The sequence below is a fragment of the Streptomyces sp. NPDC002742 genome (assembly GCF_042888885.1).
Taxonomy (GTDB): Bacteria; Actinomycetota; Actinomycetes; order Streptomycetales; family Streptomycetaceae; genus Streptomyces.
Genome location: NZ_JBIAQF010000007.1, coordinates 176,850 through 231,586 on the forward strand (window position 1 = coordinate 176,850; position 54,737 = coordinate 231,586).

At 70.8% G+C, this 54,737-nt stretch carries 56 protein-coding genes and 1 pseudogene (1 of these 57 only partly in view); 19 read left to right on the plus strand and 38 right to left on the minus strand.

What is annotated here, in order from left to right; genetic code table 11:
* Window positions 1-306 precede the first annotated feature (306 nt).
* The gene (locus ACFYW8_RS14560) at window positions 307-1,182 is read left to right on the plus strand and encodes an alpha/beta fold hydrolase (protein WP_389073103.1); all 876 of its coding nucleotides are present in this window, start codon (window positions 307-309) and stop codon (window positions 1,180-1,182) included.
* A gap of 50 nt (window positions 1,183-1,232) precedes the next feature.
* Here the strand turns inward: ACFYW8_RS14560 and ACFYW8_RS14565 are convergent, their stop codons facing one another.
* Window positions 1,233-2,129 carry an NYN domain-containing protein gene (locus ACFYW8_RS14565; protein WP_365874505.1) on the minus strand — a complete coding sequence of 299 codons (897 nt, stop codon included), beginning with the start codon at window positions 2,127-2,129 and terminating at the stop codon, window positions 1,233-1,235.
* A 226-nt stretch (window positions 2,130-2,355) separates the two neighbouring features.
* Here ACFYW8_RS14565 and ACFYW8_RS14570 point away from each other — a divergent pair, with 226 nt between their 5' ends.
* On the plus strand, window positions 2,356-2,508 hold the full coding sequence (locus ACFYW8_RS14570; protein WP_020136747.1) for a hypothetical protein: 153 nt from the start codon (window positions 2,356-2,358) through the stop codon (window positions 2,506-2,508).
* Window positions 2,509-2,701: 193 nt separating this feature from the next.
* On the opposite strand, the gene ACFYW8_RS14575 is transcribed toward ACFYW8_RS14570, so the two are convergent.
* From ACFYW8_RS14575 to ACFYW8_RS14585, 3 genes are all read right to left on the minus strand, one after another.
* Window positions 2,702-3,307, minus strand: coding sequence for a MarC family protein (locus tag ACFYW8_RS14575; RefSeq protein ID WP_365874507.1), 606 nt, complete (start codon window positions 3,305-3,307; stop codon window positions 2,702-2,704).
* 534 nt (window positions 3,308-3,841) lie between these two features.
* Complete coding sequence (locus tag ACFYW8_RS14580) at window positions 3,842-4,699, minus strand: PHP domain-containing protein (protein WP_389073116.1); 858 nt, start codon at window positions 4,697-4,699, stop codon at window positions 3,842-3,844.
* 264 nt (window positions 4,700-4,963) lie between these two features.
* Window positions 4,964-5,605 carry a DUF6758 family protein gene (locus ACFYW8_RS14585; protein ID WP_365874511.1) on the minus strand — a complete coding sequence of 214 codons (642 nt, stop codon included), beginning with the start codon at window positions 5,603-5,605 and terminating at the stop codon, window positions 4,964-4,966.
* Between the two features lie 163 nt (window positions 5,606-5,768).
* Here ACFYW8_RS14585 and ACFYW8_RS14590 point away from each other — a divergent pair, with 163 nt between their 5' ends.
* Entirely contained in the window at window positions 5,769-7,022 is a 1,254-nt protein-coding gene (locus tag ACFYW8_RS14590) for an MFS transporter (RefSeq protein ID WP_389073122.1), read from the plus strand.
* Between the two features lie 52 nt (window positions 7,023-7,074).
* Here ACFYW8_RS14590 and ACFYW8_RS14595 read toward each other — a convergent pair whose 3' ends face one another.
* Window positions 7,075-7,659, minus strand: a complete 585-nt coding sequence (locus tag ACFYW8_RS14595) for a suppressor of fused domain protein (RefSeq protein ID WP_365874515.1) — start codon at window positions 7,657-7,659, stop codon at window positions 7,075-7,077.
* Between the two features lie 616 nt (window positions 7,660-8,275).
* Between ACFYW8_RS14595 and ACFYW8_RS14600 the strand changes: the two genes are divergently transcribed.
* Window positions 8,276-9,388: a magnesium and cobalt transport protein CorA gene (locus ACFYW8_RS14600; RefSeq protein WP_365874517.1), complete on the plus strand. Its 1,113-nt coding sequence runs from the start codon at window positions 8,276-8,278 to the stop codon at window positions 9,386-9,388.
* Between the two features lie 23 nt (window positions 9,389-9,411).
* A complete protein-coding gene (locus ACFYW8_RS14605; RefSeq protein ID WP_389073131.1) occupies window positions 9,412-9,954 on the plus strand; it encodes a hypothetical protein in 543 nt (180 codons plus the stop codon).
* A gap of 214 nt (window positions 9,955-10,168) precedes the next feature.
* Here the strand turns inward: ACFYW8_RS14605 and ACFYW8_RS14610 are convergent, their stop codons facing one another.
* Entirely contained in the window at window positions 10,169-10,927 is a 759-nt protein-coding gene (locus ACFYW8_RS14610) for a hypothetical protein (RefSeq protein ID WP_365874521.1), read from the minus strand.
* Window positions 10,928-11,112: 185 nt separating this feature from the next.
* On the opposite strand from ACFYW8_RS14610, the gene ACFYW8_RS14615 reads away from it, so the two are divergent.
* From ACFYW8_RS14615 to ACFYW8_RS14625, 3 genes are read left to right on the plus strand one after another with little or no spacing between them, the layout of a single operon-like run.
* Window positions 11,113-12,522, plus strand: coding sequence for a magnesium transporter MgtE N-terminal domain-containing protein (locus tag ACFYW8_RS14615; protein WP_365874523.1), 1,410 nt, complete (start codon window positions 11,113-11,115; stop codon window positions 12,520-12,522).
* The gene (locus ACFYW8_RS14620) at window positions 12,512-13,108 is read left to right on the plus strand and encodes a DUF1003 domain-containing protein (protein ID WP_389073141.1); all 597 of its coding nucleotides are present in this window, start codon (window positions 12,512-12,514) and stop codon (window positions 13,106-13,108) included. The genes ACFYW8_RS14615 and ACFYW8_RS14620 overlap by 11 nt, the downstream gene beginning before the upstream one ends.
* Window positions 13,109-13,151: 43 nt before the next feature.
* Window positions 13,152-14,285, plus strand: a complete 1,134-nt coding sequence (locus ACFYW8_RS14625; RefSeq protein ID WP_365874527.1) for an Mrp/NBP35 family ATP-binding protein — start codon at window positions 13,152-13,154, stop codon at window positions 14,283-14,285.
* Window positions 14,286-14,465: 180 nt separating this feature from the next.
* On the opposite strand, the gene ACFYW8_RS14630 is transcribed toward ACFYW8_RS14625, so the two are convergent.
* The 5 genes from ACFYW8_RS14630 to sigE form a co-directional block, all read right to left on the minus strand.
* The gene (locus ACFYW8_RS14630; RefSeq protein ID WP_365874529.1) at window positions 14,466-15,122 is read right to left on the minus strand and encodes a hypothetical protein; all 657 of its coding nucleotides are present in this window, start codon (window positions 15,120-15,122) and stop codon (window positions 14,466-14,468) included.
* A gap of 304 nt (window positions 15,123-15,426) precedes the next feature.
* The gene (locus tag ACFYW8_RS14635) at window positions 15,427-15,891 is read right to left on the minus strand and encodes a sec-independent translocase (RefSeq protein ID WP_389073149.1); all 465 of its coding nucleotides are present in this window, start codon (window positions 15,889-15,891) and stop codon (window positions 15,427-15,429) included.
* A 220-nt stretch (window positions 15,892-16,111) separates the two neighbouring features.
* Window positions 16,112-17,797 carry a trypsin-like peptidase domain-containing protein gene (locus tag ACFYW8_RS14640; RefSeq protein WP_389073153.1) on the minus strand — a complete coding sequence of 562 codons (1,686 nt, stop codon included), beginning with the start codon at window positions 17,795-17,797 and terminating at the stop codon, window positions 16,112-16,114.
* A gap of 139 nt (window positions 17,798-17,936) precedes the next feature.
* Complete coding sequence (locus ACFYW8_RS14645; RefSeq protein ID WP_389073159.1) at window positions 17,937-18,884, minus strand: anti-sigma factor family protein; 948 nt, start codon at window positions 18,882-18,884, stop codon at window positions 17,937-17,939.
* On the minus strand, window positions 18,881-19,579 hold the full coding sequence (gene sigE / locus ACFYW8_RS14650; RefSeq protein WP_365874771.1) for an RNA polymerase sigma factor SigE: 699 nt from the start codon (window positions 19,577-19,579) through the stop codon (window positions 18,881-18,883). The genes ACFYW8_RS14645 and sigE overlap by 4 nt, the downstream gene beginning before the upstream one ends.
* A 292-nt stretch (window positions 19,580-19,871) precedes the next feature.
* Here sigE and ACFYW8_RS14655 point away from each other — a divergent pair, with 292 nt between their 5' ends.
* Window positions 19,872-20,507, plus strand: a complete 636-nt coding sequence (locus ACFYW8_RS14655) for an O-methyltransferase (RefSeq protein ID WP_365874773.1) — start codon at window positions 19,872-19,874, stop codon at window positions 20,505-20,507.
* Between the two features lie 191 nt (window positions 20,508-20,698).
* On the opposite strand, the gene ACFYW8_RS14660 is transcribed toward ACFYW8_RS14655, so the two are convergent.
* Window positions 20,699-20,866, minus strand: coding sequence for a DUF3117 domain-containing protein (locus tag ACFYW8_RS14660; RefSeq protein WP_003966491.1), 168 nt, complete (start codon window positions 20,864-20,866; stop codon window positions 20,699-20,701).
* A gap of 363 nt (window positions 20,867-21,229) precedes the next feature.
* Here ACFYW8_RS14660 and ACFYW8_RS14665 point away from each other — a divergent pair, with 363 nt between their 5' ends.
* On the plus strand, window positions 21,230-22,033 hold the full coding sequence (locus ACFYW8_RS14665) for an enoyl-CoA hydratase/isomerase family protein (RefSeq protein WP_389073163.1): 804 nt from the start codon (window positions 21,230-21,232) through the stop codon (window positions 22,031-22,033).
* A 122-nt stretch (window positions 22,034-22,155) separates the two neighbouring features.
* On the opposite strand, the gene ACFYW8_RS14670 is transcribed toward ACFYW8_RS14665, so the two are convergent.
* Both ACFYW8_RS14670 and ACFYW8_RS14675 read right to left on the minus strand, forming a co-directional pair.
* The gene (locus tag ACFYW8_RS14670) at window positions 22,156-22,737 is read right to left on the minus strand and encodes a DNA-3-methyladenine glycosylase I (RefSeq protein ID WP_389073166.1); all 582 of its coding nucleotides are present in this window, start codon (window positions 22,735-22,737) and stop codon (window positions 22,156-22,158) included.
* Window positions 22,734-23,084 (minus strand): DivIVA domain-containing protein, encoded by a 351-nt coding sequence (locus ACFYW8_RS14675; protein WP_365874541.1) that lies wholly within the window; start codon window positions 23,082-23,084, stop codon window positions 22,734-22,736. The genes ACFYW8_RS14670 and ACFYW8_RS14675 overlap by 4 nt, the downstream gene beginning before the upstream one ends.
* Window positions 23,085-23,257: 173 nt before the next feature.
* Here ACFYW8_RS14675 and folP point away from each other — a divergent pair, with 173 nt between their 5' ends.
* Window positions 23,258-24,118 (plus strand): dihydropteroate synthase, encoded by an 861-nt coding sequence (folP, locus tag ACFYW8_RS14680; RefSeq protein ID WP_389073173.1) that lies wholly within the window; start codon window positions 23,258-23,260, stop codon window positions 24,116-24,118.
* 96 nt (window positions 24,119-24,214) lie between these two features.
* Here folP and ACFYW8_RS14685 read toward each other — a convergent pair whose 3' ends face one another.
* Window positions 24,215-24,973, minus strand: a complete 759-nt coding sequence (locus tag ACFYW8_RS14685) for a TIGR00730 family Rossman fold protein (RefSeq protein ID WP_365874545.1) — start codon at window positions 24,971-24,973, stop codon at window positions 24,215-24,217.
* 148 nt (window positions 24,974-25,121) lie between these two features.
* Entirely contained in the window at window positions 25,122-26,201 is a 1,080-nt protein-coding gene (gene dapE / locus ACFYW8_RS14690; RefSeq protein WP_389073179.1) for a succinyl-diaminopimelate desuccinylase, read from the minus strand.
* A 128-nt stretch (window positions 26,202-26,329) separates the two neighbouring features.
* On the opposite strand from dapE, the gene ACFYW8_RS14695 reads away from it, so the two are divergent.
* Together ACFYW8_RS14695 and ACFYW8_RS14700 are read left to right on the plus strand one after the other, a co-directional pair.
* Window positions 26,330-27,316 (plus strand): heavy metal transporter, encoded by a 987-nt coding sequence (locus ACFYW8_RS14695; protein WP_389073183.1) that lies wholly within the window; start codon window positions 26,330-26,332, stop codon window positions 27,314-27,316.
* Window positions 27,317-27,695: 379 nt separating this feature from the next.
* Entirely contained in the window at window positions 27,696-28,202 is a 507-nt protein-coding gene (locus ACFYW8_RS14700) for an ATP-binding protein (RefSeq protein ID WP_389073187.1), read from the plus strand.
* Window positions 28,203-28,282: 80 nt separating this feature from the next.
* Here ACFYW8_RS14700 and ACFYW8_RS14705 read toward each other — a convergent pair whose 3' ends face one another.
* Together ACFYW8_RS14705 and fdxA are read right to left on the minus strand one after the other, a co-directional pair.
* Window positions 28,283-29,377, minus strand: a complete 1,095-nt coding sequence (locus ACFYW8_RS14705; protein ID WP_389073191.1) for a bifunctional succinyldiaminopimelate transaminase/glutamate-prephenate aminotransferase — start codon at window positions 29,375-29,377, stop codon at window positions 28,283-28,285.
* Window positions 29,378-29,542: 165 nt separating this feature from the next.
* Complete coding sequence (gene fdxA / locus ACFYW8_RS14710) at window positions 29,543-29,863, minus strand: ferredoxin (RefSeq protein ID WP_018089397.1); 321 nt, start codon at window positions 29,861-29,863, stop codon at window positions 29,543-29,545.
* Window positions 29,864-30,004: 141 nt separating this feature from the next.
* Here fdxA and ACFYW8_RS14715 point away from each other — a divergent pair.
* A pseudogene (locus tag ACFYW8_RS14715) lies at window positions 30,005-31,042 on the plus strand (GNAT family N-acetyltransferase); the annotation flags it as partial.
* Window positions 31,043-31,287: 245 nt separating this feature from the next.
* Window positions 31,288-32,139 (plus strand): transglutaminase-like domain-containing protein, encoded by an 852-nt coding sequence (locus ACFYW8_RS14720; RefSeq protein ID WP_389073197.1) that lies wholly within the window; start codon window positions 31,288-31,290, stop codon window positions 32,137-32,139.
* Between the two features lie 22 nt (window positions 32,140-32,161).
* Here the strand turns inward: ACFYW8_RS14720 and ACFYW8_RS14725 are convergent, their stop codons facing one another.
* The 13 genes from ACFYW8_RS14725 to ACFYW8_RS14785 all read right to left on the minus strand — a co-directional run bounded on the left by ACFYW8_RS14725 (window position 32,162) and on the right by ACFYW8_RS14785 (window position 43,487).
* Complete coding sequence (locus ACFYW8_RS14725; protein ID WP_389073202.1) at window positions 32,162-32,776, minus strand: DNA-binding response regulator; 615 nt, start codon at window positions 32,774-32,776, stop codon at window positions 32,162-32,164.
* Window positions 32,773-33,996 (minus strand): sensor histidine kinase, encoded by a 1,224-nt coding sequence (locus ACFYW8_RS14730; RefSeq protein ID WP_389073995.1) that lies wholly within the window; start codon window positions 33,994-33,996, stop codon window positions 32,773-32,775. The genes ACFYW8_RS14725 and ACFYW8_RS14730 overlap by 4 nt, the downstream gene beginning before the upstream one ends.
* A gap of 5 nt (window positions 33,997-34,001) precedes the next feature.
* Entirely contained in the window at window positions 34,002-34,742 is a 741-nt protein-coding gene (locus ACFYW8_RS14735) for an ABC transporter permease (protein WP_389073205.1), read from the minus strand.
* A complete protein-coding gene (locus tag ACFYW8_RS14740) occupies window positions 34,739-35,758 on the minus strand; it encodes an ABC transporter ATP-binding protein (RefSeq protein WP_389073209.1) in 1,020 nt (339 codons plus the stop codon). Before ACFYW8_RS14740 ends, ACFYW8_RS14735 begins: the two co-directional genes overlap by 4 nt.
* A 299-nt stretch (window positions 35,759-36,057) precedes the next feature.
* The gene (locus ACFYW8_RS14745; protein WP_389073213.1) at window positions 36,058-38,274 is read right to left on the minus strand and encodes a hypothetical protein; all 2,217 of its coding nucleotides are present in this window, start codon (window positions 38,272-38,274) and stop codon (window positions 36,058-36,060) included.
* Between the two features lie 160 nt (window positions 38,275-38,434).
* Window positions 38,435-38,860: a DUF6113 family protein gene (locus ACFYW8_RS14750; protein WP_389073217.1), complete on the minus strand. Its 426-nt coding sequence runs from the start codon at window positions 38,858-38,860 to the stop codon at window positions 38,435-38,437.
* A gap of 94 nt (window positions 38,861-38,954) precedes the next feature.
* Window positions 38,955-39,866 (minus strand): N-acetyl-1-D-myo-inositol-2-amino-2-deoxy-alpha-D-glucopyranoside deacetylase, encoded by a 912-nt coding sequence (gene mshB / locus ACFYW8_RS14755; RefSeq protein ID WP_389073222.1) that lies wholly within the window; start codon window positions 39,864-39,866, stop codon window positions 38,955-38,957.
* A gap of 106 nt (window positions 39,867-39,972) precedes the next feature.
* A complete protein-coding gene (locus ACFYW8_RS14760; protein ID WP_389073227.1) occupies window positions 39,973-40,425 on the minus strand; it encodes a PIN domain-containing protein in 453 nt (150 codons plus the stop codon).
* The gene (locus ACFYW8_RS14765) at window positions 40,418-40,705 is read right to left on the minus strand and encodes a type II toxin-antitoxin system Phd/YefM family antitoxin (RefSeq protein WP_389073232.1); all 288 of its coding nucleotides are present in this window, start codon (window positions 40,703-40,705) and stop codon (window positions 40,418-40,420) included. Before ACFYW8_RS14765 ends, ACFYW8_RS14760 begins: the two co-directional genes overlap by 8 nt.
* 243 nt (window positions 40,706-40,948) lie before the next feature.
* Window positions 40,949-41,206, minus strand: coding sequence for a hypothetical protein (locus tag ACFYW8_RS14770; RefSeq protein ID WP_389073236.1), 258 nt, complete (start codon window positions 41,204-41,206; stop codon window positions 40,949-40,951).
* Window positions 41,203-41,550 carry a hypothetical protein gene (locus ACFYW8_RS14775; RefSeq protein WP_389073240.1) on the minus strand — a complete coding sequence of 116 codons (348 nt, stop codon included), beginning with the start codon at window positions 41,548-41,550 and terminating at the stop codon, window positions 41,203-41,205. Before ACFYW8_RS14775 ends, ACFYW8_RS14770 begins: the two co-directional genes overlap by 4 nt.
* A 181-nt stretch (window positions 41,551-41,731) precedes the next feature.
* Window positions 41,732-42,802, minus strand: coding sequence for a helix-turn-helix domain-containing protein (locus ACFYW8_RS14780; protein ID WP_389073244.1), 1,071 nt, complete (start codon window positions 42,800-42,802; stop codon window positions 41,732-41,734).
* Between the two features lie 139 nt (window positions 42,803-42,941).
* Window positions 42,942-43,487 (minus strand): ATP-binding protein, encoded by a 546-nt coding sequence (locus ACFYW8_RS14785; protein WP_389073248.1) that lies wholly within the window; start codon window positions 43,485-43,487, stop codon window positions 42,942-42,944.
* Between the two features lie 155 nt (window positions 43,488-43,642).
* On the opposite strand from ACFYW8_RS14785, the gene ACFYW8_RS14790 reads away from it, so the two are divergent.
* Both ACFYW8_RS14790 and ACFYW8_RS14795 read left to right on the plus strand, forming a co-directional pair.
* Complete coding sequence (locus ACFYW8_RS14790; RefSeq protein WP_389073252.1) at window positions 43,643-44,518, plus strand: helix-turn-helix domain-containing protein; 876 nt, start codon at window positions 43,643-43,645, stop codon at window positions 44,516-44,518.
* The gene (locus tag ACFYW8_RS14795) at window positions 44,515-44,724 is read left to right on the plus strand and encodes a DUF397 domain-containing protein (protein WP_389073257.1); all 210 of its coding nucleotides are present in this window, start codon (window positions 44,515-44,517) and stop codon (window positions 44,722-44,724) included. Before ACFYW8_RS14790 ends, ACFYW8_RS14795 begins: the two co-directional genes overlap by 4 nt.
* Before the next feature lie 154 nt (window positions 44,725-44,878).
* Here ACFYW8_RS14795 and ACFYW8_RS14800 read toward each other — a convergent pair whose 3' ends face one another.
* Window positions 44,879-45,073, minus strand: a complete 195-nt coding sequence (locus tag ACFYW8_RS14800) for a hypothetical protein (RefSeq protein WP_037620693.1) — start codon at window positions 45,071-45,073, stop codon at window positions 44,879-44,881.
* 187 nt (window positions 45,074-45,260) lie between these two features.
* Here ACFYW8_RS14800 and ACFYW8_RS14805 point away from each other — a divergent pair, with 187 nt between their 5' ends.
* A complete protein-coding gene (locus ACFYW8_RS14805; RefSeq protein WP_389073263.1) occupies window positions 45,261-47,390 on the plus strand; it encodes a prolyl oligopeptidase family serine peptidase in 2,130 nt (709 codons plus the stop codon).
* Window positions 47,391-47,547: 157 nt separating this feature from the next.
* Here the strand turns inward: ACFYW8_RS14805 and ACFYW8_RS14810 are convergent, their stop codons facing one another.
* From ACFYW8_RS14810 to ACFYW8_RS14835, 6 genes are all read right to left on the minus strand, one after another.
* Complete coding sequence (locus tag ACFYW8_RS14810) at window positions 47,548-48,609, minus strand: ABC transporter ATP-binding protein (protein ID WP_389073268.1); 1,062 nt, start codon at window positions 48,607-48,609, stop codon at window positions 47,548-47,550.
* Window positions 48,590-49,576, minus strand: coding sequence for an ABC transporter ATP-binding protein (locus ACFYW8_RS14815; RefSeq protein WP_389073272.1), 987 nt, complete (start codon window positions 49,574-49,576; stop codon window positions 48,590-48,592). Before ACFYW8_RS14815 ends, ACFYW8_RS14810 begins: the two co-directional genes overlap by 20 nt.
* Window positions 49,577-49,581: 5 nt before the next feature.
* Complete coding sequence (locus ACFYW8_RS14820; protein WP_389073277.1) at window positions 49,582-50,601, minus strand: ABC transporter permease; 1,020 nt, start codon at window positions 50,599-50,601, stop codon at window positions 49,582-49,584.
* Window positions 50,594-51,517 (minus strand): ABC transporter permease, encoded by a 924-nt coding sequence (locus ACFYW8_RS14825; protein WP_389073281.1) that lies wholly within the window; start codon window positions 51,515-51,517, stop codon window positions 50,594-50,596. Before ACFYW8_RS14825 ends, ACFYW8_RS14820 begins: the two co-directional genes overlap by 8 nt.
* A 54-nt stretch (window positions 51,518-51,571) precedes the next feature.
* Window positions 51,572-53,194: an ABC transporter substrate-binding protein gene (locus ACFYW8_RS14830; protein WP_389073287.1), complete on the minus strand. Its 1,623-nt coding sequence runs from the start codon at window positions 53,192-53,194 to the stop codon at window positions 51,572-51,574.
* A 715-nt stretch (window positions 53,195-53,909) separates the two neighbouring features.
* Window positions 53,910-54,125, minus strand: a complete 216-nt coding sequence (locus ACFYW8_RS14835; RefSeq protein ID WP_389073292.1) for a helix-turn-helix domain-containing protein — start codon at window positions 54,123-54,125, stop codon at window positions 53,910-53,912.
* Between the two features lie 470 nt (window positions 54,126-54,595).
* Between ACFYW8_RS14835 and ACFYW8_RS14840 the strand changes: the two genes are divergently transcribed.
* Window positions 54,596-54,737, plus strand: partial view of a hypothetical protein gene (locus ACFYW8_RS14840; RefSeq protein ID WP_389073297.1) — the 5' portion only. Its footprint extends 407 nt past the window's final position; the window shows 142 of its 549 coding nt (coding positions 1-142); its start codon is at window positions 54,596-54,598; its stop codon lies beyond the right edge, outside the window.

A 54,737-nucleotide genomic window follows, 5' to 3' on the forward strand; every position in this document is an offset into this window, starting at 1 on the left:
CACGAGACGGACGCCAAGCCCGCCACCCGTCGACGCACCCGCAAGGCTGTCGCCACGGAGCCCACGGAGAGCTGATCTCCCGCCCGATGGCCCGGTCCCCCTTCCTGGGGGGCCGGGCCATCGGCGTTTCCCCCACCCCCGCCTCCGCCTCCCACTCCGCCCCTGCCGTGCCGTGACGTGCCATGCCGTGCCGTGCCGTGCCTTCCGCCGGTCCGGGTGCCGACCGCCCGCGGCACCCATCCGGCACCGGCCCCGGACCGCCCACCCGCCGAGCGGCTGTCAGCGGCGCCCGATAGCCTCGTCCGCATGAGCAGGCCCTACACGTTCGTTCCGCCCGCCGGTGTCCGCGCCCACCGACTGTCGACCGCACGCGGCGAGTTCGCCGTGCTCGACGCCGTGCCGGACGGGCGGTCCAAGGGGACCGCCTTGCTGCTGCCGGGGTTCACCGGGAGCAAGGAGGACTTCATCGCGCTGCACGCGCCGTTGGCCGCGGCGGGGTACCGGACGGTGGCCGTGGACGGGCGCGGACAGTTCGAGACCGAGGGGCCGCGGGACGACGAAACGGCCTACGCGCAGAGCGAGTTGGCACAGGACGTGCTCGCACAGGCGGCCGCCGTCGGCACCCCCGTACACCTCGTGGGGCACTCGCTCGGCGGCCTGATCGCCCGCGCCGCCGTACTGGTCGACCCGTCACCGTTCGTCTCACTGACGCTCATGGCCTCCGGCCCGGCCCAGATCTCAACGTCCCAGCAGCAGCGCGTCAAGCTGTTGCGGGACGCGCTGGCCGTGATGAGCATGGCCGAGGTGTGGGAGGCGATCCGGGCGATGGAGTCGCCCGAGGAGACCGACACGGGCGCGCTGGACGCGGGGCTCGACGACCTCGCCGACCTGCGCCGCCGCTGGCTCGGCAACAGTCCCGCCCAACTCGTCGCCACCGGACGCCAGCTCTGCGACGAGCCCGACCGCGTCGCCGAACTCGCCGCCGTTCCCCTGCCGAAGCACGTGATATCCGGCGAGCTCGACGACACCTGGCCGGTCCCCCTGCTGGACAAGATGGCCGTACGGCTGGACGCGCACCGCACGGTCGTGGAGGGGGCCGAGCACTCCCCGAACGCCGACCAGCCCCTGGAGACCGCCCGCGCGCTGGCCGGTTTCTGGGACAGCACGGGCCCGCACGCCTAGCACCGCGCCGCCGGTACCGCGCCCTGTAGTCACTACGTCTGCCGCGCCTGCTAGTACTGCGCCTGCAGGTGCTCCCAGAAGCCGTCCCGCAATGCGCGGCGCAAGTCCGACTGTCCGCGCAGGGAGTACTGGAGCAGGCCCTCGGCCTCGACCAGCAGGTCCTGGTCGACCGAGCCGGGTAGGTACGGGTGCCCGGGAAGCAGCTCCACCAGGGATTCGCGGCCCCGGGCGGCCAGCCACTTCGCGGCGATCTGGGCGCCGACGAAGCGCACGTCCTCCCGGGTGGGCCGGACCGCCGCCGTCGGGTCGTACGACTGGGCGGTCCGCCTGGCCACGTACGGCTTGAAGAAGTCGAGGTCGAGCGTGCGCTGGCTGTCGACCTCCCACAGAAGCGGTTCGGCCTGGTTTCGCCCCTCGGGCGCCTCGATGCCCCAGAGGTGGACCCGGGCGCCGTAGCCCTGCGCCGCCTCGACCGCGGAGACGAGGTCCTCGTCGCCGCCGAGCAGCGCCGCGTCACTGATGGCGCGGTGCCGGGCGAGGGACTCCAGGTCCGACCGGATGAGCGAATCGACGCCCTTTTGCTGGTTGTTGGCGTTCAGGTTGCCCAACCGGACCTTCACGTCCGGGAGTTCGGCGATGGCCTGCTGCTCCGCGGTGTGGATGCGCCGTCGCGCGCCGTCGTACCAGTAGACGCGCAGCAGTCGGCTGTCCGCGAAGATCGTGCGGGCCCGGTCGATGAGCGCCTCGATGAGGCCCTCGGTGTCCAGGTCGAACGAACGGCGGTCCTCCGTGCCGGCGACGAGCCGCCCCGCGGCCGCGTACAGATATCCGGCGTCAACGAAGATCGCGTGGGTGGAGGGGGTCTTCGCGACCTCGGCGAGCACGCGCTGGAGCAGCTCGTTCGTACGGTCTATGCGGGCGGCGAGCGCCGCGTGGTCGTCGTTCATCAAGACTATTGTCCCGGCGGTCACGCTGCGAACACAACTGGCGCCGTTCAGTCTCCGCCACCCGGCCTACCCGCCGGTAATTAGGTTCTCGAAAAATTTCCTTAGCGTAGGGAATGTTTGTAACACGCATCCCGTTGACTCCCTACGTGAGCGAGGACACTGGTGCCTCGCTCCGCCCACACAAGTAGTTCTCCTCAGGAGGATGACCAGACGAAGGGAGAAGCCCATGCGCTTCGAAATCATGCGACTCGACGATGTCGACGGCACGCCCGTGGACAGCACAGTCGTGGACGCCGCCTCCGTCAACCGGATCGTTCAGCAGGCCGCCGCCATCGGGCAGCGACTGTGGATCCGCCCGGCCGATACAACCGCTTCGTAACACGACGATCATCCGCTTCGCCGTACGAGGACGCACCGAACGCGCCTCGTAGGACCGGAACGCGTTGCGGACCGCAGACGCTTCTCAGACTTCAGAGCCCCGCACGGCGAGGATGCCGTGCGGGGCTCTGCGTGTCCGGACGAAGCGGTGGCCTGTCCTGGACCATCGCTGAACCGCCGCCCGGGGAACGCCGTCAGCTTCCCTTGATCACCTGCGTGACGCCGTTGATGATCTGCTGCACCGCGATGGCCGAGAGCATCATGCCCGCGAGCCTGGTCACGAGCACCACGCCACCGTCCTTGATGACACGGATGATCAGCAGCGAGTAGCGCATCACGACCCACAGCACGACATGGATCGCGAGAATGGCACTCCAGAGCGAGACCTGTGTGGCGACCGTGTCGGCCTTCTGCACCGCGAGGATCACGGACACGATGGCGCCCGGCCCGGCGAGCAGCGGCATGCCCAGGGGGACGAGGGCGACGTTGACGTCCTTGGTCTGCTTCGGCTCGTCGGTCTTGCCGGTCAGCAGGTCGAGGGCGATGAGCAGGAGCAGCAGTCCGCCCGCGATCATCAGCGCGGGCACGGACACGTGCAGGTAGTCCAGGATCTGGTGCCCGAGGAGCCCGAAGGTGGTGATGACGCCACCGGCGACGCAGACCGCCTGGAAGGCCATCCGCCGCTGCACCCTGGCGGGGCGACCGGCGGTCAGCGCCAGGAAGATCGGGGTGATCCCGGGGGGATCCATGATGACGAAGAGGGTGACGAAGAGGGAGCCGAAGACGGCGACGTCGAACATGGTGGAGAGAAGCCTTGCGAGGTGGTGGGAGAGGGTGGGCGGATCTTCCGGCCACCGCTTCTGGCAGTCGTTCCGCGGACGGAACAGGGCGGCACGACCGGCGGAGCCGGGTGCCTGGGGACGGGCCGGTGAGCACGGCACGGTTCCGGTCGAGCGGGGGCGGGACGTACGCCCCGTGCCGTTGACCCGTGTGGGCGACCCGTGCGGGCGACCCGTGCGGGCGCGGCTCCGTCTGGCGGCCGGCCGACCGGACCGGGCCCGGAACGCGTGCCCTCGGCCCGGCGACGACCGGGACCTCCGGCCGGACCGGGCACGAGCCTCAGCACGCGCCGCCCCGCGATGGCCGGCGCCCTACGACACCGGCCCTGCCCGTACGAGCCTCACGTACGGGCGGCCTCGCCCACGGGGCTCGCGACAGCGACCCGTCGACACCTGCGCAGCCGCAGCCATAGCCCTAGCCGCAACCTGGGATGAGGCAGAGGCGCCGGTGCCGGCCTGACGGAACCCCGCCCGTACGGGAACGTCCGGGGGGGTTCAGGCTCCGCCCGCGCCCGGCACCGGGAACGCCCCGGTGGCGCGGCGGGTGATCTCCCCGTAGACCTCGGGGTCGGTGGTGAACTCCCCGAGCACACAGGTCTTGCGGCTGCCGTGGTAGTCGGACGAGCCCGTGGTCAGCAGCCCCAGCTCGGCGGCCAGACCGCGCAGCCGTGCCCGGGTGGCCGGCTCGTGGTCCATGTGGTCGACCTCGATGCCGTCGAGGCCCGCGGTGGCCAACTCGGCGATCACCGACTCCGGCACGGTACGGCCCCGCTTGGCGGCGGCCGGGTGCGCGAAGACGGTGACGCCCCCGGCCCCCTTGACCAGCCGGATCGCCTCGAAGGGGTCGGTCTCGTGCTTGGGGACGTAGGCGCGGCCCCCGTCGGCGAGCCACTGCCCGGTGAAGGCGTCGGAGACACTGTCGACGACGCCCAGCTCGACCAGGGCGGAGGCGACGTGCGGGCGTCCGACCGACCCGTCGCCCGCGATGCGCGCCACCTGTTCCCAGGTGATCGGCACGCCGAGTTCCCGGAGCCTGGCGATCATGCTCCGGGCGCGCGGCACCCGGTCGTCCCGCACCAGTTCGCGCTCGGCGAGCAGTGCGGGCTCCTCGGGGTCGAAGAGGTAGGCCAGCATGTGCATGCTGATGCCGTCGATCCGGCAGGAGAGTTCGGCGCCGGTGACGAGAGCGAGCCCCTCGGGCAGTGCGGCGATCGCCTCGGCGTACCCACGGGTGGTGTCGTGGTCGGTCAGCGCGACGACGTCGAGACCGGCGGCGGCGGCGTTGCGCACCAGTTCGGCGGGGGTGTCCGTACCGTCGGAGGCGGTGGAGTGGGCGTGCAGATCGATGCGCACTACGCGGACTCCAGGCGGTGACGGAACGGACGGGGACGCTCAAGGATAACGGGGAATCCGGGACCCGCCTGTCACACCCGTACCGGCCGAGCGACCCCTACCGACTCCACCGAAACCGGCATCCGGTTCCCAGGGTCGGCGCCTCGGAGCACGACCAGGGGCGAAGCGTTCCGCGGAGCCGACCGCGAGCCGAGCCGTCACGGGCAAGCGTTCCGCGGAGCCGACCGCGAGCCGAGCCGTCACGGGCAAGCCGTTCGCCGAGTGCTAGGGCTCCAGGATGCGCGGCGACAGCGCGCCGCACGGCAGCAGGTCCACCTCCGCGCCCGCGTCGCGCAGGTCCGTGAGGACCAGTTCGTCGTACATCAGCAGCCCGGTCTGTTCGGGCCAGACGACGGCCCACAGCCACAGCCCGCGTGCCTCGCCCGCGAAGACGGCGCGGTCGTCGGGGGAGCTGGAGACATGCCAGAGCGGGGTCGGCCGGCCCGCCGCGAGGACCTTCGCCTGAGGCGGTTTCTCGACACTCATGTACGGGCCGGGGTCGGGTCCGTCCATCCCCGCGTAGCGCGCGCCGAGACCGACGCCCAGCTCCTCGGCGACCAGGATCAGCTCACCCATGCCACCCAGCGGTCCGGGCCCCGAGCAGGCGATGGCGGTGGCCCTGCCTCCGCTGCGGTCGTCCCCCGCGAACGCCGCTCCGGTGAACAGCCAGCCGACGGGGAGCGGCCACGGCATCCACACCGGCACCCGGGCGCGGTGCACGACCACACCGAGGGCCTCGACGCTGGGCGGGATCACGGGCTGCAGCGGATGCACCGTGCCGTGCACATCGCACTGCCAGGAATCGGCAAAGAGGCCGGGAGCCCTGACCCGGCCACCACACTTCGGGCAACTGGGTTCGCCCCTCATAGGGCCCAACGGTCCTCCCCGTCCTTCGCCGCGTCAAGGACGATCACCCGTCCGGCGTGTGCCTGTCATGTCAAAAACTACGTGCATGTTGCATTAATTAGCCCACCTAACTTATTGTGTGCATAGGCCAACGATCCAGTCGGCGCACAGTGAAGGAGCGGGCATGATCAACAGCACGGAAGGCCCCGCCGAGGGCGACACGTTCGGCACCGGCGCCGGCATCGTCCTGCGTCAGCCGAGGGCCGTCTGGGCGACGGCCGGGGCGTCCGTCGTCGCGTTCATGGGCATCGGGCTCGTCGACCCGATCCTGCCGTCCATCGCCCGGGGACTCGATGCCACGGCCGGCCAGGTGTCCCTGCTCTTCACCTCGTACTTCCTGATCACCGCCGTCGCGATGCTGGTGACCGGCTTCGTCTCCAGCCGGATCGGCGGCCGCCGGACCCTGCTGCTCGGCCTCGCGCTCGTCGTGGTCTTCGCCGGACTCGCCGGCACCTCGGGATCGGTCGGCGAACTCGTCGGCTTCCGGGCCGGCTGGGGGCTCGGCAACGCGCTGTTCGTGTCCACGGCCCTCGCCGTCATCGTCGGCGCGGCGGCCGGCGGCAGCGCCACGGCGATCCTGCTGTACGAGTCGGCGCTCGGCCTCGGCATGGCCTGCGGCCCCCTGGCGGGAGCCCTGCTCGGCAACGTCAGCTGGCGCTACCCGTTCTTCGGCACCGCGTTCCTGATGGCGGTCGGCTTCCTGTGCATCACGGCGTTCCTGAAGGAGCAGCCGAAGCCCGCGCGCACGACCTCACTGCTCGACCCGCTGCGCGCCCTCGGCCACAAGGGCCTCGCCTCCGCCGCGGCCTCCGCGTTCTTCTACAACTACACGTTCTTCACCGTGCTGGCCTTCACCCCGTTCGTACTGAACATGACGCCGTACAAGTCCGGCGCGGTGTTCTTCTGCTGGGGTCTGCTGCTCGCGGTCTTCTCGGTGATCGTGGCGCCGCGCATGCAGGCGCGGTTCGGCTCGCTGAAGGTACTGGGCGGCTCCCTGCTGCTGCTCGCAGCCGACGTGCTCGTCCTCGGGTACGGGGACCACACCACCGCCGTCGTCTGCACGGTCCTGTCCGGCGCCTTCATCGGCGTGAACAACACCGTCTACACGGAGCTGGCCCTCGGGGTCTCCGACGCACCCCGCCCGGTGGCGAGCGCCGGCTACAACTTCGTGCGCTGGTTCGCGGCCGCGGCGGCTCCGTACTTCGCCCCGAAGATCGAGGAGTGGAGCAGCATCCGTGTGCCGTTCGTGGTCGCCGCCGTCACCGCGCTGCTGGGCGCGGCCGTGGTCTACCTGCGTCGCGACGCGCTGTCGAAGGAGGCCGAGGAACTGGAGCCGGTCCACGCCACCGAGGACGGTGTCACGATCTTCGCCAACTGAGCTACCTGGAACCAGGATTGACGTGTCATCACATTCGACGGTCCCGGGCCGATCAGTCCAGGGGTACGGACCTGCGCAGCGGATCGCGCAGGTCCGTACCGCCGTTCAGCCAGCGCTCCTGAAGGGCGCCCGCGCCGTGGACGCGTTTCCAGGCGGCCTCGTTGGGCGTCATCGGCAGCAGCGGCAGGAAACGTACGGGATCGGCGGGCTCGTCCAGTTCCAGGTCCTCCACCAGACCGCCGGACTCCGCGACCAGGACGGAGGTGAACGGCGCGCCCGGCCAGAGGGGTTCACCCACGTCGAGCGAGGCGCCGGAGGCCACGACCAGACCCTCGACCTGGGGGGAGGCGGCGAGTACGGCCAGCGGGCGGAGCACCTTGTCGGTGTCGGCGCCGGCCGGGCGGACCGAGAGGATCAACTCGGCGCGCGGACCCTTCACCGGATCGGCGAGCACGGCGGTGGGGTCGGCCATCGGCTGGGCGGACATCCCGAGCGTGGCGTAGCGGACGATGTCGCCCTCGGTGAAGCGCAGCACCTCGATGCGGTCGGTGCCGAGGAAGGTGACCGCGGCCCGCGCGTCGGGTTCGCCCAGCGCGGAGCGCAAACGGGCCTCGACCAGAGGAAGAACATCAGCCATGAAGCGAGCATAGGCCGCGTCAATTGCGCCAGGGTGCACCGGACCCCGGTCAACAACGCGCAAAGCGGAGCCTTGACGTATCGGTGCGCTGATAGTCTTGGCCGCTGGTCGGAGCAGTGCATGACCGAAGGCCCCACCAGGCCCTCATGGCACTGCGGGAGTTGCTCCCGGGCTCCGGCACACTGAGACTGATCTGACTCCCCCTCGGCGGGAGGCAGACTCCCCTTCGGGGGATGGATCGTCCCCCACGGGGGACCGACCGGAGGAGGTGGGGCTGCAATGGACCGAAGTCGACCGTGCAGTACCACCCGCTCTTCCGGTCGCTGAGTCCGTAGCTGGTTCCGCTGGGTTTTCAGCCCTGCCGGCCGCCGCCTCCCGCAATCGTGTGCATACGTGTCAGCGTTGCCCGGTGCACCACGGAAGAGCGCTTCGTTTCCGCCTGATCTGTCCGATCTGAACCCCTGATCTGTCTGATCTGAATCAGTAGCGAAGCTGCCACCGCGACGGTGCGGTGCTCCCCGCTTTGTGGACGTGCCAAACATCCGCAGTCAGGACGTCCCCATTCCGGGTAGTTCCAACCGTCGCCGGCCGCCTCCGTTGCGAAAAGGAGCCTGCCATGTCGATGATCCGTGACCTGCGCGCCGCGGTCCGCCCCCGCCCCTCCCTGCGCAAGGACAGTGGCTCGTACGACACCACCCGTGACCCCGGCACCCCGTCGGCCGTGGTCGACTGCGCCGTCTACCGCGACGGCGCCCGGATCGCGACGCGCACACCGCTCACGCCGCAGGAGGCGATGCGTCAGGTGCGTCGCGACGGCGGCTTCGTGTGGATCGGCCTGCACGAGCCCACCGAGGACGAATTCGCTGTCATCGCCCGGGAGTTCGGGCTGCACCCGCTGGCCGTGGAGGACGCCGTCCAGGCCCACCAGCGCCCCAAGCTGGAGCGCTACGACGACTCCCTCTTCACCGTCTTCAAGACCATCCACTACGTCGAGCACGACCGGCTGACGGCGACCAGCGAGATCGTCGAGACCGGCGAGGTCATGTGCTTCACCGGACGGGACTTCTTCATCACCGTCCGGCACGGCGGGCAGGGCTCGCTGCGCGCGCTGCGGCACCGGCTGCAGGACGACCCCGAGCTGCTCGCCAAGGGCCCCTCCGCGGTCCTGCACGCGATCGCCGACCATGTCGTCGACGGCTACATCGCGGTCGTGGACGCCGTGCAGGACGACATCGACGAGGTCGAGACCGAGGTGTTCTCGCCGGGCCGCAAGGGCACCCCGCGCGGCACGGACGCCGGGCAGATCTACCAGCTCAAGCGCGAGGTGATGGAGTTCAAGCGGGCGGTGTCGCCGCTGCTGCGCCCCATGCAGCTGCTGAGCGAGCGCCCGATGCGGCTGATCGACCCCGACATCCAGAAGTACTTCCGCGACGTCGCCGACCACCTCGCCCGTGTGCAGGAGCAGGTCCTCGGTTTCGACGAACTGCTCAACTCGATCCTCCAGGCCAACCTCGCGCAGGCCTCCGTGGCACAGAACGAGGACATGCGCAAGATCACCTCGTGGGCCGCGATCGTCGCCGTACCGACGATGGTCTGTGGTGTGTACGGCATGAACTTCAAGTACATGCCCGAGCTGCACTGGCGCTACGGCTACCCGGTGGTCATGGGCGTCACCGTCGGGCTCTGCCTCTCGATCCACCGCATCCTGAAGCGCAACGGCTGGCTGTAGTGCGGGCTGGTTAGTCTTGCCCCATGACGCAAGAGCTGCTCGACCAGGCCCTCGTCGAGGAGGCCACCAAGAAGTCCGGGCTGATCTGGGTGCGCGACGTCGGCACGCCGTCATCCCCCGGTCCGGACCACGAGGTGCCCGCCCGCGCGCTGTGGCACGTGTGGCACGACGGCGCGGCCTGCCTGGTCGGCGACGGGCCCGGCGAGCAGCCGCTGCCGGGGCTGCTCGACGGGGGCGACGCGGTCGTCACCGTACGCAGCAAGGACAAGGGCGGACGGCTCGTGTCCTGGTCCGCCACCGTCGTGGAACTCGGCGCGCACACCCCGGAGTGGGAGGCGGCCGTCGGGGAGCTCAAGGGCAAGCGGCTGAACGCACCCGACGGCGAGGCCATGCCGGAGCGCTGGGCACGCGAATGCCGGGTGCTGCGTCTGGAACCGACGGGCGTGACCGCGGAGCTGCCCGATGGTTCGCTCGCCGAACGGCCGCTGCCGTCCCCGGCGACGACCCGCCGGCCGATCCCGGCGGCGCTGCCCCGCCTGCTGATGAAGCGGCGCAAGCGCGGCTAGCGGGCCACGAGGCTGCACGAATCACGCCGCCCCGTCGCGGTTCGTGGGCGCGGTTCGTGGGTCGTGGTGGGGCTTCGTGGGTCGTGGTGGGGCTTCGTGGGTCGTGGTGGGGCTTCGTGGGTCGTGGTGGGGCTTCGTGGGCGTGGGTCGTGGGCCGCTCGCCGCTCGCCGCTGGTCTCAGGTCGCAGGTCGCAGGTCGCAGGTCGCTGCGGGCTTATGACGAGGGCAGCTGCTGCCCGTAGTCGACCGTGTCCTTCTTGGACGGCTCCGCCAGCGGGAAGTCCTTGCCCCACTCCGTCAGACGGAGGGTGCCGGCGTTGCCCGCGCGTCCCAGCAGGAGCGGGTACGGGGTGCCCTCCAGGGAGACGTCCAGGGTGCCGCCCGCGCCCTTGTCGCCGGTGATGCGAATGGTGCGGACGCCGGACTGGTCGTGGTGGCCGTCCTTGGCGAGGGCGCCGTGCAGCCCGAGCAGCCCGTCGAGCAGGACGTCCTTGTCGGTGAAGCCGCTGAAGCGCTTGTACGCGGGGTCGCCGGTCGGCACCTTCACGTACATGCCCCGCAGCTTCTCCACCGCCGCGGTGTCCGCCGACTTGCCGCCGCTCTTGCCGTCCTGATGGGCCCAGAACTCGCCGTCGGCCTTGAGGAAGAGGTGCTCACCGACCCGCAGCAGCCGGAAACTGGCCCCCTTCGAGGTGACCGACCCGGTACCGCCGTCGGACTTGAGGCGCATGTCGAGGGTGAACGTGGTCCCGTTGGAGACGACCGTCCCGGAGAGCCGCACGGTCTGCGCGGCCTCGGCCGCCTTCCTCGTCCTCGCCTGAATGGTCGCGGCAGACAGCTTGCCGACCCCGTTCGTGCCCGCGTCCGGATCCCCGCTCCCGCACCCCGTCAGCCCCGTCCCTGTCACGGCCAGTGCGCACATCGCGGCCACCGTCACGGCTCTGCGGGTACGGCCCTGGGGAATTGCAGTCACAGGTGGGGCTGCCTTTCGTGCGGTCCTCAAACGGCGTACGGCAGCGTACCGGTGCGGCACCCGCCGGGCGGAGGCGGTCCGTCCGGACCGCCCACCAGGGCGTACCCGAGCGGGACGGGCTAGCCTGAAGCCCACCCGAGCGGACAGACCGGTACACAACGCTCCGAAGTGAAGGAGGCGCTGGCATGGCCGCAGCCGCCCCCCGGATCTTCGTCTCGCACCTGGCCGGCGTCGCCGTGTTCGACCCGAACGGCGACCAGGTGGGCCGTGTGCGGGACCTCGTCGCCATGCTGCGCGTCGGACGGCGGTCGCCCCGCATGCTCGGCCTCGTCGTCGAACTGTCCACGCGCCGCCGGATCTTCCTGCCCATGACCCGGGTGACCGGCATCGAGTCCGGCCAGGTCATCACGACCGGCGTCCTGAACGTGCGCCGCTTCGAGCAGCGGCCCACCGAACGGCTCGTCTTCGGCGAACTGCTCGACCGGCTCGTGACCCTCGTCGAGACGGGCGAGGAGGTGACGGTCCTGGACGTGTCGATCCAGCAGCTGCCCGCCCGCAGGGAATGGGAGATCGGCCGGGTCTTCGTGCGCAAGGGGCGCAGCGGCGCCTTCCGGCGCGCCAAGGGCGAGACGATGACGGTCGACTGGTCCGCCGTCACCGGGTTCTCCCTGGAGGAGCACGGACAGGGCGCGGAGAGCCTGCTCGCCACCTTCGAGCAGCTGCGCCCGGCCGACCTCGCGAACGTGCTGCACCACCTGTCGCCGAAGCGGCGCGGCGAGGTGGCCGCCGCGCTCGACGACGACCGCCTCGCCGACGTACTCGAAGAACTGCCCGAGGACGACCAGATCGAGATCCTCGGCAAGCTCAAGGAGGAACGCGCGGCCGACGTCCTGGAGGCGATGGACCCCGACGACGCGGCCGACCTGCTCGCCGAACTGCCCACCGAGGACGTGGAGCGGCTGCTGACTCTGATGCGGCCCGGCGAGGCGGCGGACGTCCGGCGGCTCATGGCGTACGCGGAACGGACGGCGGGCGGCCTCATGACCACCGAGCCCATCGTGCTGCGGCCCGACGCGACCGTGGCCGAAGCGCTCGCCCGGGTCCGCGATCCCGACCTCTCCCCCGCGCTCGCCGCCCAGGTGTACGTGTGCCGCCCACCGGACGAGACACCGACGGGCAAGTACCTGGGTGCGGTGCACTTCCAGCGGCTGCTGCGCGATCCGCCGTTCACCCTGGTCGGCTCGCTCGTCGACGACGACCTGCAGCCGCTGGCCCCGGAGGACGAGCTGCCCGTGGTCGCCGGGTTCTTCGCGACGTACGACATGGTGGCGGCCCCCGTCGTCGACGAGAGCGGCTCGCTGCTCGGGGCGGTGACCGTGGACGACGTACTGGACCACATGCTGCCCGAGGACTGGCGGGAGACGGAGTTCCACCTCGACGAGAGCGTGCACGAAAGCCTGCACGCGGAGAGCCACGACAGCGGCGACAGCCATCAGGCCGGCCGAGCAGGCGTCCCCGGGGACGGCCGGGGCCACGAGGACGGCCGCCGGGGGCCGGACGGCCCGCTGGGCGGAGAGGGACGACATGGCGCCTGACCGTGAGGCCCGTGAGCGGGCCTCCACGGGGTCGACGGCGACCCCCCGGCCACGCACCCGGCTCGACCAGCCGAAGCCGCCGCGGCGCAGACTGCTGCCCGAGTGGGACCCGGAGGCCTTCGGACGGTTCTCGGAACGCATCGCCCGCTTCCTGGGCACCGGGCGGTTCCTCGTCTGGATGACGATCGTCATCATCATGTGGGTGGTCTGGAACGCCTTCGCGCCGCACGGCCTGCGTTTCGACAACTACCCGTTCATCTTCCTGACGCTGATGCTGTCGCTCCAGGCCTCCTACGCCGCCCCGCTGATCCTGCTCGCGCAGAACCGGCAGGACGACCGGGACCGGGTCAACCTCGAACAGGACCGCAAGCAGAACGAGCGCTCCATCGCCGACACCGAGTACCTCACGCGCGAGATCGCCGCGCTGCGGATGGGCCTCGGCGAGGTCGCCACCCGCGACTGGATCCGCAACGAGCTCCAGGACCTGGTCAAGGAGCTGGAGGACCGGTATCCCGACGGCCACGGGGACGGCCGCGTCGTATTCCCGGCGGAACGGTCGCACGGACGTGACGTAGACGACCGGTGAAGGGCTTACCGGGGCCCATGGGGTGCGCCGTACCATCGTCCCTATGGCTACGGAAGACGCGGTGCGTGAAGCACTGGCGACGGTGAACGACCCCGAGATCAACCGACCCATCACCGAACTGGGGATGGTCAAATCCGTGGAGATCGGTGCGGATGGCGTGGTCGCGGTCGCGGTGTACCTCACGGTCTCCGGCTGCCCGATGCGCGACACGATCACCCAGCGGGTGACGGAGGCGGTCTCGCGGGTCGAGGGCGTCACCGGTGTCGACGTGGAACTCGACGTGATGAGCGACGAACAGCGCCGCGAGCTGGCGACCGCGCTGAAGGGCGGCACGGCCGAGCGCGAGGTTCCCTTCGCCAAGCCCGGCTCGCTCACCCGCGTGTACGCGGTCGCCTCCGGCAAGGGCGGCGTCGGCAAGTCCTCGGTCACCGTGAACCTGGCGGCGGCGATGGCCGCCGACGGACTCAAGGTCGGTGTCGTGGACGCCGACATCTACGGCCACTCGGTGCCGCGCATGCTCGGCGCCGACGGCAAGCCGACCCAGGTCGAGAACATGATCATGCCGCCGTCCGCGCACGGCGTGAAGGTCATCTCGATCGGCATGTTCACCCCGGGCAACGCGCCGGTGGTCTGGCGCGGCCCGATGCTGCACCGCGCCCTCCAGCAGTTCCTGGCGGACGTCTACTGGGGCGACCTGGACGTCCTGCTCCTCGACCTGCCGCCGGGCACGGGCGACATCGCCATCTCCGTCGCCCAGCTCGTCCCGAACGCCGAGATCCTGGTCGTCACGACCCCGCAGCAGGCGGCGGCCGAGGTGGCCGAGCGGGCCGGCTCCATCGCCGTGCAGACCCACCAGAAGATCGTGGGCGTCGTCGAGAACATGGCGGGGCTGCCCTGCCCGCACTGCGACGAGATGGTCGACGTCTTCGGCACCGGCGGCGGCCAGTCCGTCGCCGACGGCCTGACCCGCACCACCGGCGCCACCGTCCCGGTCCTCGGCTCCATCCCGATCGACGTCCGCCTGCGCGAGGGCGGCGACGAGGGCAAGCCGGTGGTCCTGACCGACCCCGACTCCCCCGCCGGCTCGGCCCTGCGTGCCATCGCCGGCAAGCTGGGCGGCCGTCAGCGCGGCCTGTCGGGCATGTCGCTGGGAATCACCCCGCGCAACAAGTTCTAGGACTTCCCGCACGACGCTCCAACGCCGTCGTCACGAAGGAGGGGGCGCCGTCCGCACGGACGGCGCCCCCTTCCTCGTAGCGGCCGCCAGAGCCTCGCGGAGACTGTCCCTCGCGGAGACTGTCAGACCCCGTGTCCGCCACCGGTGCCCGCGGCGGCCGCAGCCGCCGCCAGGGCCTTCCTAGGCGTATGCCTCGATGTCCTTGATCATCGCGAAGCCCAGCCCGTACGCGCTCATTCCCCGCCCGTACGCGCCCACGTGGACGCCTTCCTGGGTGGAACCCGCGAGAACCCAGCCGAACTCGGACTCGCGGTAGTGGAAGGTCGTGGGGACGCCGTCCACGGGAAGGGACAGGGTGGACCAGTCCGGACCGTCAAGATCGTCGGCCAGCACCCACGCGGTCTCGGTCTGTTGGTCCAGCCAGTCGTCGCGCAGGGTGTGGTCCATCTGGCCGGGCCAGGTGAAGGACAGCAGCCCCACACCGGCCAGCCACGCCGCCGAGGACACCGAGGTGGCCTCCAGCAGTCCCGTCCCGTCCGCGCTGCGCCGAACGGGGCTGGCGGCGACGGTGACCACCACCGCGAACCGCTCCTTGTCCTCGCCCGGCTCGGGGCGCACCGAGGGCTCGTCCCCGTGCCCGATCGAACCGTGCTCGACGGCACCGTCCGCCGAGGTACCCACCTGCATCAGCCAGTGCTGCCCTGTGAAGGCCTCGTCGAGGCCGTACCAGGGGAAGGGCGCCAGCAGGTAGCCGTCGACCGTACGCCGGGCGGAGGGGACCTGTTGTCCGCCCTCCGCGGCCGGCGCCTGCACGCCCACCCGACTTGTCGTCTCCATCTGCCGGACGCCTCCTCGCTCTCGTCGGACCGGGTGGCCCGCCCCCCTCGGGCGTCCTTGTCGGTCCGCACAACAACTGGGCAGCATAGCCACACCGCTGCGAGCAGCGGCGAAAGCGCCCGGCGCGTAAGGAGTGCGAGCGGCGTGTCCGGACCTTGCGGGGCCTGTTCGCGGCCCGCGGACGAACACGTTCCGAGGCCGGTCCCGACCGGCCGGGGCCAGGGCCGGTCCGGCCCTGCCGGGGTGGTGGACGCCCGGTCGCGCACGCTCCCGTGCGGCGGGCCGCCGCGGTACTCCGTACGGCTCAGGTGGCGTCGGCGTCGAAGGGCGGGTGCTCGTCGGCGTCGAGCTTCTCGCGCTTCTTCGTCATGTCGACGGAACCGCCGGCCGTGCCGTCGGAGGACGAGGTGGCCCCGGAGGACCCGGAGGCGTCCGAGGAGTCGGACTCTCGGCCGTGCACCACGTCCGTGACCTCGGCCATCTCCTTCTTCAGGTCGAAGCCGTTACGGATCTCCTTGAGCCCCAGCTCGTCGTTGTCCAGGTGCTTGCGTATGAACGTCTTGGGATTGAGGTCCTCGAACTCGAAGTCCTTGAACTCCGGGCCGAGTTCATCGCGGATGTCCGCCTTGGCGCTCTCCGAGAAATCACGGATCTTGCGAATCGTGCGCGTGACGTCCTGGATCATCTTCGGGAGCTTGTCGGGACCGAAGACGAGCACGGCCAGGACGACCAGCGTCACCAGCTCAAGCGGTCCTACGTCATTGAACACCTGATAACTCCTTGCGATGTCCTCGGTCCACGGCCCTCGGGAGTCTTCCGTGGTCCGGGCCGGGACCAACGGTACCCGGCGTTCCCGTCCGTCCGGAACTGTCCCGGGGCTTCCGACTTCCTGTACACCGTTGGTTTTCCATGATGTTTGCTGTCCGGAGTTGCGGGATCATGCTCGGCTGTGGGGTTCGCGCCGCTCGCGGCCGTGACTCGCGGGGCTCTCAGTCGCCGTTCGCGGAACCGAGGACCAGGGTGACCGTCTTCCGCGTGCCGCCCCGCCGCACGGTGAGCCGGAGCCGGTCGCCCGGCCGGTGGGCGCGGGTCCGCACGATGAGTTCCTCGCCGGAGTGGACACGTCCGCCGTCGACCTCGGTGATGACGTCGCCCGGCTTGATGCCCGCCTTCGCGCCGGGCCCGCCGGTGGTGACGGGCGGACCGCCCCCGGCGGCCTTGGTGCCGACCCGCGCGCCGTCACCGGCGTAGTTCATGTCGAGCGTGACACCGATCACGGGGTGGGTGGCCCTGCCGGTGTTGATGAGCTCCTCGGCGACGCGCTTGGCCTGGTTGACGGGGATGGCGAAGCCGAGCCCGATGGAACCGGCCTGCCCGGTCCCCTGGTCGGAGCCGCCGTCGGCGGACCGGATGGCGCTGTTGATGCCGATGACGCGGGCCCGGGAGTCGAGCAGGGGCCCGCCCGAGTTGCCGGGGTTGATCGGCGCGTCCGTCTGGAGCGCGTCCACGTACGAGACGTCGGTGCCGTCGCCCGTCTCGCCGCCCGCCGTGATGGGCCGGTCCTTGGCGCTGATGATCCCGGAGGTGACGGTGTCGGCGAGGTCGAAGGGCGCGCCGATGGCGACGACGGGGTCGCCGACCTGGACGCTGTCCGAGTTGCCCAGCGGCATCGGGGCGAGACCGTGGACTCCCGAGACCTTGACCACGGCGAGGTCGTATCCGCTGTCGTGTCCGACGACCTCGGCCTTCGCGGTCTGACCGCCGCTGAACGTCACGGATATCGTGCCGCCGGCGCCGGCCGGTCGGATCACGTGGTTGTTGGTGAGGATGTGTCCCTCGCCGTCGAGCACGAAGCCGGTGCCCGTTCCGTCTTCCTCGCTCCCGTGCACGTGCAGGGTGACGACGCTCGGCAGCGCGTGCGCCGCGATCCCGGCCACACTGTCCGGGGCGCGCCCGGGGGCTTCCTTGGCGGCCTGCGGCAGCTCGATGTCCGTCAGCCCCCCGTTCCGCTCCAGGTACGCCCCTACGGCGCCGCCCACTCCCCCGGACACCAGCGTGAGCGCGACGGCCCCGAGCACCAGGGCCTTCCTCGCCCTCCTGCGCCGCTCCGACGCGGTGGGCACGGCGACCCCGTTCTGCTGAAGGGGGCCGTACTGCTGGAGTGCGCCGTACCGCTGGAGTGCGCCGGGCTGCCGGAGTGCGCCGGGCGCGGCCGCCCAGGGGTCGTAGTTCTGCCAGGGGTCGGGAACAGCGGACTCGGCCGGGGCGGGAGAGACAGCGGGGGCGGCAAGGGGCTGGGGCATCGGGGCTGCCGGGTTCGGGGACCCGGAGGGTCCCGGTAGGCGGGGCAGGACGTCGAAGGGCGCGCCGCCCTGCGCCGGGACTGCCCCTGCGAGGTGCGCTCCGCCGGCGGGGGCTCCCTCTTCGGCCGGGCCGGGAACGCCCGGGGGCCGGTCCAGCTCGTGGTCGCCCCCGGTGTCGTCCTCACGGGCCGTCCCCGGCTGCGTCCGCGCCTCGGGCGCAGCCGGGGACGGCCCGCTCTGCGCGCTCTCCGCGAGGACGGTGGGGTACGTGGAGTCCGGTTCCGTGGGATGAGCCGGTGCGATGTCCGCGCCCGTGCCCCGGGGCCGGGGTCGACTCCACCACTTCGCCTTCGTGGGCCTGCCCTCGTTCATGCTCTCCCCACACCTGGCCCGCGGCACGACTCGCCGACGGTCACCACAGACTTGTCGACTCCGCGCCCGTGATCCCTCCCGCGGACGCGGCCCACCCCGGATTCAACCAGGTTCACGGGCCGGCGCGCAGAGGGCAGGTTCAGTGAGCGCTGCGGGGGGTGGGGGACGAGGAGGAAGAGGGGGACGGTGTGACGGTGGGGGCGGTGAGCAGTCCCGGAGCCGGGGTCAGCGCGAGCGGCTGGACGTCGGTGAGCGGACGGATGAGCGGGGACATCGCGGCGGCACCGGCGACCACCGGTGTCGTCAGGGTGTGCACGACGTCCTGACCGCGCCCCGCCGGAGCGGGGACTCCGGGAAGCAGCGGGGCGGACACCCCGGTCGGCGCCACCGGACCGTTGCCGAGCGCCCGCTCGCCCTGGGCGAGCAGCGGCCCGACGGACCGGCGGCGCTGAGACTCGGGAGTCGTGGCGGCCCCCGCGCCCTGGGAACGGGACGGCGTCACATTGCTCTTCGCTCCGGCTCCTCCGCGCGCGTCAGGGGTGTCTCCGGGCACACCGGTGGACACTCCGCCGAGCGCGACGGCGGCCAGCGACACGGCGCCCGCCGCGGCGAAGGCGAACCGCAGCCCGCGCGAGGCCGACCGTTCGGCCTCGTGACGGCTGACGTCGTGGATGCGGAAGCCGCGCCCCGGAGCGGGGGGCAGCACGTCGGCGTGCGGTCCGCCCGGCACGTACCCGAAGGGTTCGCCGCGCATTCCGAAGACGCCGGACAGGCCGGGGCCGGTGGTGCCGTCGGCGAGTCCTCCGCCGCCGAAGCCTCCTCCGCCCAGCCGCGAGCTGTCGAAGTCACCTCCCCCGGGAAGTCCCTGGAGTCGGGCCAGGAAGCTTTCGGAGGGGGGTGGCGGGGCCATTTCGGCGAAGACGTTCTTCAGCCGGCGCTGGGCGTCGGCCTCGGCCTTGCACTTCGCGCAGGTGGCGAGGTGGGCCAGGACGCGGTCGCGCGACTCATGACCGAGCTCTCCGTCCACCAGGGCGGAAAGTCGGTCCCCGAGGTGCTGCTCGGCAGGGGTGGGACGTGTTCCACTCACGCGGTCGCGCCCCCTCCCCCCAGCACGGGCACACGGGCCGCGAACGAGCGTCGCTCGGCGCGGGCCTCGGGAGACCGGTGTGCCAGGGCCTTGCGCAGCTGGGAGCGGCCGCGGTGGATCCGGGAGCGGACCGTGCCGAGCTTGACGCCCAGGGTCGCGGCGATCTCCTCGTAGGACAGTCCCTCGATGTCGCACAGGACGACGGCGGCGCGGAACTCGGGGGCCAGGGTGTCCAGCGCCTGCTGGACGTCGGCGTCGAAGTGCGCGTCGTTGAAGACCTGCTGCGGGGAGGGCTCACGGCTGGGCAGCCGCTCGGCCGCGTCCTCGCCGAGGGCGTCGAAACGGATGCGCTGCTTGCGCCGCACCATGTCGAGGAAGAGGTTCGTGGTGATGCGGTGCAGCCAGCCCTCGAAGGTGCCGGGCGTGTAGGTCGACAGCGAGCGGAAGACACGGACGAAGACCTCTTGAGTGAGGTCCTCGGCGTCGTGCTGGTTGCCCGTGAGGCGGTAGGCCAGACGGTAGACGCGACCGCTGTGGGTGCTGACGATCTCTTCCCAGGTGGGCGGAGTCCACGCCTGTGACTCCGCGTCGGTGGTGAACGTCGCGGTCTGCACAGGGGCAGCAGCGTGGGACTGGTCAGCGTTGTCGGTCACGGATTTCGGCTCACCCGCTGATCTGAGTAGGCGCCGCAGCACCCCTCCCCGATCCACGGGCGCAGCCGCACCTCCCCTGTCGGCTCTGGTGGTGTCCAGTGGAGCCCCTACCATAGCCACCTCGCCCGTTAGCTCCGGATAAGCGGTTTTACGAGAATTTGATACCTGCTCATACGGGCGCGCCGGCGACTGCCCGCGGCCCCGCTCCGTGTACCGATCCATCGACTTCCCCCCGCCCGGTTTCCCCACCCCTCTAAACGCCCGGTCCCATCCGCAGGTTCCCGGCACCAACGGATACAGTCACGCCCAGGCAACCACGGGACAGGAGAGGGTCATTACCGGCAACCGGCAGACGAGCTGGGCGGCGTTCGCCGACGCCTTTGTCGCCGAGGACGAGGCGCTGCGCTGGGCCCGGGACCGGGCGCACGAGGCAGGCCTGCGCTCGGTGTCGCCCGGCACGGGCGCCGCCCTGCGCCTGCTCGCCGGCACCCTCGACGCGAAGGCGGTCGCCGAGATCGGTACCGGGACCGGCGTCTCCGGAATTCATCTTCTGCACGGCATGCGGCCGGACGGGGTACTGACCACGGTGGATCCGGAGCCGGAGCGCCAGCAGTTCGCCCGCCAGGCCTTCCGCGCCGCCGGTTTCGCCAGCAATCGCGCGCGCTTCATCCCGGGCCGCGCTCTGGACGTCCTGCCCCGTCTCGCGGACGCCGGCTACGACCTCGTGTTCTGCGACGGCGACCGTCTGGAGAGCCTGGACTACCTCGCTGAATCGTTGCGCCTGCTGCGGCCGGGCGGGCTCGTCGCCTTCGAGGGCGTCTTCGCGGACGGCCGCACCGTGGACTCGGGACCGCAGCCGGTGGAAGTGAGCAGACTGCGCGAACTGCTGCGCGCGGTGCGCGAGAGCCAGGAGCTGGTGCCGTCGCTGCTGCCGGTGGGCGACGGTCTGCTGTGCGCGGTCAAGCGCTGACCCCCGCCTGATCCGCTGCCTGATCCGCCGTCCCGTCCGTTTCCGGCCGAGGGCCTCTGACCAGGCCATACGTCCAGGCCGACCGCTGCCGACCCGAGCGGCACGGCAGTCCCGTACGCCGCAAAAAAACGGCTTCCCCGGCACCAGGTGCGGTGCCGGGGAAGCCGAAGAGGTGTGGGTCGCGTTCCGCGTCAGCCGACGACCTTCTTGAGGGCGTCGCCGAGCGCGTCGGCCTCGTCAGGGGTCAGCTCGACGACGAGCCGACCGCCGCCTTCGAGCGGAACGCGCATGACGATGCCCCGCCCCTCCTTGGTCACCTCGAGCGGGCCATCGCCCGTCCGCGGCTTCATGGCCGCCATGCTCGTTCCCCTTCCTGAAACCAGCTCATCGTCGCCGACGGCCCCCTCGGAGGGCACGCACGTCCCCTCATAGGACACACGTCACCGGCATCGAACACATTGCTTCCAGGCCATTATCCCGCATCTCAGGACCCGATGACCAACATCAGTCGGCATCGCTTGCGCAACGCGCTTGAGCAAAACCACTCAATTCGGCGATGTGGCTGCGATACTGCGCCGCCGCATGGACTTCCGCGGCCCGGAATTCTTTGATGCAGGTCACATGTACGCCCCGCGCCACCGCCGGTGATCTCCGCCATGCTGTCATCGGACACAGGACGTACCGGCCGGTACGACGAGCCGCGACCCCGGAAGGGACCCACCATGGCCGACACCGTGCTCTACGAGGTGAGCGACGGACTCGCGACGATCACGCTGAACCGCCCCGAGGCGATGAACGCGATGAACACCGAGACCAAGGTCGCCTTCCGGGACGCGGCGCAGGCGGCCGCCTCGGACGACGCCGTACGGGCGATCCTGCTGACCGCCGCCGGTGACCGGGCGTTCTGCGTCGGGCAGGACCTCAAGGAGCACATCGGACTGCTGGCCGCCGACAAGCAGTCGGGGTCGGGCCGGACCATGAGCACCGTGCGCGAGCACTACAACCCCATCGTGCGGGCCCTGACCGGAGCCGCGAAGCCCGTGGTGGCCGGGGTCAACGGCGTCGCGGCCGGGGCCGGGTTCGGTTTCGCGCTCGCCGCGGACTACCGCGTCGTCGCCGACACGGCCGCCTTCAACACGTCCTTCGCAGGCGTCGCGCTGACCGCCGACTCCGGGGTCTCCTGGACGCTGCCCCGGGTCATCGGCCCGAGCCGCGCCGCCGACCTCCTGCTCTTCCCCCGCAGCATCAGCGCCCAGGAGGCGTACGAGCTGGGCATCGCGAACCGGCTGGTTCCGGTCGGCGAACTGCACGCGGAGGCGGAGAAGGTGGCGCGGGCGCTGGCCTCCGGGCCGACGCTGGCGTATGCCGCGCTGAAGGAGTCCCTCGCGTTCGGGCTCACCCACTCACTGGACGAGACCCTGGAGAAGGAGGACGAGCTCCAGGCGCGGGCCGGCGCGTCCGAGGACCACACCATCGCGGTCCAGGCGTTCGTGAACAAGGAGAAGCCGAAGTACCTGGGGCGCTGACGGACCGTGAGCGTGCGCCGCGGGCCGCCCACGGCCCGCGGTGCCACTCGCGGGATCTCTCCCGCCCTGCGTACCTCTCGTGGCCCGTGTGCGGCTCACCGCGTCCGTGCGGGGCACCCCCGTCAGGCGGCGTCGCGCACCGCGCAGTCCGTCAGGTGGTCGTTCACCAGGCCGCACGCCTGCATCAGGGCGTACGCCGTCGTCGGGCCGACGAAGCGGATGCCGCGCTTTTTGAGCGCCTTGGAGAGGGCGGTCGACCCGTCGGTGACGGCCGGTACGTCGGAGAGCCTCTCCGGGGCCGGCCGGGAGGCGGGGTCGGGGGCGAACGACCAGATCAGCTCGTCCAGCTCGCCCGGGGCCCAGTCGGCCAGCACGCGCGCGTTGGCGACGGTCGCCCGGATCTTGGCGCCGTTGCGGATGATCCCCGGATCGGCGAGCAGGCGCTCCTCGTCGGCCTCCGTGAAGGTCGCGACGCGGGCGATCTCGAAGTCCGCGAAGGCGGCGCGGAAGCTGGACCGGCGGCGCAGGATGGTGATCCAGGACAGCCCCGACTGGAAGGCCTCCAGACACAGCCGCTCGTAGAGGGCGTCGTCACCGTGGACCGCCCGGCCCCACTCCTCGTCGTGATACGCCACGTAGTCCTCGGTGGAAAGCGCCCAGGGGCAGCGCGGTACGCCGTCGGGTCCGGCGAGCGCGTCGCTCACTGCTCGTCCTCCGGGTGCTTGCGCAGCGAGGTGGTGGGGCCCGCCGCGCGGGCACCCGCGAGCGCGGCCTCCAGGTCGGCGATCCGGGCGTCCCGCTCGCCGATCTCGGCGCCCAGCCGGCCGAGCGCGTCGTCGACGTCCGCCATGCGGTAACCGCGCACGGTGACGGCGAAGCGCAGCGCGTCCACGTCGCCCTTGTGCACCGGACGGTCGTAGGGCAGCGGGTCGCGCAGCCGCTCGGGTTCGGCGTCGGGAAGGGGGGTGCTCTCGCCGCCCCCCACCACGGACAGGGTGACCGCGGCGACCACGACGGCGAGTGCGACGACCAGGAACAAAAACATGAACATCGCTGAGGTCCCCACGCTCTGGTGCCGGCGCGGGTCGCGTCGGCGCGAAAGTACTGGTACTGACGAAGGCAGTCTGACGCTGGAAGTGTCAGGCTCCGATCGTGCCATGCGAGTCTGACAGTTAAGGTCGCAGGCGGCTTATCGGTGCGACTTACTGGGAGAGGTCACAGGGGATGCTCAGGCTGGGCAGGCGTGAATTCGACGCGCACGAGCCGGTGATCATGGCGATCGTGAACCGGACCCCGGACTCCTTCTACGACCAGGGAGCCACCTTCCGCGACGAGCCCGCCCTCGCGCGCGTGGAGCAGGCGGTGTCCGAGGGCGCCGCCATCATCGACATCGGCGGGGTCAAGGCCGGCCCTGGCGAGGAGGTCACCGCCGAGGAGGAGGCACGCCGGACGGTCGGCTTCGTGGCCGAGGTCCGCCGCCGCTTCCCCGACGTGATCATCAGCGTCGACACCTGGCGGCACGAGGTCGGCGAGGCGGTCTGCGAGGCGGGTGCCGATCTGCTCAACGACGCCTGGGGCGGGGTCGATCCGCGGCTGGCCGAGGTGGCCGCCCGGTACGGGGTGGGGCTCGTGTGCACGCACGCCGGGGAGTCGGAGCCGCGGACGCGCCCGCACCGGATCGCGTACGACGACGTGATGGCCGACATCCTGCGGGTCACGCTCGGGCTGGCGGAGCGCGCGGTGGCCCTCGGGGTGCCCCGCGAGTCGGTGCTCATCGATCCCGGGCACGACTTCGGGAAGAACACCCGGCACAGTCTGGAAGCGACGCGGCGGCTCGGGGAGATGGTCTCCACCGGGTGGCCGGTTCTCGTCTCCCTCTCCAACAAGGACTTCGTGGGCGAGACGCTCGACAGGCCGGTCAAGGAGCGGGTCGTCGGGACGCTGGCGACGACCGCCGTCTCGGCGTGGCTGGGGGCGCAGGTGTACCGCGTCCACGAGGTCGCCGAGACGCGTCAGGTGCTGGACATGGTGACGTCGATCGCCGGACACCGCCCGCCGGCGGTGGCCCGGCGCGGACTGGCGTAGCGGACGGGCCGCGCGGGGCACGGAAGGGCACGGAAGGGGCCGCCTCGGCAGCCCCTCCCGTGCCCTCGGCCCTTCGAACCGCGGGACGGGCGCCCCCTAGCGGCCGGCCTCCTTCGACACCAGGGCCACCGCCTCGTCCACCTCGTCGGTCAGGTGGAACAGCATCAGATCCTTCTCCGAGGCCTTGCCCTGGGCGATGAGGGTGTTCTTGAGCCAGTCGACGAGGCCGCCCCAGTACTCCGTGCCGAACAGCACGATGGGGAAGCGGGTGACCTTCTGGGTCTGGACCAGGGTGAGCGCCTCGAAGAGTTCGTCGAGAGTGCCGAGACCGCCGGGCAGGACCACGAAACCCTGCGCGTACTTGACGAACATCATCTTCCGGACGAAGAAGTACCGGAAGTTCAGACCGATGTCGACGTACTGGTTCAGCCCCTGCTCGAAGGGGAGCTCGATACCGAGGCCGACGGAGATGCCCTTCGCCTCGCACGCACCCTTGTTCGCGGCCTCCATGGCACCCGGTCCACCGCCGGTGATCACCGCGAACCCGGCCTCGACCAGGCCCCGGCCGAGGGCGACTCCCGCCTCGTACTCGGCCGAGTCCACCGCTGTCCGGGCCGAGCCGAACACACTGATCGCGGGCGGGAGTTCGGCCAGCGTGCCGAAGCCTTCGATGAACTCCGACTGGATGCGCAGCACCCGCCAGGGATCGGTGTGCACCCAGTCGGACGGGCCGCCCGCGTCCAGCAGTCGCTGATCCGTGGTGCTCGCCTGGACCTGATCCCGCCTGCGCAGCACCGGGCCCAGCCGCTGCTCCTCAGGTGGCCGCTTCTTTCCCCTCGGGTCGCCAGTAGCCATGTCCACTCCCTCCGCGTACGGATCTCCCCCGCTCCGGCCGGGGCCGGGGCGGGGGAAGGTCGTTCCGCCCCAGCGTAGATCTCCGCTGGTTACGGCGGGGGGACGTCGGCATGTCCGCCGTGAACCGCCGACAGTACGTCCGTACGCCTCAGGCGGTGAGCCAGTCGCGCAGTCGCTGCTCGCCCGCGAGGATCTTGGCCGCTTCCACCCGTTCGTCCCGCTTGTGTGCCAGGTGGGGGTTGCCCGGGCCGTAGTTGACCGCCGGGACGCCGAGGCTGCTGAAACGGGAGACGTCCGTCCAGCCGTACTTGGGCTGCGGGGTGCCCCCCACCGCCTCGATGAACGCGGCGGCGGCCGGGTGGGAGAGGCCCGGCAGGGCGGCACCGCTGTGGTCGTCGATCACGAACTCGTCCACACCGCAGTCGGCGAAGACCTCGCGGACGTGCTCGACCGCCTCCTCCTCGGTGCGGTCGGGCGCGTAGCGGAAGTTGACGGTGACGACGCACTCGTCGGGGATGACATTGCCCGCGACACCGCCCGAGATGCCCACCGCGTTCAGTCCCTCGCGGTACTCCAGGCCGTCGATCACCGGGTGGCGCGGCTCGTACGCGGCCAGCGCGGCCAGGATCGGGGAGGCCGCGTGGATCGCGTTCGAGCCCATCCAGCCGCGGGCGGAGTGGGCGCGTTCGCCCTTGGTCTTCAGCAGCACCCGCAGCGTGCCCTGGCAGCCGCCCTCGACCTGCCCGTCGGAGGGCTCCAGGAGGACCGCGAAGTCGCCCTCCAGCCACTCGGGGTGGGCCTCGGACACCTGCTTCAGCCCGTTCAGATGGGCCGCGACCTCTTCGTTGTCGTAGAAGACGAAGGTGAGGTCCCGGTTGGGCTCGGGAACGGTGGCAGCGATACGGAGCTGGACCGCGACGCCCGACTTCATGTCGCAGGTGCCGCAGCCCCACAGCACGCCGTTCTCGTCGAGGCGGGAGGGCACGTTGCCCGCGATCGGCACGGTGTCGATGTGACCGGCCAGGACGACCCGCTCGGCGCGGCCCAGGTTCGTGCGTGCCACGACGTTGTTGCCGTACCGGTCGACCGTCAGGTGCGGCAGGGCGCGCAGCGCGGCCTCGACGGCGTCCGCGAGCGGCTTCTCCTCGCCGCTCTCCGAGGGGAAGTCGACGAGCCGCGCGGTGAGCTCGGCTGCGTCCAGGGTGAGGTCAAGCGGGTTGTCGGCCATGGCGTCGACCCTAGCGCGCCCGGCCGAGGGAGCCCGAAAACAGCCGGATGCGGTCTTATCCCCCGGCCGCGCTTCCGTTGTCCACAGCCCCACGGATCGCCGACAGCGGTCTCCAGTACCTTGTACGCGTGTCTGAGCCGTCCCCCACTCCTGTCCGGCGCCGCCGTCGTCGCCTCCTTCGCTTCGGAGGGGCCCTCGTGGTCCTGTTCGCGGTCGCGGGCTATCTCGGCGTGCAGTACCTCACCGGCGGCGTGGGCGCGCCCCGGTGCAAGGTCGTCTCCGGCAACGGCGACGGCGCGTCGTACGAGTTCACTCCCGAACAGGCGGTGAACGCGGCGACGATCTCGGCCATCGGCACCTCCCGCGGCATGCCCGAGCGCGCGGTGGCCATCGCCCTCGCGACAGCGCTCCAGGAGTCGGGCCTGCGCAACATCCAGCACGGCGACCGGGACTCCCTCGGCCTGTTCCAGCAGCGGCCGTCGCAGGGCTGGGGCACGAGAAAGCAGATCATGGACCCGACGTACGCGGCGGGCGTCTTCTACGAACACCTGGCCAAGGTGCCGGGCTACTCACGGCTGCCGCTCACCGTCGCCGCGCAGCGCGTGCAGCACAGCGGCTTTCCGCAGGCGTACGCGAAGCACGAGCCGGACGCCACGCTGCTCGCCGCCGCGCTGACGGGCCGCGCGGCGGCCACGCTGACCTGCCAGGGGCGCCCGGCCGCCACCCCGGCGGGCGGCCCCGCGCCGGTGCGGGCCGCGCTCGCGCGGGACTTCGGGCGCGATGTGCTCCAGGAGGCGGGCGCCACCGTGGGAGCCGAGGGTTCCTCCGCGTCGCCGGCACCGGCCGCCCCGGCGTCCCCGAAGGCCGCCGACCGGACCGTGACGGTCCCCGTGCGCGAGGAGTCCACCGCCGGGACCGGGGTGGTCCGCCGCGGCTGGGAGCTGGCGCACTGGGCCGTGGCCAATTCCTCGGCCCTGCACATCGAGCGGGTGTCGTACGCGGGACGCGAGTGGACCGCGGGGACCTCGGAGGCCTCGTGGCGCACGGCCGACGAGAAGGGCGGTTCCGGGGGCGGGAAGACCGCGGCCGAGGTCCGGATCGTGACCGGGCAGTAGTCGTGACCGGGCAGTAGTACGGACCCTCACCCGTCGGGAGGACCCTGGCCCGGCGGGCCGGCGATGTGCGCGCACTTTCGGGCGCTCACCCCCCTCACCCGGGAAATCCCTTGAGAACAAAGGCCCACAGGGATTCCGTGGACTTTCCGGCCGGGTATCGTTTGCCCGTTTTTATCCACACCCGATAATGCGACGCATTACCAACTCTTTGCGGCGGGCCACCGCAACCTTCGCGGACTTCGAGCGGTAGTCACTGCGTCCGAGCCCGGAACGATCGCCTCAGCGATCGGCGTCCGGTGACGCGGTCGGTCGGCGGCCAGCCGCCCGGCGGCCGGGCGCGGCAGGACACTTCCCCGTTCCCTTCCGTCTAAGGAGCTCCATGTCCCTCCCCCTGACCCGCCGGATCGCCCGTGTCGTGCTGCTCGTCGCGGCCGGAGCGGCGCCCGTGGTCGGCGCGGCCGGCTCCGCCTGCGCGGCGACCGACCTGCCGGCCGCGCCCAGCCTCGGCGGGCTGACCGCCCTGGACGGGGCGAACGTCGGCCACACCCTCGACGGAGCGGCGCAGAACGTCACCGGGACCGCCGGCAAGTCCGGCGGCGAGGGGGTCAAGAAGTCCGCGCGGGCCGCGGGCGGGACCGGCGGGAAGGTCTCCAAGAAGGCCGCGCCCGCCACGCGGAAGGTTGCCGGGGGCGCGGCCGGTCAGGCCGGCGCCCTCCTCGGTGACACCGCCATGACCGCGGTCGGCGCCGGCCTGCCGACGGACGCCGTGACCCCTGGCGGCCTGCCGACGGCCGCTGTGGCCCCCGGCGGGCTGCCGACCGCCGCTGTGACCCCTGGCGGCCTGCCGACGGACGGTGTGGCCCCAGGCGGCCTGCCGGTGGGCTAGCCCGCGGCGGCGCACGACGACGGGGGTCCGGGGAACACGCTTCCCCGGACCCCCGTTTCGCTTCACTCGGCCCCCCGCGCCTACCGCAGGCGTTCCACCGCCGCCGCCACGCGCTCGTCCGAGGCGGTGAGGGCCACGCGGACGAACTTCTCGCCCGCCTCGCCGTAGAAGTCGCCCGGGGCCACCAGGATGCCCAGGTCCGCCAGGTGGGCCACCGTGGACCAGCAGGACTCGTCCCGGGTGGCCCAGAGGTAGAGACTCGCCTCGCTGTGCTCGATGCGGAAGCCGTGGCTCAGGAGGGCGTCGCGCAGGGCGGTCCGGCGGGCGGCGTAGCGCTCACGCTGCTCGCGGACGTGGGTGTCGTCCGAGAGCGCGGCGACCACGGCGGCCTGGGTCGGCGCCGAGGTCATCATGCCGCCGTGCTTGCGGATCGCGAGGAGCTCACCGAGGACGGCGGGGTCGCCCGCCAGGAACGCGGCGCGGTATCCGGCCAGGTTCGAGCGCTTGGAGAGCGAGTGGACCGAGACGATCCCCTCGTAGGAGCCGCCGCACACGTCGGGGTGCAGGACCGAGACCGGGTCGGCCTCCCAGCCCAGCTCGATGTAGCACTCGTCGGAGAAGACGAGGATGCCGTGCTCACGGGCCCAGGCGACGATCCGGGTGAGTTCCGCGGCGGACAGGACCCTGCCGGTCGGGTTCGACGGGGAGTTCAGCCACAGCAGCTTCAGGCCCGCCGGGTCCAGCTCCGTCGGGTCGTCGTAGACCACGTGCTCCGCCCGCGCGAGCCGCGCACCGACCTCGTACGTCGGGTACGCGAGGCTCGGGTACGCGACCTTGTCGCCGGGGCCGAGACCCAGCTGGGTCGGCAGCCAGGCGACCAGTTCCTTGGAGCCGACGATCGGCAGAACGTTCCGGTGGGTGACGTCCCGCGCGCCGAGGCGTCGCTCCACCCAGCCCGTGAGCGCGTCCCGCAGCTCGGGCGTGCCCCACACCGTGGGATAACCGGGCGAGTCCGCGGCCGCGACCAGAGCTTTCTGGATCAGCTCGGGCACCGGGTCGACCGGCGTGCCGACGGACAGGTCGACGATGCCGCCCGGGTGAGCGGCGGCGGTCGCCTTGTAGGGCTCCAGCTTGTCCCAGGGGAAGACGGGAAGCCGGTCGGAGACTGCGGACACGGGATCGGGCTCACTTTCTCGTACGCACGACCCGTACCGGCGGAAAACCGGACACGGGTTGCTGCACGGACTGCTGCGGGGGCTGATACGGCAAATGCCTCGGCCCCGTACGGCGATCGGAGCGATCGGCTGTACGGGACCGAGGCGACGCGTATGCGGGCCGCTCTACTGGTTCTGCGGCGGCAGCGCTGCGATGAAGGGGTGGTCGCGCTCGATCAGACCGAGCTTGCTGGCGCCGCCGGGCGAGCCGAGTTCGTCGAAGAACTCGACGTTCGCCTTGTAGTAGTCCTTCCACTCCTCCGGAGTGTCGTCCTCGTAGAAGATCGCCTCGACCGGGCACACCGGCTCACAGGCTCCGCAGTCGACGCATTCGTCCGGGTGGATGTACAAGGACCGGGAGCCCTCGTAGATGCAGTCGACCGGGCACTCCTCGATGCACGCCTTGTCCTTGACGTCGACACAAGGCTGCGCGATGACGTAGGTCACGCTGTCGTTCCTCCTCGATAGGGCGCTGGCGGGGCCTCCGTAGGCTCCGCCGCCTGGCGCGCGGGAGCGCGGCGTCGTCGATGCCCGCCCCTAGTATCTCCGTTCTTGGGCATGATCCGAACAGGAGGGGTGAACTGACCTGTGGAAATCTCTGCTTCCGGCCGCCTTGAGGTCCGTATCACCGCTGCTGACGTGGGAAAACGCGTCTCGGTGCGGCGCCTGACCGACGGCGGAGACACGGTGGAGAAATTCACCGATACGGTCGGTGTTCTCACATCATGGGACGACGGTGTGCTGCTGATCACACGACGGACCGGCGAGCGTGTCCGGATCGCGGAATCCTCACTGGTCGCGGCCAAGGTCGTACCGCCCGCCCCGGCGCGGCGGCGCGGCCCCGCGGCCTCCTACGAGGAGCTGGCGCGCGTCGCCGCACGGGCCTGGCCGCCGGTGGAGAGCGAGCGGCTCGGCGGATGGGAGCTGCGGGCGGCGGGCGGTTTCACCCGGCGCGCCAACTCCGTCCTGCCGCTGGGCGACCCCGGCGTGCCGCTCGACCGGGCGCTGGCGCACGTACGGGACTGGTACGCCGCCCGTGGCCTGCCCTCCTACGTCCAGACCGCCACCGGCGCCGAGGGCACGCAGGAGCTGCTCTGCGCGGAGCTGGAGGCGCGCGGCTGGACGCGTGAGGTGACCGCCGAGCTGTGGATCGGCTCGCTCGCGCCGGTCGCGGACCGGGAGGTGCCCGAGGCTCCCGGGACTCTCGGGACTCCCGGGACTCCCGAGGTGACGCTCTCCCGCACGGCCGACGAGGCGTGGCTCGGCCGCTACCAGCGCAAGGGAGTGAGCGATGTGGCCCTGAAGGTGCTGGGCGGCGGCCCCTCGGTGTGGTTCGCGACGGTGCCCGGCACCGGGGGCGCGGCTCCGGCCGCGATCGGACGGTGTGTGGTGGACGGCCGCTGGGCCGGTTTCGCAGCGGTCGAGGTCGACCCCGCCCAGCGCCGCCGGGGCCTCGCCACGGCCGTCATGGCCGCCCTGGCCGGCCGGGCCCTGGAGGAGGGCGCCTCGGCGGCCTGGCTCCAGGTGGAGGCGGACAACACCGGGGCCCGGGAGCTGTACGCCCGGATGGGCTTCGGCCCGCATCACGCGTACCACCACTACCGGGGGCCGTCGGCCACCGATACGGCGGACGGCGATACGGCGGACGGCGATACGGCAGACGGCGATACAGCAGACGGCGATACAGCGGACGCCGGTACGACAGGCACCGGTACGAGCGCCGCCGGTGCAAGCGCCGCCGTTACAAGCGCCGGCACAGTGACCGCCGACGAGCCGGACGGCGGTTTCGGTGGTGCCGAGCGGGGTGCCGAACCGGGTATCGCGCCGGGCGTCGAGCCGTATCGATCGACGTGAAGGGGCACGAGCCGGTTATGCGTTCCCCCCAGCCCCCGCAGCCCGAGCGAGCCGACGAGGTACGGCGGCGGTTCGCCGACGAGGCGCGGGCCGAGCGCCCCGATCTGGCGGCGCTGTGCCTGCTGGTCGGCGCCGCGGCCGACGGAACACTGGACGAGGCCGGAACGGACGCGGCGCAGATCGAGCTGGACGAGCTGGCGGGCCGGCTGCCCTTCCGTCCGGGCGGCCCTCGCTCCTGGGCGACCGCCCTCGCCGAACTCCTCGGCGGGCGCTGCGGATTCCGGGGCTCACCGGCCGACTATCAGCGGCTGGAGTCCTCCCTGCTGCACGCGGTGCTGCGGCGGCGGCGCGGGCTGCCCATCCTGCTCTCGGTGGTGTGGATGGAGGTCGCGCGACGGGCCGGGGCACCGGTCTACGGGGTCGCGCTGCCCGGTCACTTCGTGGTGGGCTTCGGACCGCCCGAACAGCAGGTGCTGGCCGATCCCTTCGACGGCGGGCGCGTCCTGACCGCCTCCGACGCGGAACTCCTCGTCGCGGGCGCTACCGGCGCCCCGCTCGACCCGTCGATGCTCACCCCCGCCGACCCGCTCGACGTCGTCGTGCGCGTCCTGAACAACGTCCGCGCCTGGGCGGCGGCCCGCCCCGAACGCTCCGACGTGGCCCTGTGGTCGGTGGAACTCTCCCTGCTGCTTCCCTCGCACCCGGCACGTCTGCGCTACGAGCGCGCCCAACTCCTGGTGAAGCGCGGTGACTTCCTGACCGGAGCGACCGAACTCGACGCCTACGCGGACGTCGTGGCAGCGGTGGACGAACCGGCCGCGGCCCGCGTACGCCAACAGGCCCACGCGGCACGGGCGATGCTCAACTGAGGGCACCGTCCCGCCGCACGGCTCACAGCCAGCCCTTGTCCCGCGCGATCCGTACCGCTTCCGCCCGGTTGCGGACCGCGAGTTTCTGGATGGCCGTCGAGAGGTAGTTGCGGACCGTCCCCTGGGACAGGTGGAGGGCGGTGGCCAGTTCGGCGTTGGTGGAGCCGTCGGCCGCCGCGCGGAGGATCTCGCGTTCGCGGTCGGTGAGGGGATTGGCACCCTCGGCCAGGGCGGCGGCCGCGAGGGTGGGGTCGATGACGCGCTCGCCGGCCAGCACCTTGCGGACGGCGGCGGCGAGTTGGGCGGCCGGGGCGTCCTTGACCAGGAAGGCGTCGGCGCCGGACTCCATGGCGCTGCGGAGGTATCCGGGGCGGCCGAAGGTCGTGAGGACGATCAGCTTGATGCCGGGGATCTCCTTGTGGACCTCGGCCGCCGCCTCTATGCCGGTCATGCCCGGCATCTCGATGTCGAGGAGCGCCACGTCCACGTCGTGGGCGCGCGCCGCCGCCAGTACCTCGTCACCGCGGGCCACTTGAGCGACCACCTCGATGTCCGGCTCCAGTCCCAGCAGGGCGGCCAGCGCCTCGCGGACCATCGACTGGTCCTCGGCGAGCAGGACCTTGATCGTGCGGCTCATGCACCGGATCCTACGGGGTCGTCCGCCGCGCCCACCGAGGCCCGGCCGCGCTCCAGGGGCACCTGTGCGACCAGCCGGAATCCGCGCCGGACGCGGCCGGCCTCCAGCGTTCCGCCCGCCTTCTCCAGCCGTTCGGTCAGTCCCGTCAGGCCGTTGCCGGGGGCGGCGCCCGAGGAGCCGCCCGAGCCGTCGTCCTCCACGGACAGTTCGAGCACGGGTCCGTCCAGGGTCTGGCGCCGGACGAGCCCCACCACGCAGCGCCGGGCACCGCTGTGCCGTACGACGTTGGTGACCGCCTCGCGCAGCGCCCAGGCGAGCGCGGACTCGCTGTCCTCGGGAACGCCGTCGAGGTCGGGTTCGGCGGGCAGCTCGGCGAGGACGTCCGCCGCGGCCAACGCGACCTGGGCTCCGGCGAGTTCACCGGCCAGCCGGGGCCGCCGGTAGCCGGACACCGCCTCACGTACGTCCACCAGGGCCTGGCGGCTGACCTGTTCGATGTCGGCGACCTGCTGGGCCGCCTTGTCGGGGTGGTCGGGGAGCATCCGCTTGGCCAGTTCGCTCTTCAGCGTGATCAGCGAGAGCGAGTGGCCGAGCAGGTCGTGCAGGTCCCGGGCGAGCCGCAGGCGTTCCTCGTTCGCGGCGAGCTGGGCGACGGTGGCCCGCGCCTTGCGCAGCTCCACCGTCGTGCGGACCAGCTGCCGAACGCCGGTCATCGCGAAGCCGATGAGGACGACGAGCAGAACGAGGTTGCGCGCGTCCCGCTCGCCACCGTGCAGGCCGACGAGCAGCATCACGACGGCGGTGAGCGGGATGGTCACGTACGAGACGCGCAGCGGGAACGTCGTCCCGCAGGCGACCGAGACGTACACGAACAGGCCGAGCCAGGGCGCTCCGAGCGTCAGGCACAGGGCGACGGCCAGTGCGCCGAGGACGAGCACCATGAGGGTGACGGCCAGGGAGCCCGCGAACGCCTTGCCCATGTGCCGGAAGACCAGCATCAGGTAGACCGCGACGAAGGCCGCGAGCCCCAGCCAGCCGGCCGCGGTGGCCGCGGGCGTGTGGTGGCCGGAGACGAGGTCGTGGACCGGCGAGCTGAGGAACACCAGCCAGATGACGATCCACACCGACTTGCGCAGGGCCTCGCGGAGGTTGCGCGGGGACTCCCCCATCCTCACGATCCGGTCCGTGCGGGCCCCGTCGGGCAGCGGGTCTTCCGTCATGGCACTCACGCCTTCAGCGTGTCCTTCCGGTACAGCCAGGCCGCGCCGCCCGCGAAGAGGGCGAAGGAGACGGCGAGGATGGCGATGTCCTTCGCGTGCGGGGCGTTCCCCAGTTCGATGGCCTGCCCCAGGGCAGCGTACGCGTGCGTGGGCAGCCACTTCGCTATGTTCTGCAGCCAGCCGGGGAAGGTCGTCGTCGGCATCCACAGGCCGCCGAGCATCGACAGCCCGAAGTAGACGATCATCGTGATCGGGCGGACCGCGTCGCCGCTGGCGAGATAGCCGATGGCGACGCCGAGCGCGGCGAAGACCAGGCTGCCGGCCCAGATCACACCGGTGAGCGCGAACCACTGCCAGACGTCCAGGCGTACGTTCTTCACCGCCGCGGCGACCACGAAGACGATGACGATCGACGGCAGGCTGATCACGGCGGCGCTGGCCGTCTTGGCGAACACATAGCCGCGGCCGGGCAGCGGGGTGAGCCTCAACTGCCGCACCCAGCCGCTCTCCCGCTCCTTGGCGATGCGCTCGCTGTTGCCCATCAGGACGGCGGTCAGGGCGCCGAAGGAGGCCATGGAGACCATGAAGAAGGTCGGCAGGGTGAGACCGGTGCCGGGCACCTCGGTGGTGCTGTCGGCACTGCCGGCGATCAGCAGGAACAGGGCCGAGGGGTAGATCACCGAGAAGAACAGGAACTTGCGGTTGCGCAGGGCGCGGGTGATCTCCAGCTTGATGAGACTGTTCACTTGGACGTGGCCTCCTCGGCGGCGGCGCGGTCGGCGTCCGCGGCGGTGGTGCGGTCGGCCTGTTCGGCCGCGGTGCGGGTCGCCTCTTCGGCGGCGGTGATGGCGACGAAGGCCTGCTCGAGACCGAGCCCGGCGACTTCGAGGTTGCGGGGGTAGACGCCGAGCCCGTACAGCGCGTGGACCGTCGCGTCCGCGTCGGAGGACTGGATGCGGACGGTCTGCCCGGACCCCGCGGCGGAGCCGCTTTTGGACACAGTGATCGAGGTGAGGAAGGGCAGCGCGCGCAGCGGGGCCTCGTCGATCGTGCCCTCCAGGTCGAAGGCGACGCGGCGGGCACCGGCCTTGGCCTTGATCTCGGCGGCGGTGCCGTCGGCCAGCAGCCGTCCCCGGTGCAGGACGAGCACGCGGTCCGCTATGGCGTCGGCCTCCTCCAGGTAGTGCGTGGCGAACAGGACCGTACGGCCCTGGTCGGCCTGCTCGCGCATGGTGGCCCAGAAGGCCTGCCGGGCGGAGACGTCCATGCCGGTGGTGGGCTCGTCGAGGACGATCAGGTCGCTGTCGCCGGCCGTGGCGAGGGCGAAGCGGACACGCTGTGCCTGGCCGCCGGAGAGCTTGTTGACCTTGCGGTCGGCGATCTGGGTGATGCCGGCGCGGGCGAGGACATCGCGGGCGCTGTACGGCTTCGGGTGCAGATCGCAGGCGAGCCTGACCAGTTCACCGACGGTGACCTCGTCCATCAGCCCGCCGCTCTGGAGCATGGCGCCCACCCGTCCGGCGACGATCGCCTCGCGCGGGCTGGTGCCGAACACCCGGACCGTCCCGCTGTCGGCGTTCTTGAGGCCGAGCAGCAGGTCCAGCGTGGTCGACTTGCCCGCGCCGTTGGGGCCCAGCAGGGCGACGGTCTCGCCCGGGTGCAGTTCGAGCGTCAGCCCGTCGACGGCCTTCACGTTCCCGTAGCTCTTGGTCACCGATTCGAACCGGACCACCGAGGTGGTGGTCGCCGCAGTCGTTGTCATGTCGTCCATCGTGGCGGGGAAGGGGGTGCCCGCGGCAGTGCGGTGTGTCCTCGGTCGCGGATGACAGATGTCATGTCCGCCGCCCGCACCCGTGCCCCGCGGCCGTCCGTGCCCTCGCCCGGCGGCCCACTCCCGCACCCGCGCCCGGCGCCCCTCACGTGCCCGTGCGCCGCGGCCCTCCCGCGCCTGTGCCCAGGCGGATCGTGTCCCTGCCCCGGGCCTACCGTGCGATACGGCGAGAGGGCACCCGGCCGTCGAGAAACCTCGGCCGGGTGCCCTCTGTGCGCGCGGTGCGTCCGCTAGTTGGGGTTGGTGGGGATGGTCACGTCGCGTGCGGCGGCCGTCTTGCCGACGAGCGCCCTTCCTATGGCGGAGGCCACGTCCTGCGGGCTCACGGCCTTCTGGCTGCCGTCGCCCTTGGTGATCGTCACACCGTCGAAGGCATGGCCGTACAGCCCCTGGAGCACGTTCAGGTCGTAGTGCTCGACGAGCTTGCCGTCGACCGGCCGGACGCTCAGGAACTTCCAGATGGACTTCTGCGGGCTGAAGGGGATGAAGTGCGTGGCGTCCGTACGGATGATGATCTTCGCCGACATGGCGACCGTCGCGAACGTCGACATCTTCCGGTCCACCTCGTCCTTGGCGACCGTCGGCTGGCGGGTCGTGGTGGCGACCTTCACCGGAGTGGTCGCGTTGGTCTCCACCTGGGCGCGGTACGCGTCCTCGACGGCCTTCAGCGAGGGGCCGACGTCGATGCCCTTGCCCGCCTTGCCGTAGACGGCGACGGCCTTGCCCGGCTGGAACTTGATCGTGCCGTCGCTCGCCGAACCGGAGCCGCTCGCGGCGCGCTCCAGGGCGGCCTGCAGCTTCTCCTCGTCGACGGGCATCACGGGCTCGACCACGCGCCCCTGGCCGAACAGCGAGCCGATCACCGAGATCGGGTTGTAGTCGCTGCCGGCGGCGGCGCGGACGGTGGCCTGGCTGTCCAGCTGGAGTCCGGCCTGGTCGGGCCTGAGCTGGACCGTGTCGCCGTCGACGGACAGCGTGAGCGGCTTGTTCGTCCGCGTGCTGAAGGCGTCGTCGAGCTTCTTGACGGCGTCGTCGCGGGTGCCGCCGCCGATGTCGACGCCCAGCACGGTGGTGCCCTTGGGCACGTCCGAGTGGTTCATGAGCAGGCCCGCGCCGTAGGCGCCGCCGACGAGGACCACGACGAGGACGCCGAGGAGCGCCGGCTTGTTGCGGCCCTTTTTCTTCTTCCCCTGGTTCGACGGGGCGGACGGCTGCTGGACCGGCTCGGGGAGCTTCGGCGGAGTGTGCGACCGGGGTCCGTCGCCCCGCGCCCCCGCCTCGTACGCGAAGTCGTGACTGGGCGAGACGACGGGGATGCCGCTGGTCAGGGTGTGCCCGGAGACGTTGTCCGCGGGAGCGCCGTAGGCACCGGGTCCCGGGTCGGGCGCGGGCTTCTGCGGGGTGAGGATCGCGGTGTCGTCGCTGAGACCGCCGCTCAGGCCTGCGCGCGAGCCGTTGCCGGTGCCCGGGTAGCCCGTGCCCGTGTTCCGGTTGCCGCGGTGCGGGCCGGGCGACGTGGCCAGGCTGCCGGGAGCCGCGCCCGCACCGGCCGGAGGCAGCAGCGGGCCGTCACCGGTGGTGGGACCGGTGGTCGGGCCGGCCGGGCCGCCCCTGCCGCGCTCGGAGAAGTACGGAAGGTCGTCGCGGCGCGGTTCACCGGACCCGCCGGACCCGCCCGCCGGGCCTATGGCCGGGAAGGAGCCGGTGTCGCGCAGCGCCCCGGAGACGTCGAAGGAGCCCGTGCCGCCACCGTGGCCGGGGGCCACGGGTCCGGCGCCGGTCGCGCCGGGGAGCCCGGCACCGTTCGCACCGCTGGGCCGCACGCCGCCGGTGATGCCCAGCGGACCGGCACCGGTGGACGGCATCGGCCGTCCCGCGCCCGGCCGGCCGGGCGGTGTCCCCCCGGCGCCCGCCGCACCCGAGGGGGCCGGGGAAGTCGAACCTCCCGGCAGGCCCGCCCCATTGGTCGACCCGCCTCCCGGCCCGATCTGGGGCGCGCCGGACTTGCGGGGCGCGAACCAGTTGCTCGTCTTCTCCTCGGCCGCCCCGGGCTGGTCCCCGGGCGCAGTCGCGGGTGCCGGTGCGAACGGGGCCGCGTCGGTGGCCGTCGTGGCGGAGGCACCCGCGGGCGAACTCACGCCCTGCGGGGCCCGGTGTGTCCCGGTGTGCCCGCCGTCGTCACCCTCGGAGGGCACGTCGGCGTCGGCCACGGGTGTACGGACGACCACGGGCGGGATGGGCCGCGACCCGGGGATGTTGATCCGGATCCGTGTCGTCAGAGTGGTCTCGGTCTTGCGCTCCTCCGGCGGCTTCCCGGCGGCCGAACGGCCCGCGTCGGCACCGCTTTCGGAAGCCGCGGGGGTGCCGTACGGCGGCGTCCCCGACGGGTACGCGGCTCCACCGCGCCCGTTGGGCCCGGAGGACGAACTGTCAGTTTCACGACTCAAGGCAGGTTCTCCCGGTTGGCTCCGCCGCCCGTTTACTCGACCTCATCTCGGGCAGCTCGGCGGCGCGCACCACCATACTGGCCATGTACGGCCCGCAAACCTCGCCCGTGCAGGAATCTCGCACGGGAACCGCACGGGACAGATACGGCGAAGTGGTACGTCACTTGCGAAGTCGGGCATCGGAAAGGCCCGGTTGCCGCCCCTGACCGAGGGTGGCGCACATCACAGCGACGGCCATGCCTCCGAGGAGGAAGAGGTACGAGACCACTCCCGCGCCGAAGAGGAAGTCCCCTTCCGGACGGCTGGCGGTGAGCAGCACGACGGCGACCATCCAGCCCGCCGCGGGGGCCACGGCCCCGGCGCGGGACTCCGTCGCCCGGGCGCCGCCCAGGAAGAGTCCGGCGGCACCCGCCAGCGCGAGCAGCAGCCCGAGCGGGAACCAGCCCGGCTGCACCAGCGCCCCGGCGACACCGACCACGGCGCCGAGCAGGAAGAGTCCCAGATAGGCGGCGATCCGTCCGCCCGAGGGCCGGGTCAGCGGCTGGGCGAGCATGCTTGGGCCACCGCGCTGTCCGTTCGTACTCATCACAGATCCGTCCCTAGCCAAGTCGTCCTCGCCCTCGCACTCGCACTCGCACTCGCACTCGCACTCGTCCTCGCACTCGCCGTCCCGGCGCCCCTCACCGGTGGATCCCCTCGATCGTCCCGGTGCCCTCGATCCCCGCGAAGAGGTCCGTCTCGCGCGTCGCGGGCCGCGGGGAGTTCACCAGTTCGTAGTACTCGGTGGTGAAGAGCGGCTGCGCCAGGTCGTTCGAGAGGACGAACCAGGGGCCGTCCACGGTGATCTGGGTGGCGTGCGCCCGCATCGCGGCGGCCTTGGCTGCGGCGTACCCGGTTCCGTCGATCTCGGTGGTGATCGTCACCTCGTCGACCACGCCCGGTACGTCGCCCACGGCGGCCATCCTGTCGAACGGCAGCTCCGGAAGGGCCTCACGCAGGCGGGCGAACGCCTCCTCGGCGACCTGGCGCGGCACCCGGTTCCAGTAGGTCTTGGTGATCCGCCACGCGTCACCGAGGTCGGGACGGTGGGTGGGTTCCGCGGCCAGTTCGGCGGCGCGCGTGGCCACGCGGTGAGCCTGGATGTGGTCGGGATGCCCATAACCCCCATCGGGGTCATAGGTGACGAGCACCTGAGGCCGTACCTCGCGGATCACCTCTACGAGGCAGTCGGCGGCGTCGTCGACCTCCGCGGACCAGAACGCACCCGCGCGATGGTTCTGCTCGACGCCCATCATCCCGGAGTCGCGGAACCGTCCGGGGCCGCCCAGGAAGCGGTGGTCGGCGACGCCCAGCTCCTTCATGGCGGCGCTCAGCTCACCGGTCCGGTACCGGCCGAGTCCGCCCTCGCGGTCGGGGGCGAGATGGGCGAGTCCGGGCGGGATGACCTCGCCCTCCTCACCGAGGGTGCAGGTCACCAGCGTCACCTGGGCGCCCTCGGCCGCGTAGCGGGCCATGGTCGCGCCATTGTTGATCGACTCGTCGTCCGGATGCGCGTGCACCAGGAGCAGACGCCGGTCGGGCAGTTCCGTCATGGGGCCCAGCCTACGAGGCGGCTTCACTGTCAGGCGCCCCCGTACTCCCGTACTCCCGTCAGCTTTCGCCTCCCGCCGACAACGGCCTCGAAGTGCTCCGACAGCGTCAGAAGTCGTCAGGGAGCAGCCGGAAGGCGGGCTGGCCGGTGAGCGGACGCATCATGCGGAAGTGGCTGTCCGTCGTGAAGATGTCGGCTGTCCGGAAAGCCGCCGCCAGGGCGACGTTCATCGCGTCCACCAGACCCACTCCCGCCCCGCCGTCCGCGTCGACGCACCCTCGCATCACCGCCATGGCGCTTCTCAGGTGCGGTGCGGTGTCGGGAATCTCGAACCGGCGGGCCTCCGCCTGGCCGGTGATGAAGTCCAGTGCGTTCATGGCGGCCTTGGTGCCGACGCGCGAGGTCAGCAGGTAGTCCAGTTCGGTGAGCACCATGGGTGACACGACGAGGTGCCCCGTTTGCGCCAGAGCTTCCCGGTGAGCGGAGTGGCTGGGGTCCTTCGGTGTGAACAGTCGGTACAGGGCGTTCGTGTCGGCGATGGCGACCTGGATGTCAGTCATCGGTTCCCCCGCCGACGTCTCCGCCCAGACCCCGTAGCGTCGCCTCGATCTCGTCGTCGTCGAGCACGGGGCCGCCCAGGTCCGGGAAGTCCAGGTCGCCCATGGGATCGGTGCGGAACGGATACGCGGGCCGGCCCGTCAGCGCACCGCGCGGCACGATGTCTCCTATGGGGACGCCGTCCTTGGTGATGGTCACCGTCTCCCCTGCCGCCACTCGGGCCAGGACACGCGATGTCTGCTGATTGAGCTCCCTGAGCGGGACCTCCGCGCTCTCACTCATTTTTTCACTGTACTACTCGTTCTACATCGATGCCGGGCGACGGCCGACGGGTGGTCACGCCCGTCCGGACGGGACACAGGGCGCCCGCATCGCATCAGACGGCCGCCCGGAGGCCGGACCGGCAGTCCCGGCAGTGACCTGGTTCCGGTGCGCGGACGGGCAGCGGATCGCTTCACCTTCTCCAGGCCACGCCTGGCCGAACGGCCGCTGTCACGCGGTCTCGGAAGCCGACGAGCCGAAGGTTCAGAAACCCAGATACGTGATCTGAACGACGTAGACGCGCTCGCTCCGCACAACGACCTGATAAGAGAACATCCCGCCGGGAACGATGATGTCGCCGCCCTTTGGATCGCCGCCTTCATGGGCCCGGCCGTGAACGTGCAAGGCTTCGGCCGCCCTGACCAGTTCGTCTGCCTTCGCTTCCACCTTGAGGAGGAAGTCGGGCGGAGCGGTACGAGCGGTTTCCTCCGCTCCGAAGGCGTACTCCCACTTCCAACTCACCCGCGGACTGCCTTCATGGCCTCGTCCAGGACGGAGGCCAGTTCCCGCAGTGCCTCCTGGGCGACGGCCGGGTCCTCGTGTTCCAGACGGCTCTTCGCGTGGGAGTGGCGGGCGGACAGTTCGGGGCGGCGGGCGATCTCGATGTCCCTGGCCCAGATCAGTACCCAGCTCTGCACAGGGCTGAGGGACTGCCATTCGACCGCCTTGGCGAACGCCTCGTCCTTCTTGGCCTGCATCTCCTCCAGACGGCCCGGAGCGACGACGGCGAGAGCCACGCGGAGGGCGTCAGGGGTGTGCTCAGGGCGGGGGATCAGCTCGTGCCCGTGATCGGACTGGGTGCTCATCGTGTCCTCCTGGGGATGCCCCCGCCAGCGTAGCGAGCCAGGGCGGCAGCCGAGCCGGCCTCGGCAGGAGGCAGGAAGCGCGTCGCCCGAGTTTCTGTCCACAACAGGGGAGCCGACCATGGCGAACCCTGAACCTTTCTTGTCGCGAAGCCGGTGACCTGAACGCCTGAACAAGCGCCTGTCAGGCAGCCGCCGAGACGCTCACCCGGCAGTCGCGGCAGCGGCCGCCGGGTTCTGGCGCCCGGAAGGCGCGGTCGCAGCCGTCGCAGGTCTGGAGGGGGTGCCGAACGGCTGATGGCTGGGCGGTGGACGGCGGGGCAGGCGCTCGGAACGGGGGCGGCGGTGGCAGTTGCGCGGCCAGGCGATGGGCCAGGAGAGCGGCCGGGCGCCGTAGTAGACCTTCGGACGGTAGGTCGGTGGTGAGTGCGTGGCGTACGGCGGCGACGCTGACGTCGCGCTCCAGCCAGGCGGCGACACCCGGGGCCAGGTGGGCACTGTCGCAGGCGGAGAAGAGCAGGCGGGGGTCGTCACGACGCAGGCCCGCGAGGAGCTCCGAGCCGGCCCGGAGGAGCCCTGGGGCCCCACAGGCGGGTTGCGGTACTGCTGGGAGGGGCTTGCGGGGCGCACGGGGCCTGGAGCGCCCTGGGGCGGGGTGCTCATGCCTTGCGTGTGCCGGAGTGGAGTACCCGGGGGCGAGGTGTCCCCACGTGGAATGCCCCGGCATGGAGTTCGCCGGGGTCGGGTGCTCCGGTGTGGAGTGGGGCGAGGCGGGCCGGGCGGGTTCGGAGACGGCCCCGGGAACGACCTCGGGAACGACCTCGGGAACGACCTCGGGAACCGCCTCGGGGGCGGGGCGGTGGCCCGGCTGGTTGCAGGAGACCGTGCGGGTGACGATCCGGCCGCCGGGGACGCGTTCGCGGGTGCGGCGGAGGTAGCCGTGGGCTTCGAGTTCGCGCAGGGCGGCGGCGATGCGGGTCACACCCTCGGGGAAGCGGGCGGCGAGGGTCTTGATGTCGACGGGAGCGCCCGCGGGGAGGGACTGGATGTGGGCGCCGAGTCCGATCGCCAGCCCGGACAATTCCGGGTGCTGGGCGAGGTGGTTGCCGATCACCGTGAAGCGGGTGGTGTGGCGGGTGTTGTCGTGGACGAGGCCACTGCGGGAACGGGGTTGCCGAGACGGGGGTTTGCCGACCGGACCGGCCGCAACACGGGACTGGGCGCGCGGGGGCGCGCTAGGGTTCTGCGTATCCATCGGGAAGCTCCTACTTCCTCGGTGGTCAGGCCCTCGCACTGGGATTGGCGTCCCGGCGAGGGCCGTCGCATGTCTGCTGTTGTGTTGCGCCGAGCGTAGGGCAGGCAACCGGTCCCATATCCAGCCCAGTTGGCGATGTTCACTCGCGCGAGTGAGCTTGCCCGGCGGGCGGGAGGGGTGGGGCTTGGTCGGGTCCTTTCATCTGTGGGTCTTGGAAAAGAAGACCGCCCGTAGCACCGAAGCACGGCCGCCCGGGTTCCGGTGCGAGATGCAGCTCGGCCCATACCGTCTTGCGCGGAGATGGCCCCGAGGTCCAGCCCCAGCGATCGGCGAAGGCGTCGACGAGGACGAGACCGCGGCCGGACTCGGCATCGGGGACGGAGTGCCGGGCGTGCGGAAGACGGTCGCCGCGGGTGTCGGTGACCTCGATCCGGAGAGTGTCGGCGACGACGTAGAGCGTGAGACGGAAGTCGCGGCCCGGGACACGCCCGTGCGTCGCCGCGTTGGCCGCCAGTTCGCCGACGATGTGCGCCGCCGGGTCCAAGGGGATTCCCCAGGTGCGAAGTTGCTCAGCGGCGAGAAGACGGCCGAGGCGGGCGCCGCGTGGGGTGGGCGACAGGAGCACGCTGAAGTTGCGGATGGGGGTAACCGGCAAAGCCTCGGGGACGGCTGTTTCTTGATTCACGTCACTCAGCGTGGCGGCGCGCACCTACCGTGAACAGTGACGGAGCCGATGCGTACGGTGACTGTCCGGACGCTGTCCGACGTTGTCCGGCCAGTCCGGAACGGTCGTCCGGGTAGGGAGCGTTGAGGCACGGCGGTACGGCGGAGGGGCGCGCTATGCACGTGGACGGTGACACGGGTCGGCTCAAGACCGAGGCGGACGAGCCGGGTTGGGAGGTGGACCCGGACGACGACTGGGGCGTGGCGGTCGTCGCGACCGTCGGGCGACAGCTGAGGCTGCGGCGGGAGGCGGTGGGGATGCGGGCCGCCGAGTTCGGGAACGCGGTGGGGTACGGGGAGGACATGGTCTACAAGATCGAGGGCGGGAAGCGGATTCCCCAGCCGGAGTATCTGGACAAGGCCGACGAAGTGCTGAGGGCGGGTGGGTTGCTCTCGGCGATGAAGGAGGACGTGAAGAGGGTTCGGTACCCGAAGAAGGTGCGGGATCTGGCGCAGATGGAGGCCAGGGCGGTCGAGATCGGGGTGTACGAAAGCAGCAGCATCGCCGGTCTGTTGCAGACGCCGGAGCACACGCGAGCCCTGTTGGAATCGTGGCAGCCAGCTTATTCACCCGAAGACCTTGAGCGTCGGGTTGCTGCCCGTGTGGCTCGCCGGTCCGTCTTCGAGCGGTCGCCTGCGCCCGCTCTGGGGTTCGTCCTGGAAGAGGCGACGCTCCGCCGCAAGGTGGGAGGCACAATGGTGCGGCGACAACAGTTCGAACGCCTCCTGGAGGTGGGACGGTTGAACAACGTCACCCTGCAGATCATGCCCATGGACAGTGCGGCGCATCCCGGTATGAGCGGCAGGATCGAAGTCCTGAAGTTCGAGGACGGCACGGCTGTCGGACGTTCCGACGGCGCATTCAACGGTCGCCCGGTCTCCGACTTGAGGCTGCTGCGCCTCCTTGAGCTGCGGTACGGCACCATCCGGGCCCAGGCTCTCCCGCCCAGGGAGTCACTGACCCTCATCGAGCAACTGCTGGGAGAAACATGATCCGCACGACCGCCGCCGAGCCCACCTCCGCACTGGCCTGGTTCAAGAGCAGCTACAGCAGTGGCCCAGACGGCGACTCCTGCGTCGAGATCGCCGCCACCCCCGGCACAGTGCACGTCCGTGACTCCAAGAACACCGCCGGCCCTCGGCTCGCGCTCACGCCGGGAGCCTGGGCCGACTTCGTGTCGTACGCGTCCGAAGACTGACCCGCCGGACCGACCACGCGGCCCGGCCTCCGGCACGTCGGCCTCTCCGTCAGGGAGCGGGCGATCAGGTCCTCGTAGCGGGGCAGGAGCGGGGCAGGTGGGGCAGGCGGGGGCGGGACCCGGCCCCCGGCCCGGGCGTCCGCCCCGGCACCCGTCAGAACTTGATGCTGCCGATCATCCCCGCGATGTTCGTCGTCAGATCGCTGATCGTGGGCGCGATGGTGGAGGAGGCGAGATAGAAGCCGAGCAGCATGCAGACGACCGCGTGCCCGCCTTTCAGTCCTGACTTCTTGATCAGAAGAAAGACGATGATCGCCAGCAGCACCACCGCCGAAATCGAGAGTGCCACGGCGGCTCACCTCCAAAGTTCCCAGGGACTTGGGGTCCGGTACGGGGTCGGACATGGGGGGTCGGTAAATCCATACAGCAGCCAGCAGGTTCCTACCCACGCAGCGCTAGTGATCATAACTATCCGTACGCGCGCATCGATCGGCGCACGGCCGCACAAGGGGGCGCATGGCCAATATGGTCGAGGCATGACGAACGAGCCTCTCTCCTTCCCGCGCCGGTACGCCCGCACCCAGCGGTTCACCTCCGGCGCGCCGCGCGCGTTCACCGTGTCCCCCGACGGCTCCCGCGTGGTGTTCCTGCGGTCCTCCTCCGGCACGGACCGGGCGAACCAACTGCGGGTTCTCGATGTGCCGGAGGGCCGGGAGCGGGTCGCGGCCGACCCCGCGGCCCTGCTCGGCGGCGCCACCGAGCACCTCTCACCGCAGGAGCGGGCGCGCCGTGAGCGCAGCCGCGAGGGCGGCGCGGGGATCGTCGGATATGCCACCGACACAGCCGCCGAGTTGGCCTCTTTCACCTTGTCAGGGCGGCTCTTCACGGCGGAGCTGCGGGCCGGCACGGCGCGTGAACTCCCGGTCCCCGGACCGGTGATCGATCCACGCCCCTCCCCCGACGGCACGCTCGTGGCATACGTGTGCGGGGGCGCGCTGCGGGTCGTCGGGGCCGAGGGCGACGGCGACCGGGCGCTCGCGGAGCCGGAGCCGGTCGCGGCCCCCGGTTCGGTTTCCTATGGACTGGCCGAGTTCATCGCGGCCGAGGAGATGGGGCGTTCGCGCGGCTTCTGGTGGTCGCCCGAAGGGGACCGGCTGCTCGTCGCGCGGGTCGACGACACGCCCGTACAGCGCTGGTGGATCGCCGATCCGGCGCACCCGGAAGCCGATCCGCAACGGGTCGCCTACCCGGTGGCGGGCAGCGCCAACGCGGAGGTGCGGCTCTTCGTGTTCGGGCTCGACGGGGTTCGCACGGAGGTCTCCTGGGACCGGGCGCGCTATCCGTATCTGGCGCATGCGCACTGGTCAGCGGCGGGTGCGCCACTGCTCCTGGTGCAGGCGCGGGACCAGCGCAGCCAGTTGTTCCTGGCCGTGGACCCGGACTCCGGGGCGACCCGGATGGTGCACGCCGATGAAGATCCAACTTGGCTTGATCTTTTCCCCGGAGTGCCGTGCTGGAGCCCCGGCGGACAGCTCGTGCGGATCGCCGACGAGGGTGGCGCGCGGGTCCTGGCGTTCGGTGAACGCCCCCTGACAGGCGCCCAGTTGCACGTCCGGGCGGTCCTCGACGTCTCGGCCGACGACGTGCTGATCGCGGCCTCGGCGGGTGAGGACGCGAACTGCCCGGAAACGGGCGAAGTACATGTGTACCGGGTGAACGAACTCGGCCTGGAGCGCGTCTCGCAGGAGCCCGGCGTGCACTCGGCGGTGCGCGCCGGGGGCGTGACCGTGCTCGTGTCGTCGGTGCTCGACCAACCGGGCGCCCAGGTACTGGTGCTGCGGGAAGGCAAGACGATCGCCACCATCACCTCGCACGCCGAACATCCGGGTTTGTCCCCGCGCGTGACCCTCACACAGGGGGGCGCACAGAAAATCCCATGCGCCGTGCTTATGCCTACTGACTACGACGGCGACAATCCCCTACCGGTCCTGCTGGACCCCTACGGCGGTCCGCACGGCCCCCGGGTGCTGGCCGCGCACAACGCCCACCTCACCTCGCAGTGGTTCGCCGACCAGGGCTTCGCGGTGGTCGTCGCCGACGGCCGCGGCACCCCGGGGCGCTCCCCCGCCTGGGAGAAGGCGATCCATGACGACCTCACGCTGTCCCTCGACGACCAGGTGGAGGCGCTGCACGGGCTCGCGGAGCGGTTCCCGCTCGATCTGTCCCGGGTCGCGATCCGCGGCTGGTCGTACGGCGGCTGGCTCGCGGGACTCGCCGTGCTGCGCCGCCCCGACGTCTTCCACGCGGGCATCGCGGGCGCCCCGGTCGCGGACTGGCGGCTGTACGACACCCACTACACGGAGCGGTACCTCGGCGATCCGGCGGCGGGCCCGGCGACGTACGCGAAGAGCTCGCTGGTCACCGACGAGGGACTCTCCGCGCCCGCCGAACAGCACCGGCCCCTGATGATCGTGCACGGCCTCGCGGACGACAACGTGGTGGTGGCGCACACCCTGCGGCTGTCCTCGGCCCTGCTGGCCGCCGGCCGGCCGCACGAGGTGCTGCCGCTCTCGGGGGTCACGCACATGACCCCGCAGGAACAGGTCGCCGAGAACCTCCTGCTCCTCCAGGTGGACTTCCTGAAGCGCTCCCTCGGGATGAACTGACCCACCGGGAAAACAACGAGCCGGGGTGACATGGCGCACCCCGGCTCGTTTACGGCACCCGCACGGCCGTACGGTGTTCACCTTGTCGCGTCCGTATATCGGTACCGCTTCCGTCAAGTTGCCTGCGTGTTAACGAAGTTCGCTCACAATTGTGACGTTATGTCACCCCGTCGGGCGGTCCTTCCGGCGGGACGACCTGCTTCTCCTCCGCGAAGTGACAGGCCGAGTCGTGGGCGGCCGGACCCTCGGCGAGCCGGAACTCGGCAGGCACCGCGAGCAGCGGCACCTCCAGCGTGCAGCGTTCCTGCGCCTTCCAGCAGCGGGTGCGGAACCGGCAGCCGGACGGGATGTTCGCGGGCGAGGGCACGTCCCCGTGAAGGATGATCCGCTCCCGGCGCTCCCGCGCCTCCGGGTCGGGCACGGGCACGGCGGACAGCAGCGCCTGGGTGTAGGGGTGTGTCGGATGGTCGTAGATCTCGACGTCCCTGCCGGTCTCCACGATCCGCCCGAGGTACATCACCCCGACCCGGTCGGAGATGTGCCGCACGATCGACAGGTCGTGCGCGATGAAGACGTAGCTGAGATCGAACTCGGCCTGGAGCCTGTCCAGCAGGTTGATCACCTGCGCCTGCACGGAGACGTCGAGCGCGGAGACCGGCTCGTCGGCGACGATGATCTCGGGCCGCAGCGCCAGGCCCCGCGCGATGCCGATGCGCTGGCGCTGGCCGCCGGAGAACTGGTGCGGATAGCGGTTGATGTACTCCGGGTTGAGCCCGACCACGTCCAGCAGGTCCTGGACCCTGCGCCGCCGGTCGCCCTTCGGCGCGACCTCGGGGTGGATGTCGTACGGCTCCCCGATGATGTCGCCGACGGTCATGCGCGGGTTGAGCGAGGTGTACGGGTCCTGGAAGACCATCTGGATGTTGCGGCGTACGGCCTTCAGTGCCTTGCCGGACAGCTGGGTGATGTCCTCGCCCTTGTACTTGATCGACCCCTCGGTCGGCTTCTCCAGGTTGACCAGCATCTTGGCGACCGTCGACTTGCCGCAGCCGGACTCGCCGACGATGCCGAGGGTCTCGCCGCGGCCGAGGTGGAAGTCGACGCCGTCCACGGCCTTGACCGCCCCGACCTGCTTCTTGAACAGGATGCCCTGGGTGAGCGGGTAGTGCTTGACCAGTCCGCTGACCTCCAGCAGCGGCTCAGTTGCTGCTTGTGTCATCGAGGCACTCCCTCCAGAAGAAGCAGGCGCTCCTGCGGTTCGCGTCGACCTCCGCGAGCGGCGGCACCTCGCTGCGGCAGATGTCCTGGGCCATCGGGCAGCGCGGGTTGAAGGCGCAGCCCGGCGGGATGTGCATCAGGTTCGGCGGCAGCCCCTTGATCGCGTACAGCTCCTGGCCCTTCTGGTCGAGCCGGGGGATCGAGTGCAGCAGGCCCTTCGTGTAGGGGTGGGCCGGCGCCTTGTAGATGTCGTGGACCGGTGCCGTCTCGACGATCCGGCCCGCGTACATCACCGCGATCCTGTCGGCGACGTCCGCGACCACGCCGAGGTCGTGGGTGATGAGGATGAGCCCCATGTTGAGTTCGCGCTGGAGCTCGGCGAGCAGGTCCATGACCTGGGCCTGCACGGTGACGTCGAGCGCGGTGGTCGGTTCGTCGGCGATGATCAGCGCGGGCTCCAGGGCCAGCGCCATGGCGATCATGATGCGCTGGCGCATACCGCCGGAGAACTGGTGCGGATAGTCGCGCACGCGCTCGGCGGCCCCCGGGATGCGCACGTGCTCCATCAGCTCGATCGCCTTGGCGCGGGCTTCCTTGCGCTTCATCCCGCGATGCACGGTGAACATCTCGCCGAGCTGGTCGCCGACGCTGATCACGGGGTTCAGGGAGGACAGCGCGTCCTGGAAGACCATCGCCATCTCGGCGCCCCGCACCTTGCGCCGCTCCTCCTCCTTGAACTTCAGCAGGTCCTCGCCCTGGAAGAGGATCTCGCCGCCGGTGATCTTCCCGGGGGGCATGTCGAGAATGCCCATCACGGCCTGGGCGGTCACCGACTTGCCGGAACCGGACTCGCCGAGCACGGCGAGCGTCTCCCCCTCGTCGACGCTGTAGGTGACCCCGTTGACGGCCTTGGCGACCCCGTCCCGGGTCCTGAACTCCACCTGCAGATCGCGCACTTCGAGCAGCACGGCGGTCACCTCAGCTTCGGGTCGAGGGCGTCGCGCACCGCGTCGCCGAGCATGATGAACGCGAGCACGGTGATGGCGAGCGCGCCGGCCGGCCACAGCAGCATGTGCGGGGCCTGGCGGATGTACGCGGAGGCCGAGGAGATGTCGATGCCCCAGCTCACCGTCGGGGGCTTGAGACCGACCCCCAGGTACGACAGCGTCGCCTCCAGCGAGATGTACGTGCCGAGCGCGATGGTCGCGACGACGATCACCGGCGCGACCGCGTTCGGGGTGATGTGCCGCAGCATCAGCCGGGAGTTGGAGGCGCCGAGCGCGCGGGCCGCCTGGACGTAGTCGTTCTCTTTGGTGGTGATGACGGAGCCGCGCGCGATACGGGAGATCTGCGGCCAGCCGAGCAGCACCATGAACCCGACGACCGGCCAGATCGTGTTGCTGGTCACCACGGAGAGGAGGACCAGACCGCCGAGCACGACGGGAATCGCGAAGAAGATGTCGGTGGCTCGGGACAGGACCGAGTCGCCGAGACCGCCGTAGAAACCGGCCAGTCCGCCGAGGAACGAGCCGAGGAGCGCGACCCCGACCGTGGCGAGCACACCGACGCTGATCGAGACGCGGGTCCCGTACACGGTCCGGGTGTAGACGTCGCAGCCCTGGCCGTCGTAGCCGAAGGGGTGTCCGGACTGCGAACCCTGCTGGGCCTTGGAGAGGTCGCACTTGAGCGGACTCTGGGAGGTGATCAGGGAGGGCCAGATCGAGATGACGACCAGGAAGACGATGACGAGTCCGGAGATGATGAAGACGGGGTTGCGGCGCAGGTCCCGCCAGGCGTCGGACCACAGGGAGCGCGGCTTCTCCTTCGGCCCGGTTCCCTCCGGTCCTCCCGGCGTCTTCTCCAGGGTCTCCGCTTCGCTCGATCCGAGGTCCATGGTGCCGCCGAAGCCGGTCGGGGCCATGGCGAGGTCCTCCGGCGGGGGACCCTGCGGCCCGTGGTGCGGTTCTTCCTCGTACGGCGGCTGCTCAGGCATAGCGGATCCTCGGGTCGAGTACGGCGTACAGAAGGTCGACGAGCAGGTTGGCGACCAGGAAGACGAGGACGAGGATGGTCACGAAGCCGACGACGGTCTGGGTGTTCTGGTGCACGATCCCCTGGTAGAGGTAATAGCCGACACCGTGGATGTTGAAGATCCGCTCGGTGACGATCGCGCCGCCCATGAGCGCGCCGATGTCGGTGCCGATGAAGGTGACCACCGGGATCAGCGAGTTGCGCAGCAGATGCCTGACGGTCACGCGGCGCCGCGGCAGGCCCTTGGCGACGGCCGTACGGACGTAGTCGGACCGCTTGTTCTCCGCGATGGAGGTGCGGGTCAGCCGGGTGACGTACGCGAGGGAGACCGAGGCCAGCACCAGGCCCGGAACGATCAGCTCGCCGAAGGTGGCGTCCGTGGAGACCGACGGTTGGATCCAGCCCCATTTGATGCCGAGCAGCAGCTGGGCCAGCAGACCGGTGACGAAGGTCGGCACGGAGATGACCACGAGGGTGAGCAGCAGGACCCCGGTGTCGACTGGCCGGCCGCGGCGCAGACCGGTGATGACGCCGAGCGTGATGCCGATGACGATCTCGAAGAAGATCGCGACGATCGTCAGCCGGATGGTGACCGGGAAGGCGGAGGCGATCAGCTCGGTGACCGGCTGTCCGGTGAACGCGGTGCCGAAGTCGCCGGTGAAGATGTGGCCGATGTAGGTCAGGTACTGCTGCCACAGGGGTTTGTCGAGGCCGAACTCCGCACGTAGCTGGGCGGCCGTGGCGGGGTCGCACTGCCGTTCGCCGCACAGGCCCGCGATGGGGTCTCCCATCACGTTCACCATCAGGAAGATGAGAATGGTGGCGCCGAAGAAGACCGGGATCATCTGCAGCAGACGCCGGACGACGTACCGTCCCATGAGTGCTCCGGAGTTAGAGGGGCGGGCCGTGGTGACGGGCCCGCCCCGGGCGGCTCAGTTGACGGTGATCTCGTTGTAGACCGGGACGCTGAACTGGTTCAGTGCCACGTTCGAGACCTTGTCCGAGTAGCCGGCGCTGCCGTTCTGGTACCAGAGCGGGATCGCGGCCATGTTGTCCCGTACGACCCCTTCGGACTGCTGGAAGAGCTTGATGGCCTTGGTGGTGTCGGTCTCGGCGTTCGCCTGGTTGACGAGGCTGTCGAACTGCTTGTTGGACCACTGGCCGTCGTTGGAGGAGGCGTTCGTGTAGTACAGCGGCTGGAGGAAGTTCTGGATCAGCGGGTAGTCCATCTGCCAGCCGGCCCGGAACGGACCGGGCATCTTGTGCTGCCCGATCTGGTTCCGGAAGTCGGCGAACGTGCCGATCGGGTTGCCGACGCAGGCCTTCTCGTTGCCGAGGGCGTTGTTGATGGAGTTGCAGACGGCGTCGACCCATTCCTTGTGGGAGCCGGTGTCCGCGTTGTACGAGATCTTGACCTGGCCGCCGGGCAGGCCGCCGCCCTCCTGGACCATCTTCTTGGCCTCGGACGGGTTGTAGTCGCAGTACTTGCCGCACAGGCCTTCCTGGAAGCCGCCCTTCTCGCCGAGCACCGGTGAGGTCCAGTCGCTGGCGGGCGTCCGGGTCTTCTGGAAGATGGTGTCGGTGATCTGCTGGCGGTTGATGGCCATGGACAGTCCCTGACGGACCTTCGTGGCGCCGCTGGTGTTCCACTTCGGGTCGTAGAACGGGAAGGCGAGCGTCTGGATGATGCCGGCCGGGGTGTTGATGTACCGGCCGTTCAGGTCGGTCTTGGCGTTCTTGAGCTGGGCCGCGGGCACGTCGTCGACGAGGTCGAGGTTGCCGGCCAGGAGGTCGTTGTAGGCGGTGTTGTTGTCCGTGTAGACCTTGAGGGTCACACCGGCGTTCTGCGCCTTGTCGTCACCGGGGTAGCCGTCCCACTTCACCAGGGACATCTGCGAGCCCTTGGAGTAGGAGTCGATGGTGTACGGGCCGTTGCCGACGGGCTTGCTCACCCAGGCCGCGTGGTCGCTGAAGAACGACTTGGGCAGCGGCGAGAAGGCCGCGTAGCCGAGGGTGTCCGGGAACGTCGAGAACTTCTGGGTCAGCGCGACGGTGAACGTGTCCGTGCCGGTCACCTTGAGCCCTGAGAGCGTGTCGGCGCTCTGGCTGCCCGTCTCGGGGTGCGTCTTGTCGTAGCCCTGGATGTATCCGAAGAAGTACGCGTTCTTCTGGTTGTTCTTCAGGCTCGCGCCGTAGTTCCAGGCGTCGACGAAGGACTGCGCGGTGACGGCCTCGCCGTTGCTGAACTTCCAGCCGCTCTTGACGGTGATCGTGAAGTTCTGCGAGTCCGTGGTGTCGATCTTCTGGGCGAGCATGTCCTCGGCGGCGCCGGTCTTGGCGTTGTACCGCTTCAGCCCGCGGAAGATCATGTCGAGGACCTTGCCGCCCTGCACCTCGTTGGTGTTGGAGGGCTCCAGCGGGTTCTGCGGGTCCCCCCAGGAGGCACTGACGGTCCCGGAGCCGCTGCTGCTGCCCCCTCCGCCCCCACAGGCGGACGCCGCGAGGGCTACCGCCACCGCGCATGCGGCCCATTTGGCGTGCGTGGCTCCACGCATGGAGTGCCTCCTCAAGAGTGCGCTGTGCCGCCGGCGCCGGGTCGGGGTCGGACGTCCGGCTCCGGTGCGTTGTGCCTTTAGGGCCCAATATCTGTCCATAAGGAGCACATCGCACATTTACCCCACCCTTCCGGGTGGCGGTCCGTCCGGAAGGAGGTACTCCCGGTGGGCCTGATCCGCCGGCCGACCGGTGCAGGGGGTCCGGGCGCATCCGGCCTCCGCCGTCCGGGTCCGGCCGCGCGGCTGGTGGCCGAGGTGACCGTCGTGACGGCCCCCTCCACGAGATGGAGATCGATCCGGCGGAGGCCGACACGGTGACGTCGCGGATTCCGGCGACACGGCGTCGCATAAAGCGCATTTCACATGCGCGACCCACATGGAATGCTTTCGCTCGACCACGCGCCCACCGGTCCGATAGTTTAAAAATCAATATCCACACATGGCGGATTCGGCGCACCCCCAACGCCCGTGCGCATTGAACAAGCGTCAAAAAAGGGAACTGACCTCGAACGGCTCCGGTCGAGCTGTTCGAGGTCAGCCGTGGACCCTCCCCTGAGAAATGAACGCGCCGATACCGGCCCTGCTCGATCCGGAGGAAGTCAGAAGATCTCCGACGCCGACAAAAAGGACCGCTCGGACGATTTCAAGACCGGTGCCATGACCCCGTACGAGTCCATGCCCCGGGCGACTCGCAGGGCAAGGCCCACCGGAAGGGTCAGCGCGGCAACGCCTTGAAGACCACATGGACGCCCCCGTACGGCGACACCGAGATCAGCAGGTTCGAGGACAGGGCCACCGCCAGACGCTCCAGCAGGGGCAGGGTCGGGACCCCTCGGCCGCACTCCATCCGCGACAGGGCGCCCTGGGTCATGCCCGCCTGCACGGCGAGGCGTTCCTGGGTGAGCCCCAGCTCCAGCCGCCTGGCCCGCACCGCGGCGCCGAAGAGACGCCCGACATCGCCCCCGGCACCCTCCGCTCCGCCTTCCTTTTCACGACCCGCTCCGTGACCTCTTCTTCGATTTGTTGCAACCGGCATTCTTTTGCCCCCCGTTTGCCCCAGCTCAATGACCAAGCCGTCATGGACCACAGATCATGACAAAGGACGGGGGTATGGGGTTGCGGACTTTGGCAGAAATTGAGGTCCAGCCTTTCCCATACCGCAAAGCGCATGGACCAGCGCTTTGAGACGTAGGTCACTTCATGCGTCGCGCGTGAGGGTGCGGAACGGTGCGAATGCGAGCCAATCCCCTCGCCCCCGCGCCCTCGGCGAAGCCCCGTCCGCGCGCTTTGTCCCATTGCATGAGGAACCGTCAAAAAGCTTGCGCACAAGGGAACTTCGCCTCTTCGCGAGATCTCATTACCCTCAGCCGAACCAACGAGCTTCCGTGAAAGGACTCATCTGTGCTGAGAATTGCAAGCGCCCTTGTTTCGACGGCTGTTGTCGCGACCGGCATTGTCGCCGTCACCGCCGGCACCGCCGCCACCGCCTCCGCCGCGTGCGCTCCGTCTCCCGGCAAGGGCTACCACATCACCAACAAGTCGA

What these genes read in the sequence shown, in the direction of transcription:
- ACFYW8_RS14560 (WP_389073103.1), top strand. Translation starts at nt 307, where the DNA reads ATGAGCAGGCCCTACACGTTCGTTCCGCCCGCCGGTGTCCGCGCCCAC.
- ACFYW8_RS14565 (WP_365874505.1), bottom strand. Translation starts at nt 2,129, where the DNA reads ATGAACGACGACCACGCGGCGCTCGCCGCCCGCATAGACCGTACGAAC.
- ACFYW8_RS14570 (WP_020136747.1), top strand. Translation starts at nt 2,356, where the DNA reads ATGCGCTTCGAAATCATGCGACTCGACGATGTCGACGGCACGCCCGTG.
- ACFYW8_RS14575 (WP_365874507.1), bottom strand. Translation starts at nt 3,307, where the DNA reads ATGTTCGACGTCGCCGTCTTCGGCTCCCTCTTCGTCACCCTCTTCGTC.
- ACFYW8_RS14585 (WP_365874511.1), bottom strand. Translation starts at nt 5,605, where the DNA reads ATGAGGGGCGAACCCAGTTGCCCGAAGTGTGGTGGCCGGGTCAGGGCT.
- ACFYW8_RS14590 (WP_389073122.1), top strand. Translation starts at nt 5,769, where the DNA reads ATGATCAACAGCACGGAAGGCCCCGCCGAGGGCGACACGTTCGGCACC.
- ACFYW8_RS14595 (WP_365874515.1), bottom strand. Translation starts at nt 7,659, where the DNA reads ATGGCTGATGTTCTTCCTCTGGTCGAGGCCCGTTTGCGCTCCGCGCTG.
- ACFYW8_RS14600 (WP_365874517.1), top strand. Translation starts at nt 8,276, where the DNA reads ATGTCGATGATCCGTGACCTGCGCGCCGCGGTCCGCCCCCGCCCCTCC.
- ACFYW8_RS14605 (WP_389073131.1), top strand. Translation starts at nt 9,412, where the DNA reads ATGACGCAAGAGCTGCTCGACCAGGCCCTCGTCGAGGAGGCCACCAAG.
- ACFYW8_RS14615 (WP_365874523.1), top strand. Translation starts at nt 11,113, where the DNA reads ATGGCCGCAGCCGCCCCCCGGATCTTCGTCTCGCACCTGGCCGGCGTC.
- ACFYW8_RS14620 (WP_389073141.1), top strand. Translation starts at nt 12,512, where the DNA reads ATGGCGCCTGACCGTGAGGCCCGTGAGCGGGCCTCCACGGGGTCGACG.
- ACFYW8_RS14625 (WP_365874527.1), top strand. Translation starts at nt 13,152, where the DNA reads ATGGCTACGGAAGACGCGGTGCGTGAAGCACTGGCGACGGTGAACGAC.
- ACFYW8_RS14630 (WP_365874529.1), bottom strand. Translation starts at nt 15,122, where the DNA reads ATGGAGACGACAAGTCGGGTGGGCGTGCAGGCGCCGGCCGCGGAGGGC.
- ACFYW8_RS14640 (WP_389073153.1), bottom strand. Translation starts at nt 17,797, where the DNA reads ATGAACGAGGGCAGGCCCACGAAGGCGAAGTGGTGGAGTCGACCCCGG.
- ACFYW8_RS14660 (WP_003966491.1), bottom strand. Translation starts at nt 20,866, where the DNA reads ATGGCGGCCATGAAGCCGCGGACGGGCGATGGCCCGCTCGAGGTGACC.
- ACFYW8_RS14665 (WP_389073163.1), top strand. Translation starts at nt 21,230, where the DNA reads ATGGCCGACACCGTGCTCTACGAGGTGAGCGACGGACTCGCGACGATC.
- ACFYW8_RS14675 (WP_365874541.1), bottom strand. Translation starts at nt 23,084, where the DNA reads ATGTTCATGTTTTTGTTCCTGGTCGTCGCACTCGCCGTCGTGGTCGCC.
- folP (WP_389073173.1), top strand. Translation starts at nt 23,258, where the DNA reads ATGCTCAGGCTGGGCAGGCGTGAATTCGACGCGCACGAGCCGGTGATC.
- ACFYW8_RS14685 (WP_365874545.1), bottom strand. Translation starts at nt 24,973, where the DNA reads ATGGCTACTGGCGACCCGAGGGGAAAGAAGCGGCCACCTGAGGAGCAG.
- dapE (WP_389073179.1), bottom strand. Translation starts at nt 26,201, where the DNA reads ATGGCCGACAACCCGCTTGACCTCACCCTGGACGCAGCCGAGCTCACC.
- ACFYW8_RS14700 (WP_389073187.1), top strand. Translation starts at nt 27,696, where the DNA reads ATGTCCCTCCCCCTGACCCGCCGGATCGCCCGTGTCGTGCTGCTCGTC.
- ACFYW8_RS14720 (WP_389073197.1), top strand. Translation starts at nt 31,288, where the DNA reads ATGCGTTCCCCCCAGCCCCCGCAGCCCGAGCGAGCCGACGAGGTACGG.
- ACFYW8_RS14725 (WP_389073202.1), bottom strand. Translation starts at nt 32,776, where the DNA reads ATGAGCCGCACGATCAAGGTCCTGCTCGCCGAGGACCAGTCGATGGTC.
- ACFYW8_RS14730 (WP_389073995.1), bottom strand. Translation starts at nt 33,996, where the DNA reads ATGACGGAAGACCCGCTGCCCGACGGGGCCCGCACGGACCGGATCGTG.
- ACFYW8_RS14740 (WP_389073209.1), bottom strand. Translation starts at nt 35,758, where the DNA reads ATGACAACGACTGCGGCGACCACCACCTCGGTGGTCCGGTTCGAATCG.
- ACFYW8_RS14750 (WP_389073217.1), bottom strand. Translation starts at nt 38,860, where the DNA reads ATGAGTACGAACGGACAGCGCGGTGGCCCAAGCATGCTCGCCCAGCCG.
- mshB (WP_389073222.1), bottom strand. Translation starts at nt 39,866, where the DNA reads ATGACGGAACTGCCCGACCGGCGTCTGCTCCTGGTGCACGCGCATCCG.
- ACFYW8_RS14760 (WP_389073227.1), bottom strand. Translation starts at nt 40,425, where the DNA reads ATGACTGACATCCAGGTCGCCATCGCCGACACGAACGCCCTGTACCGA.
- ACFYW8_RS14765 (WP_389073232.1), bottom strand. Translation starts at nt 40,705, where the DNA reads ATGAGTGAGAGCGCGGAGGTCCCGCTCAGGGAGCTCAATCAGCAGACA.
- ACFYW8_RS14775 (WP_389073240.1), bottom strand. Translation starts at nt 41,550, where the DNA reads ATGAGCACCCAGTCCGATCACGGGCACGAGCTGATCCCCCGCCCTGAG.
- ACFYW8_RS14780 (WP_389073244.1), bottom strand. Translation starts at nt 42,802, where the DNA reads ATGGATACGCAGAACCCTAGCGCGCCCCCGCGCGCCCAGTCCCGTGTT.
- ACFYW8_RS14790 (WP_389073252.1), top strand. Translation starts at nt 43,643, where the DNA reads ATGCACGTGGACGGTGACACGGGTCGGCTCAAGACCGAGGCGGACGAG.
- ACFYW8_RS14795 (WP_389073257.1), top strand. Translation starts at nt 44,515, where the DNA reads ATGATCCGCACGACCGCCGCCGAGCCCACCTCCGCACTGGCCTGGTTC.
- ACFYW8_RS14805 (WP_389073263.1), top strand. Translation starts at nt 45,261, where the DNA reads ATGACGAACGAGCCTCTCTCCTTCCCGCGCCGGTACGCCCGCACCCAG.
- ACFYW8_RS14810 (WP_389073268.1), bottom strand. Translation starts at nt 48,609, where the DNA reads ATGACACAAGCAGCAACTGAGCCGCTGCTGGAGGTCAGCGGACTGGTC.
- ACFYW8_RS14820 (WP_389073277.1), bottom strand. Translation starts at nt 50,601, where the DNA reads ATGCCTGAGCAGCCGCCGTACGAGGAAGAACCGCACCACGGGCCGCAG.
- ACFYW8_RS14825 (WP_389073281.1), bottom strand. Translation starts at nt 51,517, where the DNA reads ATGGGACGGTACGTCGTCCGGCGTCTGCTGCAGATGATCCCGGTCTTC.
- ACFYW8_RS14830 (WP_389073287.1), bottom strand. Translation starts at nt 53,194, where the DNA reads ATGCGTGGAGCCACGCACGCCAAATGGGCCGCATGCGCGGTGGCGGTA.